The sequence below is a fragment of the Bradyrhizobium sp. Ken01 genome, assembly GCF_055807355.1.
Genome location: NZ_JBVVPC010000012.1, coordinates 1 through 57,053, shown reverse-complemented (window position 1 = coordinate 57,053; position 57,053 = coordinate 1). Strand labels below are relative to the sequence as shown.

Sequence of the window (57,053 nt, the reverse complement as noted above, 5' to 3'; positions counted from 1 at the left end):
CGGCAGGCCGCGCGTCATCATGATGGTTTCGAGCGAGCGCACCAGCGACTCGACGAAGGGATGGTAGTCGCGCCGGTAGAACGAATTGAAGCGGTAGTCGAAGCCGCACAGCCCGATCGTATCCAGCGTCAGCGCCGTCATGTCGTGGACGACGTCGATCTCGTCGTCAGCGTTGAGCCGTTCCCATTTGCCCACGAGCTGCTCGGCGATATCGACCATGCTCGGATGATAGGATTGCATGGCGCGGTTGCCGAAGGGCTGGAGCAGGATGTTGTGCGCCTTGTTCCAGTTCGGCTCCCTGGTGTCGGCCGTGAACAGGCCGTCGCCGCCGACCGCGCGCACCCGTCGCAATGCACCGCGCACCGTCTTGTCGAAACGCTTCTCGTCCGACAGCTCGTCGACGAGATCGTGGCCGGAGACGACCACGATCGGCGAGCCCATCATGTCGAGCCAGAAGATCGGCCCCAGCTCCTTGGCAAGCCGGGTCAGATGCTGCACCGGCGCGGCCGAATCCAGCGACAGCATGTTGCCGACCACCGGCTTGGTCGGGGGCTGCGGGATCGGATCCAGACGGTTCTTCGATGACATTAAAAGTGCTTCCCCTGCCTCGGTATTCAACGTCGTCGTTGCGAGCTAGCCAAACCGCCTTCTACGCCATTCGATCAGTTTCGCGCTGACCTCATCCGGCTTCTCTTGTTGCGTCCAATGGCCGCTGTCCTTCACCAGATATTTCTCCAGGTCAGATACCAGCGTCTCCATGCCGTCGGCCGCCGACGGCGGCAGCACGGCATCGTTCTCCGCCATGATCATCAATGACGGCACGTGCACGTGATGGTCCAAACCTTTGGCGCGCTCCCAATTGCGGGTGAAGTTGCGATACCAGTTGATGCCACCGGTGAAGCCGGTTTTCGTGAACGTATCGACGAACACCTTCTTCTCGTCGGCCGACAGGATCGGCGTACGCGGATCGTGCTTTGCATCGTAGGCTGCGATCATCTGCGGGAATGCCAGATTGGTCTTCGACGAGGCGCCGACACCCGCGATCGGCGGCCCCTCCGGTTTCTCTGCCGGCCGCGCCAGCGGCTTGCGCATGAACGCGTCGAACGTCTGCTCGACGCGGCTGCCGAAGATCCTGTCCGGCTCACGCGCGGGATCCTGAAACTGGACGATGTACATCTGATCGCCGAAGCGCTGGCGGAACAGCGCGATCGGATCGATCGGCGCGCGGTCCCAATGCGGCGTGTTGACGCCGACCACACCGGCGACGCGCGAAGGATGCCGCAGCGGCATCTGCCAGACGACGAATCCGCCCCAGTCGTGGCCGACAAAGATCGCCTTGTCGATCCCGAGATGATCGAGCAGCCCGACCAGATCGCCGGTCAAATGCTCCATGTCATAATCCTCGACCGGCTCTGGCCGGTCGGTCGCGCCGTAGCCGCGCTGGTCCGGCGCGATCACGCGGATGCCGGCCTCGCTCAGCGCCTTGATCTGGTGGCGCCAGGAAAATGCGAGTTCGGGCCAGCCATGGCACAGCACCATCGGCGGCTTGTCTGTGACCGGGCCCGCGTCGTAATAGCCCATGCGGATTCCGTTCGTCTGCACGAACCGGAGCGGTGGCATTTCAATCATCGGGACATTCCTACTCAGCGGCGCCCTTGATGTCCGCAGCGGGCAAAGCATAGGCCGCCTCCAGCGCGGCGAACTCTTCCGGCAGCATGTCGCACATCACCTGCACGTGCGGAATGATGTTGGCGCCGACGATGAAGCCGAAATCGAGCTGGTCGCGATAGCTCTGCACGGTGATGTTGAGCGCCTGTCCGTGTGTCGAGATCGACACCGGGAAGATGTGCAGCAGCTCCGCGCCCGCGGCGTAAAGCGTCTGCCGCGGCCCGGGTACGTTGGACACCGTGATGTTCGCAGCCGGCGGCAACACGTCCGACAAATCGGAGCGACTGTAGAGCAGCGCCATGATCTGCACGACGATCGGCGCGCCCAGCATCGAGATATTGGATATCTGCGGCATCAGTGCCCGCAGCGGATGCGACATCTCCTTGGACTTGGTCGATTGCGCGATAATGGCTTGCAGCCGCTCCTTGGGATCGTCGATGTTGGTTGCGATCGAGCAGATCATGCCGAACACCTGGTTGTTGGCCTCGGTGTTGCCCTCTTCGCGTAGCGAGATCGGCACCGCGGCCGTCAACGATTTTGCCGGCAGCGTGGCATATTGCTGGAGGTAGCGCCGGACCACACCGGAGGCGAGCGCCAGCACGACGTCGTTGAGCTTGCCGCCGGCCTGCTTGGCCAGCGCCTTGGATCGCGACAGCGAGATCGAGACGCCGGCGAAACTGCGCTCGGACGAGATCGACTTGTTGAGCATGGTCGGCGGGGACACCATGCTGGCGAGGCTCTCGCGCGATTTTGGATCGGATATCTTGCCGAGCACGTCCGAGACGCTCTTGACCATGGTCGGGATGTTGCCGGCAAAGCGCACCGCACTCTCGATCTGGTACATCGCATTGTCGAACAGGATCGAACCGATGTCGCTCTTGCCCGTGCGCGGCAGCTGCAGGTTCTTCGCGGCCGCCGATGCATCGAGCGGCTGGGTGAAGAGCTGCTGGTAGGAATCGACCAGGTTCGCTGCGATGTCGCGCGGCTCCTGCCCGGGCTTCGCTCCCGCGGTCGGCGGATCGACCTTCCGCGGGATCGGCGAGATATCGTAGATCATGTTGGTCAGCGCCGCGCCGGCGCCGCCGTCGATGGCGGCATGATGCATCTTCGAATAAAGCCCGACCTCATTGTCCTTCATGCCCTCGAACACGTAGAACTCCCAGAGCGGGCGGGCGCGATTCAAGAGCTTGGCGTGCATCCAGCCCACGATGCGTTCGAGCGTGGCGCGGTCGCGCGGCTGCGGCAGGCTGGCGCGGAAGATGTGACGGTCGATGTCGAACTGATCGTCCTCGACCCAGGAGGGATGATCGATATCGAGCGGCGCCTTCTCCAGTCGCGCCTTGAGGATCGGCGCGATGTGCAGGCGCGAGACGATCATCGCCTTGAAGTCTTCGAAGAAGTCGCCCTTGTAGTCGTCCGGCAGGCGGAAGATCGCCATGCTCCCGACATGCATCGGCATTTCAGGCGTTTCCAGATAGAGAAACGACGCATCCAGCGACGACAGTTTCTTACCGTCAGCCATAGTTCCCTCCCGAGTATTTGACGGGCGCCTTAGGCGGCGCTTCTCGTCAGGCCGATACTGCCTGTTCCGGCGGGGCATATGCAATGGCAAACGGCCCCGCCCTGTCAAATGGCCAGAACTCCCCCTCCGGTTGCGCAAGGCGGTCCGCCACGGCCCATAGCGCTGCGGGATTCACCCCAAGCCCGATATGGCTCGCCAGGTGCACCTCGATGTTCTCGGCGCGGTCGGAGGGACGCAGCAGGCAGGTCCGCCAGTTCACGATGCCGTCGGCGCGCGAATAGATCGACGTCGCCGGTACCGGAAGATCGCCGGCGATCGCCTCACGCAGCTCGACGAAATCCTCGACACGCTCGCCGGACATCATCTCGTAGAGCCGCGTCGCATTGGTCGCTCTTATGTCATTGGCAAAAGGGCTGCCGAGCGTGATGACATTGCGGACCAAGTCGGGCGCCTGCAGCGCGAGATCGCGTGCATAGACACCGCCGAGGCTCCAGCCCACCAGGCTGACCTTGCGTCCGCTCGCAGCATGGATTTCGGCGAGACGGGCGCGCAATGAATCCCGCATCCGTCCGAACCCGCCGAAATTGCGGCCCATCCGCCAGGCATGTGCCTCATAGCCGAGCTCGCTGAGATAGCGTCGCATCGGCGCCATCGAAAGGTCGCTGGCGAGGAAGCCAGGCAGCGCCAGCACCGGATGGCCGTCGCCTTTGGGCGCCCGCATCAGGACCGGCGACAGTAGCAGGCTGGCGTTGAGTTCGAGCAACCCACGGGCTTCGGCGAGCAGCAAAGCAAGGCCGGGCGGACGAAGCCGGCCTGGGGTCTGCGGCCCGTCCGGACCCGGCGGCATTATTTCTTCTTGTCGCCGCTGCGCGTGCCGCCGAGGCCGGCCATGGTGACGAACATGTCCTGAAACCGTTCGGCCAGCTTGGGATCGAAGGTGAACCAGCTCTGGATCAGCGACTCCGGCGAGACCTTGTCGATGTTGCTCAAGACCTGCTGCTGCAGCTTGTCCATCACCGCCGTCTGCATCGGTGCCAGATCGGGCAATCCGATGAACTGACGGGCTTCGAGGGGGGTGCAGTCGATTTCGATATTAACCTTCATGTCCCCTCCAGATGAGATTCGAGCGCCCGGCCGCAGTATCGCCGCGAGACGGTGTGCAACGCAAGCGACCTGAGGCCGGTCGCGGCGCTTCGGCTTCCGCGATCGGCGCATATGGTCAATCAAAATCGGCCGCGTCCGCGCCCATCCACCCGTCAATGCCGGTCAGCATTGCTGCACAGCGGTGCAACTTGGCGCGTTCCTTGCTGGAATGGCGCTTGCACGGGTCGAGAACTCTGGGCAACATGGATTGGGACGCCCCGCCGAACAATCAAAAATCACGGCGCGGCAGAGTTGAGAGGATCAAGAATGTCAGTCGGTCGAACTCTGATTGCGGCGACGCTCGCCGGTATGCTTGCGTTGACGATGTCGCCCGCGTCGAGCCAGACGTTGCGCTATGCCAACCAGGGTGACCTGAAGTCGCTTGATCCCTACTCCCTGAACGAGTCCACCACCCACGCCCATCTCGGTCACGTCTATCAGGGCCTCACCGCACGCGACAAGGACCTCAAGATCATCCCGGCGCTGGCTGAGAGCTGGGAGACTCCGGAGCCGACCCGCTGGCGCTTCCATTTGCGCAAGGGCGTCAAATTCCACAACGGCGACCCCTTCACCGCCGACGACGTGCTGTTCTCCGCCGACCGTGTTCGCAACAAGAACTCGAACATGCAGACCCGCCTGGCGCCCAACGTCAAGGTCGTCAAGGTCGACGACTACACGGTCGATTTCGTCCTGCCCTCGCCCAATCCCATCCTGCATTCGGCATGGGACGTCTGGTACATCATGGACAAGAAGTGGGCTGAGGAGAACAAGGCCGTCGAGCCGACGCCGGTGTCCGCGACCTCGCCGAGCTACGCCTCGCTGCACGAAAACGGTACCGGTCCCTTCATCATCGAGAGCCATCAGCCCGGCGTGAAGACCGTGTTCAAGGCCAACCCCGATTACTGGGGCAAGATGGAAGGCAACCTGAAGGAGATCATCTTCACCCCGATCGCCTCCGACGCCACCCGTGTCGCTGCGCTGCTTTCGGGCGAGGTCGACGTCATCGAGCCGGTGCCGATCCAGGACATCTCCCGCGTTGATGCAAGCCCGAATGCCCAGGTGCTGAAGGCTCCGGAGCTCCGCACCATCTTCATCGGATTCGATCAGACGCGTGACGAGCTGCTCTACTCCAACATCAAGGGCAAGAACCCGTTCAAGGACGCCAAGGTCCGCGAAGCCTTCTACAAAGCGATCGACATCGAGCTGATCAAGACGCGGGTGATGCGCGGGCTGTCGACGCCCTCGGCGCTGATGATCGCTCCGGAATTGTTCGTGCTGTCGAAGGAGTTCACCCGGCCGAAGTTCGATCCAGATGGTGCCAAGAAGCTCCTGGCCGAGGCCGGGTACCCCGAAGGCTTCGAGGTCACCATGGATTGCCCGAACGACCGTTACGTCAACGACGCCGCGATCTGCCAGGCCGTCGTGGGCATGCTTGCCCGCATCGGCGTCAAGATCAATCTGCTGGCGCAGCCCAAGGCGCAATACTTCGCCAAGGTGTTGAAGCAGGGCGGCTATCAGACCTCGTTCTACATGCTGGGCTGGACGCCGAGCACGATGGACTCCCATAACGTGCTCTACGACATCATGGGCTGTCGCGACGATGCGAAATCATCGCGCGGCGAGGCCAATCTCGGCGGCTATTGCAACAAGGAATTCGACGCCATCACCGACAAGGTGCTGGTCGAAACCGACACCGCCAAACGCAATCAGCTGATCAAGCAGGCGTATGAGATCAGCATCAAGGACTGGGCCTATATTCCGCTGCATCAGCAGGCGCTGGCCTGGGGCGTATCGAAGAAGGTCAACCTGCCGCAGCGCGCCGACAATCTGGTCATGTTTCACTGGGCGACCAAGAAGGAATAGCGTCAGTTGAACACGAGGTCCCGGCAGCGTCAGGCTACCGGGACCTTGTCCTTTTCCGGCTGACAAAGACGTCGGCCAGACGCACACTCAAGGAAAGTGGAAGGCATGCTCGCTTTCACTCTTCGCCGGGCCGTTCAGGCCATCGGCGTCATGTTCGCCGTCGGCATCATCGCGTTCTCGATGTTCCGCTTCGCCGGCGACCCCATCAACCAGATCGTCTCGCTCGATACGCCGGCGGCCGAACGCGCCGCCGTGCGCAAGTCACTAGGTCTCGATGACCCTGTGCCGGTGCAGTTCGTGCGCTATTTCGCCGATGCCGCGCAATTCAAGTTCGGCGTCTCCTATCAATTCCGCCAGCCGGTCTCGACGCTGTTGATGGAGCGTATGCCCGCAACGCTGGAACTTGCGATCTGCGCGACCGTATTTGCAATGGTCTCCGGCATCCTGATGGGCGTCTATTCGGCGCTCAGGCGCGACACCTTGCTCGCCAAATTATTCCAGGCGGTTTCGCTGATCGGCATCTCGCTGCCAACTTTCCTGATCGGCATCCTTCTGATCTATCTGTTTGCGGTGACGTTGGGCTGGTTGCCCTCGTTCGGCCGCGGGGAAGTCGTCAAGCTCGGCTGGTGGACCACGGGCCTGCTCACATTGTCGGGCCTGAAGGCGCTGATCATGCCCTCGATCACGCTCGGCCTGTTCCAGATGACCCTGATCATGCGGCTGGTACGCGCGGAGATGCTGGAAGTGCTTCGGACCGACTATATCCGCTTTGCCCGCGCCCGCGGGCTGACAACCCGGGCCATTCATTTCGGCCACGCGCTAAAGAACACGCTGATTCCCGTGATCACGGTGGCCGGACTGCAGTTTGGCTCGGTTATTGCATTTTCGATCATCACCGAAACAGTGTTCCAGTGGCCCGGCATGGGACTTCTGTTCGTGCAGGCCGTGCAAAACGTCGATATCCCGATTATGGCCGCCTACCTGCTGATGGTCTCGCTGATTTTCGTCACCATCAATCTGGTGGTCGACATCCTCTACACCGTCGTCGATCCGCGCCTGCGCGCGACCGTCGGCCGCGCCACATAAGGCAGCCTGTATGTCCGAAGTGGTCGCCTCCAATCCCGACAAGCCGAGCACGCTGCCGACGCATGCCGCCCGTAGCTGGTTCAGCCGCGCACTCGACAGCGACGTCTTCTATTCGTTTCGCCGGTCCAAGCTGACCATGGTGGCGGCAACCATTACCGTGCTGTTCTTCCTGCTCGCGATCTTTGCCTCCGCGCTCGCGGTGCAGGACCCTTTCGATCCGGCACAGCTCCAATTGATGAATTCCAGGATCTCACCGCTCTGGACCGCCGAGGGGCAGAGCCCGTTCCTGCTCGGCACCGACGAGCAGGGCCGCGACGTGTTCTCCGCCATTCTCTACGGGCTGCGCATCTCGCTCGCTGTCGGCGTGGCCGGCGTGATCTTCGCGGGCGCGCTCGGCATCGCGCTTGGCCTGGTCGCCGGGTATTTCGGCGGCGCGGTGGACGGCGTGATCATGCGGATTGCAGACGTGCAACTCACTTTCCCCGCCATTCTGATCGCGCTGCTGGTCAACGGCATCGCGAAATCGATCCTCGGCAACCGGCTGGATGCAACCAGCATGCTGATCGTGCTGGTGATCTCGATCGGCCTGAGTTTCTGGGTTGGCTATGCACGGACGGTACGCGGCTCCGTGATGGTCGAGAAGAACAAGGATTACGTAGCTGCCGCGCAATTGATCGGCCTTCCCGCGCCAAAGATCATGTTCCGCCATGTGCTGCCAAACACAATGGGTCCGATCCTGGTCATCGCCACGATCAACCTCGCGCTCGCCATCATCACCGAGGCGACGCTGTCCTTCCTTGGCGTCGGCCTGCCCGACACAATGCCCTCGCTCGGCACATTGATCCGCATCGGCAACAACTACCTGTTCGCGGGCGAATGGTGGATTGTGGCCTTTCCCGGTATCGCGCTCGCCGCCTTGATCCTGTCGATCAACCTGCTCGGCGACTGGCTGCGCGACGCGCTCAACCCGAAGCTCCGATGACAAAATTTCGATGAGCAAAACTTGCATAAGCAAAATTCGGATGAGAGCGTCTCGCTCATGATCGACCCCATCCTCTCCGTGCGTAATCTTCAGGTCGAGTTCGCCTCCCGCCGCGGCACGCTACGCGCCATCGATGGCGTCTCCTTCGACATCGCCAAGGGCGAGGTACTCGGCGTGGTCGGCGAATCCGGCGCCGGCAAGTCCGTCACGGGCTTGGCTGTGATCGGCCTGATCGATCCGCCCGGCCGCATCGCCGGCGGCGAGATTCGTCTTGCGGGCCTGCGCATCGACAACTTGCCGGCGGAGGAGCTGCGCCGTATTCGGGGAAAACGGATCGGCATGATCTTCCAGGATCCCCTGACATCGCTCAATCCGCTCTATCGCGTCGGCGATCAGCTGATCGAGACGATCAGAACCCATCTGAACCTCTCCGAGACCGCCGCGCGCCGCCGGGCGATCGACCTGCTCGCCGAAGTCGGAATCCCCGCGCCCGAAAAGCGCATTGACGGCTATCCCCACGAATTCTCCGGTGGCATGCGCCAGCGCGTGGTGATTGCGCTCGCGATCTGCGCCGAGCCGGAGCTGATCATCGCGGACGAGCCGACCACCGCGCTCGACGTCTCCGTACAGGCGCAAATTATTTCGCTCATCAAGCGGCTAGGACGCGACCACGGCACCGCCGTGATGCTGGTAACCCACGACATGGGCGTCATCGCGGAGGCGTCCGACCGCGTCGCGGTGATGTATGCCGGCCGCGTCGCCGAGATCGGTCCGGTGCAGGACGTGGTCAGGAACCCGCTGCACCCTTATGCCAAGGGCCTGATGGGCGCGATCCCGACCCTTGCAGGCGACGACAAGCGTCTGGTGCAGATCCCCGGCTCCATGCCGCGCCTGTCGGCGATCCCGCGCGGCTGCTCGTTCAATCCGCGCTGCGCGTTCGCATTCGACCGGTGTCGCGTGGAGCGGCCGGAGCCGCTGCCGCGCGGCACGCAATCCGTCGCCTGCCACCTCTATGACAGCGTGCCGGCGGAGAGCGCGGCATGAGCACTTCCTTCGTCCAGGCCACAAATCTGCGGCGCGTGTTCGACGTCTCGAAACCCTGGCTCAACCGCGTGCTCGAGGGCGGCCATCTCGAATACCTCAAAGCCGTCGACGGCGTCACCTTCGACATCAGGAAGGGTGAGACCTTCGCGCTGGTCGGCGAGTCCGGCTCGGGCAAGACCACGGTCGCACGGATGGTCGTGGGCCTGCTGCCGCCGAGCTCCGGCGACGTCCTGATCGACGGCGTCTCGATGACCGACCCGAGGCAGGCCCAGGCGCGGCGGAAACTGCGCCGCCACATCCAGATGATCTTTCAGGATCCCTATGCGAGCCTGAACCCACGCTTCCGGGTCGACGCCATCATCTCCGAGCCGATCCGCGCTTTCGACCTGATCGAGGGCGAGCGCGACATCCAGGCCCGCGTCGGAGAGCTGCTCACCCTCGTCGGCCTGCATCCCGACGACAGGTTGAAATTTCCGCACGAATTCTCGGGCGGCCAGCGTCAGCGAATCGCGATCGCTCGCGCGCTCGCCTCCGACGCGGAGTTCATTGTCTGCGACGAGCCGACCTCCGCGCTCGACGTCTCCGTGCAAGCGCAGATCCTGAACCTGATGCGCGACCTCCAGGACAAGTTCGGTCTGACCTACATGTTCATCAGCCACAACCTCGCCGTGGTCCGCCACATGGCGAGCCGCGTCGGCGTGATGTATCTCGGCCGCATTGTCGAGATCGCGGAAGGACGTGAGCTGTTTGCTCGTCCTCGCATGCCCTACACCAAGATGCTGCTCGGCGCCGTGCCCGATCTTGCCATGAGCGGCCGCCAGCGCATTCCCGTGAAGGGCGAGATCCCGAACCCGATCAATCCGCCGCCTGGGTGCGCCTTCAATCCGCGCTGCCCGCTGGCGTTCGACCTCTGCCGCAAGGAAGCACCTGAATTGATCGACGGCGTCGCCTGCCATGCGGTCAACACCGCGCCGGTACCGGCGTGACGCGCGCGTGCCATGCAGCCTGCGCATTTGGCGGCGGCCTGGCCCTGTGATCAATTGCGCGCGCCGCAAATGAGGTAGTCCATGGCCAGCATCGTCAATCCCGATCCCTTCACGACACGCCCCGAGATCGAAGGCACCTTCGGCGTCGTCGCGACCACGCACTGGATCGCGACCGCTATCGGCATGGCCATCCTGGAAAAGGGCGGCAATGCCTTTGACGCCGGCGTCGCCACCGCTTTCACGCTCCAGGTGGTCGAGCCGCATCTGAACGGCCCAGGCGGCGACGTTCCGATCATCGTGCACGACGTGAAGCGCGGCCGCACCGAGGTGATCTGCGGCCAGGGTCCGGCACCGGCCCGCGCCACCATCGCGCATTACAAGAGCGAAGGCCTCGATATGGTGCCCGGCACCGGCCTGCTCGCGGCTTGCGTTCCCGGCACCTTCGAATCCTGGATGATGCTGCTGCGTGACTACGGCACGATGCGCCTGCGCGACGTACTGGAGCCGGCGATCTCCTATGCGCGCGACGGCTATCCGCTGGTCGAGCGCGCATGCGCCACGATCCAGACCGTCGAGCAATTATTCCGCAAGCACTGGCCGACGTCAGCCGCCGTCTATCTCCCGAACGGCGAAGTGCCAAAGCCCGGCATGCTCTTCACCAACAAGACACTTGCAGCGACCTACGCACGAATTCTGAGTGAAGCCGAAAGCGGCGGCGGCGGCCGCGATGCCGAGATCGAGCGCGCGCGCAAGGCGTGGTCGCAGGGCTTCGTCGCGGAAGCCATCGACAAATTCTGCCGGACCCAGGAGGTGATGGACGTCAGCGGCTCGCCGCACCGCGGCGTGCTGTCGGCCGATGACATGGCGCGCTGGCAGCCGACGGTCGAGGCCCCGCTCACCTACGATTATGGCCGCTACACTGTCTGCAAGGCCGGGGTCTGGAGCCAGGGGCCGGTCACGCTGCAGCAGCTCGCGCTGCTGAAGGGCTTTGCCCTCGATGGGCTCGACCCGACGGGGCCGGAATTCATCCATCTCCAGATCGAATGCGCCAAGCTCGCCTTCGCCGACCGCGAAAAATTCTACGGCGATCCCAGGTTCAGCGAGATCCCGATCGCGACGCTGCTGTCAGATGCTTACAACGACGAACGTCGCAAGTTGGTGACCGAGAAAGCTTCGCTCGATCTCCGGCCTGGCGCGGTCGAGGGCTTCGGCGGCGTGGTCAAGTTGCGCCGCGCCGAAGGCCAACGCGAGGCCGTCGGCGCGCTCGGCGCCGGCGAACCAACCGTGGGGCGCTTCGGCGAGGTGCGCGGCGACACAGTGCATTTCGACATTATCGACAAGGCCGGCAACATGGTGTCGTCGACGCCGTCGGGAGGCTGGCTGCAATCCTCACCTGTCATTCCCGAGCTGGGTTTCTGCCTCGGCAGCCGCGCACAAATGTTCGATTTGGAAGAGAATCAACCGAGCTCGCTCGCGCCGGGCAAACGGCCGCGCACGACCCTGTCGCCGAGCATGGCGTTGCGGGACGGCGAGCCTTATCTCGCCTGGGGCTCGCCCGGCGGCGACCAGCAGGACCAATGGATCACGCAGTTTTTCCTGCGGCACGTCCATTGCAATCTGAATCTTCAGGAAGCCATCGACGCCCCGGCCTGGCACTCCGAGCATTTCCCGATCTCGTTCTGGCCCCGCACCGCGCGCCCCGGCGTGCTCGTGGTCGAAAACCGTGTGCCGAAGGCGACGATCGAGAATCTTCGCGAACGCGGACATATCGTCGAGGTCGGGCCGGATTGGTCGGAAGGCCGCCTCACCGCGGCCTCGCGCGTCGGTCCGCGCCGCCGCGCCGCCGCCAATCCGCGCGGCATGCAGGGCTACGCCGCAGGGCGCTAAAGGCAGCACATGACCTGGTCGATCATCGCGCGCGATTCTGCTACCGGCCAGTTCGGCATCGCCGTTGCCACGCGGTTCTTCGCCGTCGGCGCGCGTGTCCCCTACATCGCGGCGGGCCTTGGCGCCATCGCGACGCAGGCTTTCGTCAATCCCTATTACGGCATCGACGGCGTCAAGCTGCTGCGTGAAGGTCTCAATGCGCACGACGTGCTGGCTGCCCTGCTCGCCACCGACGACGGCCGCGAGAGCCGCCAGATCCACATCATGGACGCGAGCGGCGCGATTGCTGCGCATACCGGTCGCGACTGCGTGGATTGGTGCGGGCACATTGCGGGCAGCGGCTTCTCGATCGCCGGCAACATGCTCGCGGGCGCCGATGTGCTCGAGGAGACCGCAAAAACCTATATCGCCAATGACAGTCTGCCCTTCCCGCGCCGCCTGCTCGCCGCGATGCGCGCGGGCGAAGCCGCCGGCGGCGACAAGCGCGGCAAGCAGTCCGCCGCGCTCCTGATCCACGGCGAGGAGGAATGGCCGGCGCTGGACATCCGCGCCGACGATCATCCCGATCCACTTGGTGAGCTCGAGCGGCTCGAGCGGGTCAGCCACGAGCTCTGGGTCCACTTCCGCGCCTCCATGCCGACGCGGCAGAACCCGGCCGGCAACACCGATCGCAGTGTCATCGACGCCAGCATCGCCGCAGCGCGCGCAAACCGATCATGAACCCGAGCCCCCTCATCGAGATCAGCGATCTGCGCATACGTTTTCACGGCGACGACGGCCGCATCACCCATGCGGTCGACGGTGTCGATCTCAGCGTCGCCAATGGCGCGACGCTCGGCCTCGTTGGTGAATCCGGCTGCGGCAAGAGCGTGACGTCGCTGGCGATCATGGGCCTGCTGCCTAAGCAGAGCGCGGAAATCTCCGGCGCGATCCGCTTCGACGGTTTCGACCTGCTCAAGACGTCGGACCAGACGCTGCGCGACCTTCGCGGCAACCGGCTCGCCATGATCTTTCAGGAGCCGATGACCTCGCTCAATCCGAGCTTCACCATCGGCGATCAGATCGTCGAGACGATTTTGCGCCATCGCGGCGGTTCACGCAGGAGTGCGCGCGAGCGGGCGATCGATCTGCTGCGTCGCGTCCACATCCCCTCGCCCGAGCGGCGGATCGACGAATATCCGCACAAGCTCTCCGGCGGCATGCGCCAGCGCGTCATGATCGCAATGGCGCTTGCCTGCGACCCGCGGCTGCTGATCGCGGACGAGCCAACCACCGCGCTCGATGTCACGCTGCAGGCGCAGATCCTGGAGCTGATGCGCGAGTTGAAGGCGGCGAGCGGCGCGGCCATCATCCTCATCACCCACGATCTCGGCGTCGTCGCCGAAGTCTGCGACGAGGTGGCGGTGATGTATGCCGGCGAGATCGTCGAGCGCGCACCGGTGGACGAGCTGTTCTCGGCGCCGCAGCATCCCTACACCGTCGGCCTGCTCGGCTCGATCCCGCGGCTCGACCATCGCGCCGAACAGCTCGCCACCATCGAGGGCATGGTTCCGAACATGGCGCAGCCGCCCGCCGGCTGTCGCTTCGCCGCCCGCTGCCCCTTCGTGCTGGACGCCTGCACCAAGGCGCCGCCGCCGCTGGTCGAAGTCAGTTCCGGCCACTTCTCGCGCTGCATCCGCGCGCCGCTCCAACGTCTGGTGTCGTGATGGCTCTGCTCGAGGTCCACGGCCTGGTCAAGCATTTCGTCGCCGAGCGTTCGCTGTTCGGCCGGGCGCTGGCGCATGTCAAAGCCGTTGATGGCGTTTCCTTCTCGCTCGACGCCGGCAAGACGCTGGCGCTGGTCGGTGAATCCGGCTGCGGCAAATCCACCGTCAGCCGCCTGGTGCTGCGGCTGATCGAGCCGGATGCAGGCACGATCCGTTTCGAAGGCCGCGATCTGCTGTCGCTCGACGCCGGCGCGCTGCGCGCCTTTCGCCGCGAGGCCCAGATCATCTTCCAGGATCCCTACGCCTCGCTCAATCCGCGCATGACCGTCGGCCAGATCCTGACCGAGCCGCTGGCTCTGCACGATCTGGTGCCGCCCGCCCGGCGGCGCGAACGCATCGAGGAGATCTTGCGGCTGGTCGGGCTGGAGCCGCGGCTGGCGCGGCGTTACCCGCACGAATTTTCCGGCGGCCAGCGCCAGCGCATTGCCATCGCCCGCGCGCTCGCGGTCGAGCCGAAACTGATCATCTGCGATGAGCCGGTCTCGGCGCTCGACGTCTCGATCCGCTCGCAGATCCTCAATCTGCTGCGCGAGCTCCAGGACCGGCTTGGGCTGGCCTACATTTTCGTTTCGCACGACCTCGCGGTGGTCAAGCACATCGCCGACCACGTGGCGGTGATGAATCTCGGCCAGATCGTCGAAGCGGCTGCGGCGGACGCACTGTTCGCCGCGCCGCGTCATCCCTACAGCCGGGCTCTATTGTCCGCGATCCCGGTGCCTAAACCGCGGGCAAAGCGCAGCCGGATTGTGCTGCAGGGAGAGATCCCCAGCGCGCTCAATCCGCCGCCGGGATGCCGCTTCCACACCCGCTGTCCCTACGTGGTCGACCGTTGCCGCAGCGAAATGCCTCAGCTCGTGGGGGATGGCATCGGACATGCAACGGCGTGCCACCGAACGTCGGAACTGCCGTCGTCCGAGGCGATCGTCCCGACGGACGGCGGCTTCTCCCCGGTTCTCGAAAAATTGGTCGCCGCCTTCAGCGGCGGCCCGGAAGCAGTCCGCGGCAGCGGGGTTAGTTCATTGGGGACGAACCCGCCATGGCCGCAAAACAGAGGTTGAGAGCGATGAGTCCTATGCGTTTGGCACTCCTGGCGTCGGCATTGCTGACGTCGCTCGCAGGCGCGGCCCAGGCCCAGGCCCAGACCACGCTTCGCATCGGCATTGCCGAGGATCCTGACATCCTCGATCCCAGCATCGGCCGCACCTATGTCGGCCGCATCGTCTTCTCTGCCTTCTGCGACAAGCTGTTCGACATCGACGAGAAGCTCAACATCGTGCCGCAGCTCGCGCTGTCGCATGAGACGTCGGCCGACGGCAAGGAGATGACGATCAAGCTCCGGCCCAACGTGAAATTCCACGACGGCGAGCCGCTCGACGCGGAAGCGGCAAAGTTCTCGATCGAGCGTCACATGACGCTACCGACCTCGTTCCGCAAGTCCGAGCTTGCCAGCGTCGACCACGTCGAGGTCGTCGATCCCCTGACCATCAAGCTGGTACTCAAGACGCCTTACTCCCCGCTGATCGCGCAGCTGACCGACCGCTCCGGCATGATGGTGTCGCCGAAGGCCGCCAAGGAAGCCGGCGACAAGTTCGGCCTGCATCCGGTCTGCGCCGGTCCCTACAAGTTCGTCGAGCGCGTGCAGCAGGACCGCATGGTCTTCGAAAAATTCGCCGACTACTGGAACAAGGACAACATCCATATCGACCGCGTGGTGTTCCTGCCGATCGTGGACGCCACGGTGCGCCTTGCCAACCTGAAGTCCGGCGGGCTCGATCTGATCGAACGCGTGCTCGCCACCGATATCAAGGATGTGCGTGCAGATTCGCGGCTCGTGCTGTCGACGGCGCCCGAGCTCGGCTATTATGGCCTGACCGTCAATATCGGCAACGACAAAGCGAAAGGGCCGCTCAGCCAGTCGGCGAAAGTACGCCAAGCGCTCGATCTGTCGATCGATCGCGAAGCTCTCAATCAAGTCGTCTTCAACGGCGAGTTCACGCCCGGCAACCAGTGGGTCAGCCCGACCCATCCCTATTACCAGAAGGCCTTTCCGGTCCGTGGCCGCGACGTCGCAAAGGCGAAGGCGCTGCTGAAGGAGGCGGGCGTCACCACGCCGATAACGGTCGATTACATGATTCCCAAGGGCGCGGAGAACGAAGCGGTTGCCCAGGTGATCCAGTCGATGGCCGCGGAAGCGGGCTTCGACATCAAGATCCGCGCGGTCGAATTCGCGACCACCTTCAAGCAGGCCCAGGCCGGCGAGTTCCAGATCTTCCAGATCAACTGGAGCGGCCGTATCGATCCCGACGGCAACTCCTATATCTTCATGCGCAGCAAGGCACCGCAGAACGACGGCGTCTATTCGAGTCCGGAGGCCGATAAGCTGCTGGAAGAAGGAAGGGCGACATCCAACGTCGAGGAGCGCAAGGCGATCTACGCCAAGCTGAACAAGATCCTGCTCGACGACCTGCCGATCATATACATCTATCACCGCACGCTCCTGATCGCGCACACGACCAAGCTCCAGGGCTATAAGCAGGTGCCAGATGGCCTCGTGCGCGTGGTCGGGCTGAAGTTCAAGTGAGCACGGCGTCGCCTGACACGCGGCCCGCGCCATGCTGAACTTCCTCGCCCGCCGCATTGTGCAGATCGTGCCGACACTGTTCTTCGTGTCGGTGCTGATCTTCTCGCTCCAGCAATTGTTGCCGGGTGATCCGGCGCTGGTGATGGCCGGTGAGGAGCGCGACCCCGCCGTGATCGAGCAGATTCGCCAGCAATACCGGCTCGATCAGCCGATTCCCGTGCAGTACGTCTACTGGCTCAAGGGAGTCCTGACCGGAAATTTCGGTGAATCGCTCCGCAACAAGATGCCGGTGCGCGAGCTGATCGCGCAGAAGCTGCCGGTGACGCTCCAGCTCGGCTCGATGGCAATGTTGATCGCGCTCCTGATCGGTATTCCCGCCGGCATCGTCTCCGCCGTGAAGAAGGGCACCGTCTGGGACTACGGCGCCAATTTGTTCGCGCTGTGGGGCATCTCGACGCCGAATTTCTGGCTCGGCATCATGCTGATCTTCCTGTTCTCGATCGAACTCGGCTGGCTGCCGGCGTCCGGCTACGTGCCGCTGACCGAGAACTGGCGTGCGAGCCTCGCCGCCACCATCATGCCGGCCTTCGTGCTCGGCAACGCGATTTCCGCGGTCCTGATGCGGCACACCCGGAGCGCCATGCTGCAGGTGCTGGAAAGCGACTACGTCCGCACCGCGCGCGCCAAGGGATTGTCCGAACGCTCGGTCATCCTCAAGCACGCCATGCGCAACGCACTCACGCCGATCATCACGCTCGGCGCGCTCGAGCTCGGCACGCTATTGTCGGGAGCGGTCCTGACCGAGCAGATCTTCTCGATTCCCGGTTTCGGCAAGCTGATCGTGGACGCCGTGTTCAACCGCGACTACGCGGTCGTACAGGGCGTCGTGCTGGTGACGGCGACGGTCTACATCACGCTGAACCTGGTTGCCGATATCGCCTACATCCTCGTCAATCCACGGCTGCGGGGCTAGACACATGACCGATGCCGTCCTGCCCGCTGCTCTCGTCGCGCAAGCTGACGAGCTGGACAGCCCGGCGCGTCGCGCCCGGCGGCGCCTGTTCAAACGCAAGGCCGCAGTGTTCGGACTTGTCATGATCAGTTTGTTCGTCGGCTTCGCGGCTCTCGCGCCGCTCGTCGTGCCCTACGATCCCATCGCGACGAGCTGGAGCGTGGTCCGCAAGCCGCCCACGGCGGCGCACTGGTTCGGCACCGACGAGCTCGGTCGCGACATCCTGAGCCGCGTCGTCTACGGTGCCCGGGCGTCGTTGCTCGCGGGCCTCATCTCGGTCGCGATCGCGCTGGGCGTCGGCGTCCCCCTCGGCCTGCTTGCCGGCTATCGCGGCGGCTTCGTCGATGCACTGATCAGCCGGATGACCGACGCGATGCTGGCCTGCCCATTCCTGATCCTGGCGATCGCGCTCGCCGCATTCCTCGGGCCGAGCCTCGGCAATGCCATGATCGCGATCGGCATCTCGGCAACCCCGATCTTCATCCGCCTGACCCGCGGCCAGGTGCTGGTCATCAAGGCTGAGGACTATGTCGAGGCGGCGCGCGCGCTCGGCAATCCGCCGTGGCGAATCGCGTTCTCGCACATCCTGCCGAACATCCTGCCGGCGCTGCTGGTGCAGGCGACGCTGTCGATTGCGGCCGCCATCATCGCCGAAGCAGCGCTGTCCTTCCTTGGCCTCGGCCAGCAGCCGCCGGCGCCATCCTGGGGCAGTATGCTCAACGCAGCGCAGCGCTTCCTGACCCAGGCGCCCTGGATGGCGATCTGGCCGGGGCTCGCGATCTTCCTCGTGGTGCTGTCGCTGAACCTGCTCGGCGACGGCCTGCGAGACGCGCTCGATCCAAGGCAGCGCTAAACGTTCCTCATGGTGAGGAGCGCGCTCTTCGCGCGCATCTCGAACCATAAGGCCCCGCTCCCGCGACCATCCTTCGAGACGCGGCCTGACGGCCGCTCCTCAGGATGAGGACCTCAGATCACGGTCTCGCGCATCACGCGGCGGCAATCCATCTCGTATTCGAGATCGACCACCGGCGGCCGGGCATAGTGCCAGGTCAGGCCGGATCGCAACGCCCCGCGGCGGACGAGCTCGTCGACCAGGGCATGGTGGAAGTCGTGCACGGAATAGGCCTGCACGCCGGTCGTGTCCTTCCAGCCGAAGCCGAAGGCCGTCATCCTGTTCTCCATCTGGGAGGTCGTCGTGAAGCGCACCTTCTCGCGAAGGCCGTCCGGGCTGAGGTCGCGGTAGCGCACGGTGCGCTCGACATAGGTCCCATTGCCCTCGCGCGCCTCGGCGCCGCCTGATATCACGAAGCTCGGCGTCTTCGAGCTTGTCGGCCGCGTGAAGGAGAACGCGTAGAACGACGGCTCGGCGGGTGGATCGATCTCCGGACAGACATTGCTGCGCGCCACCGGATTGGTGGTGCCGTCGAAGATGTTCCATTCGGACAACGTCTTCACATAGTGCAGGTTGAACGCGCGAAAGCCTTCCTCGCTGAAGGCCGCGGGCGAGCGCAGTTCGCAGGCGCAGAACGCCGTGAGCGGCCGCCCCGCCTCCTGAATATACTTCGCGGCAAGTGCAAACCCTTCCGCAAGCGGCACCAGGCGGTCGAAGCGGACGCGCTCGATCTCATAGCCGTCATTCGCGGCCGCACCGGCCGAATACTGGAATACGGACGGAATGAAACGGTAATTGCCGGTGGAGAATTCACCAATCATGTCGGACTCCTATTCCAGTTGCATGCGAATGCCCTTGGCGCCGTTAAGCAGGCGCTTCAGGTGAAAGCCAGCCAGGGAATCGCCGGCATGCATTCCAACCAGCGCGGCGAAGGCCGGCATGGCGGCGGCATCCCCGGCTTCCATCTTGGCAAACGCCTCGGAATACAGCGCCGTTTCCGGCGCAGCGAATTGGGCCGGCGTCAGTGGCTCGAACGCGCGCAACGGCTCGCTGCGTCCGCGCAGCGTCAGCTCACCGACAGGGCGACCCCGGAAATTCTCGGCCGCCTCGGCGATGCCGGCACTGACGCAAATCCGCGTGCCCAGATGCTTGTTCGCGGCTTCCAGCCGCGCCGCGATGTTGATGGAGTCGCCATACGCGGTGTAGTCGAAAAACCGGTTGCCGCCGAAATTTCCGACCAGCGCCGGCCCGGCGTGAATGCCGATGCGGGTGGCGCCGAAATTCACGCCTCTCGCTTTCCAGCGCGCGGAAAAATCCTCCGCCCAGACGTCGAGATCGTGCGCACAGGCGACCGCGCGCGTCGCATAGTCGGGCTGATCGCCGGGCGCGTTGAAGAGCACCTGGATCGCATCGCCGATGATCTTGGCAACCGTCCCCTCATGCGCGAAGACGATTTCGGTCATGCCGCCGACATATTCGTTGAGAAGCGCACCCAGCGTCTCCGGCGGCGCAGTTTCGACCAGCGAGGTGAAGCCGGTAATGTCAGTGAAGATGGTCGCGATATCGCGCCACTGCACTTCGATTCCCTCGCTCTCACCGTTGGCCGCCAGACGCTTGGCGAGCTCGGGCGAGAAATGACGCGAGAGCGCGGCATGGGCGCGCTCTGCCTCCGCCTGGCGGCCTCGCACCTCACGCAGCATTTCGATATGGCGGATGGTCTTCTGGATCGTCGTCTCCAGGTCGGCGAAGTCGATCGGCTTGGTCAGGAAGTCGAACGCGCCGCGGTTCATGGCAGTGCGAATGTTGCTCATGTCGCCATAGGCCGAGACGATGATGGTGGACTTCTTGTCTTCGGCTTCCTGGAGCTTCGCCAGCAGCGACAGCCCGTCCATCCTGGGCATGTTGATGTCGGAGACCACCATGTCGACATGCGGGTTCTGCTCGAGCGACTGCAGCGCTTCGAGACCGTCGCGGGCGAACATGATGGTCACCAAACCATCGCGAATCTGCTTGCGGAATTTTTGCAGGACCAACGCCTCGAGATCCGGCTCGTCGTCGACGAAAAGGATGGTCGCGGTCATGCGGCTTGCCCGAGCCTCGTGTCGATTTCCTGCCGCAGCAGCGCGAAATCGATCGGCTTGGTGAGAAGTCCGACTGCGCCGCGCTCGATCGCCTTCCGACGCGTCTCGGCATCGCCATAGGCGGTGATCATGATGACGGGAACGTCCGGATGCGCATCACGCACCTTCGGCAGCATGTCGAGCCCGCTCATGCCGGGCATGTTGATGTCGGACAGAATCAGGATCAACGAGGGATCGCGAACCTCCGCGGCGAGCTTCAGCGCATCGGGTGCGGAGGGCGCGAATTCCATCTGGAAGCGGCCGGCGCGCAAATCGCGCCGAAACTGCTGCCGAAACAGCGCCTCGACGTCGGGCTCGTCATCGACGACCAGGATGTAAACGTTCAAGTCTTGCCTCCGGAAGTGTCGTCCGCCGCCATCATGCGCGGCAGGGTGATGATGAACTCGGTGAACACACCGGGCTCGGTGTTCACGTCGATCGTACCGCCGTGCTGATTCACGACGATGTCATGGCTCATGGAAAGGCCAAGGCCGGTGCCCTCGCCGGCCGGCTTGGTGGTGAAGAAGGGATTGAACATCTTCTCCCTCACCTCCGACGGGATCCCGGTGCCGTTGTCGCGAATGCGGATCTCGAGCTTGTCGCCGAGAGTTTTGGTTGCCGCGCGCAAGGTGGGCTCGAAGGCGTCTGCGGCGCTCTCCTTGCGCTTGGCGGTGGCGTAGAAGCCGTTCGAGATCAGATTGAGGAAGACGCGCGTGATTTCCTGCGGATAAACATCGACCATGCCCGCCGCGGGGTCGAAGCCGCGCTCGATCGTGACGTTGAAGCCGGGCCTTTCGACACGGGCGCCGTGATAGGCGAGATTAAGGCTCTCCTCCAGGATCGCGTTGATATCGCTGGGGCGATGCTCGCCGGAGCCCTCGCGCGAATGCAGCAGCATGTTCCTGACGATGGAATCGGCGCGCTTGCCGTGCTGCACCACCTTTTCGAGGTTGCTCTTGAGCATGCCGGTCAGCTCGTCGACCTCCTCCTTTGTCTTGCCGTCGAGCGAGGCCCCTTGAAGGGCCTCGTTGAGCTCGTCGATCAGTTCCGTCGACACCGCCGAGAAATTGTTTACGAAATTGAGCGGGTTCTTGATCTCGTGCGCGATCCCCGCCGTGAGCTGGCCGAGGGACGCGAGCTTCTCGGTCTGAATCAGGCGGTCCTGCGCGGTACGAAGATCGTTGAGAGATTGCCGGAGTTCTGCGGTCCGCTGCTCCACCTTGTTCTCGAGGTCTGCATACGATTCCTGCAGGCGCTCGCCCATGTGGTTGAACTGGTCTGCGAGACCCTCGAGCTCGTCACCGGTTCTGATCGAGATGCGCTGGGAGAAATCGCCGCTGCCGATGCGCTCGGCGCCGCTCCGCAGCGCCTGGATCGGCCCGACCATGCGGCGCGCGAGGAATATCCCGGCAAGCACTGCGAAGATCGACGCCGCGAGCAGCACGAATGCAAGCCGTTCCAACGCGGCATAGAGCGCCGCATAGGCCTCCTCGACGGGGAGCTCGACGAACATGGTCCAGTGCAGCGGCGCGATGGGGGCCGACGCAGTCAGCACCTTCCGTCCCTGGAGATTGCGCGCTTCGGAAAGCGCGTCGAGCGTGGCGCTGCCTCCGGCAAGCGCGGCGCGCACCTGGCTGAGACCAGACATATCGGTGTTGCGCAGGACCAGGCTGATATCGGGGTGCGCGATCAGGCGTCCCTCCGGACCGACTACATAGGCATGTCCGTGCTCGCCGACCTTGATCTGGGACACGACGTCCCAGATCAGCTTGAGATTGACCTCCGCGATACTGACGCCGGCATCCTTGCGCGACCCGGCCTGCGCCAGGGTCATATACGGCTCGGACTCCCTGCGGAAATAGACCGGACCGTAAAAAACCTTGTGCGCGACCGCCTCGGTGAACTTCGGATCGTCCGACAGGTCAATCCCGCTGTCGATCGCGTCCATGGCGAGCCGCGAGACCCGCAGCCGCTCCCTGCCGGTCGCATCGACCTGGGCGAGCTCGGTGACCGCAGGGACCTGGCGCAGCAGCCGCAGCGCATCGAACCGGCGCTGCTCGATCGAGCCCGCCGACCAGGGCAGCTGCGTGGTCCAGCCGAGCTGGCTCTCGATCTCCTTGACGAACTGACCGATCTTGGCCGCGGCCGCCTCCGCCTGTTCATGCTGAACCCGGATCAGCGCGGCCTTGTGCTCGCGATAGTAGAAGAGGACCTCGAACAGCCCGTTGGCCAGCAGCGCGATCGCGACGACAGCCACGAACAGCGCGACATATTTCGTGAAGAGCCGGCTCCTGATCCCCTGCCCTGGCGTCGTGCCGGACGCGACGGCAACCGGCGACGCGTTGGGCAGCGCCCTGGCTTGCGGGGTGTCGGGGTGGAGGGAAAGGCTCATCCCGCCGAACCTAGCAAGAAGACCGGACCTTGTCTCTCGCGAGCGCGGGAAAGGCTAGCCGAAGCGCCGGAGGCAATAGAAAAGGGCGGCAGCGGATTGGCCGCTGCCGCCCTCGGGTTCCTTGATTTGCGGCCTCAGGTCGGCCGGAGCGCCTTGGAGCCGAGGTCCAGATCGTTGACCTGCTTGTTGCGCTCGGAATCGGCCGCCGCGCGATGGTCGGTCGCCAGCACCACATAGACCGCCGGCAGCACGAACAGCGTGAACAACGTGCCGATCGACATTCCGGCGACGACCACCAGACCGATCGAGAAGCGGCTCGCCGCGCCTGCACCGGTCGCGGTCAGGAGCGGGATCAGGCCCGTCACCATCGCGGCCGTAGTCATCAGGATCGGCCGCAGACGAATGCGGGCCGACATTTCGATGGCGGAGCGGCGATCGAGCCGTTCGTTGATCTGGAGCTCGTTGGCGAACTCCACCATCAGGATGCCGTGCTTGGTGATCAGGCCCACCAAGGTCAGCAGGCCGACCTGGGTGTAGATGTTCATGGTCGCCACGCCGAAGAACAGCGGGATCAGCGCACCAACGATCGCCATCGGCACCGAGATCATGATGACCAGCGGATCGCGCAAGCTCTCGAACTGCGCCGCCAGCACCAGGAAGATGATGATCAGCGCGAAGCCGAACGTGATCGCGAGCTGGTTGCCTTCCTGCACATACTGCCTGCTGTCAGCAAGATAATCATGGCTGAAGCCTTGCGGCAGGTTTTTGGCCTCGCTCTCGAGGAAGTCGACCGCCGCACCGACGGTCACGCCGGGCATCGGCACTGCCGAGAAGGTCGCCGAGTTGAGCTGATTATAATGTGTCAGCGAATTCGGCTCGGTCTTGGTCTCGATCGACACCACCGTCGACAGCGGAAGCTGCTGGCCGGTGTTGGTCGTCACATAGTAGCCGGCAAGCGATTCCGGCGAGAGCCGCTGGCCGCGCGGCACCTGCGGGATGACCTGATAGGAACGGCCCTCGAGGTTGAAGCGGTTGATGTAGTTGCCGCCGAGCAGCACCGCGAGCGAGCTGCCGAGGTTCTGCATACTGACGCCGAGATCCTGCGCCTTGGTGCGGTTGATCGTCACCTTCACGTTCGGCTGGTTGTAGGCAAGGTCGCTGTCTGAGACGATGAACATTCCGCTCTTGCGGGCAGCAGCCTTCAGCTTCTCCATCTGTTCGTAGACAGTTTGGAAGCTGGCGGTGGAGTTGATCACCATCTGCACCGGGAGGCCGCCCGGGCCGCCCGGCAGCGGCGGCAGGTTGAACGCGAACGCCTGCACGCCCTCGATCTTGGAAAGCTCGGCCTGCACCAGCGACTTCAGCTGGATCGACGAACGCTTGCGGTCTTCCCACGGCTTCAGCAGCATGCCGGCGATACCGCCCTGCGGGCCGTTGATGCCGTTCAGCACGAAGCGCAGATCGGTCTCGGGGAATTTCTGGAATTCCTTGTCGAGCTTCTCGCCGTAAAAGTCGACGTAGTCGATGTTGGCGTATTTCGGCGCCTTGGTCACCGCGAACACGATGCCCTGGTCTTCCTCAGGCGCCAGCTCCTTCGACGTGTGCATGTAGAGGAAGCCGACGAGCCCGAGGATGGTCACCGCAAACAGGCCGGTGATGGCCTTATAGTCGAGCGAGCGGTCGAGCCTGCGCCCGTACCACCGCGTCAGCGCGCCAAACACCTTGTTGACCGCCTTGGCGAAGCGACCCTCTTCGGTGTTCTTCAGCAACACCGAGCACATCATCGGCGACAGCGTCAGCGCGATCACGCCGGACACGATCACCGAGCCCGCAAGCGTGAAGGCGAATTCACGGAACAGCGAGCCGGTCAGGCCGCCGAGGAAACCGATCGGCGCGTACACGGCTGCGAGCGTGATGGTCATCGAGACGACGGGACCCACGATTTCGCGCGCGCCTTCCAGCGATGCCTGGACTGGCGTTTTCCCTTCCTCCAGATGACGATGGATGTTTTCCACCACGACGATGGCATCGTCGACCACGAGGCCGATCGCGAGCACCATCGCGAGCAGGGTCAGCAGGTTGAAGCTGAAGCCCAGCGCCAGCATCAGCGTGCAGACGCCGATCATCGACAGCGGGATGGTGACGACGGGAATGATCACCGAACGGAACGACGCCAGGAACAGGAAGATCACCACGATCACGATGATCACGGCTTCACCCAGCGTCTTCTCGACTTCGTCGATCGAGGATTGGATGAACTTGGTCGAATCGTAGGCGACCTTCATCTTCATCGACGGCGGCAGATTGCGCTCCAGTTCGGGGAACAGCGCCCGCACGCCCTTGACCAGCGTCAGCGGGTTGCCCTGCGGCGTTGCCTGCACACCGATGAAGATCGCGTGCTCGCCGTTGAAGGCGACGCTCGCGTCCGTGCTCTGCGCCGCAAGCTCGACGGTGGCGATGTCCTCCATCCGCACGAAGCCGCCGTCCTTGGCCTTGACGATCATCTTCTTGAACTGGTTGACGTCGGTCAGGCCCGTATTCGTCGATACGTTCGAGACGATGAGATAGCCCTTGGTCTGCCCCGCCGCGGACTGGAAGTTGTTGGCGGTGATCGCGGTCGCGACATCCGCAGGCGACACATTGCGGCCAGCCATCTTCAGGGGATCAAGCCAGAGCCGCATCGCAAAGGTCTGGCCGCCGAGAATGTCGGCGGAGGCCACGCCGTCGACGGTCGACAGCACCGGTTGCACAACGCGTGTCAGATAGTCGGAGATCGCCGAGCCCGACAGCTCTTCGGACGAGAATCCGAGATACATCACGGCCGTGGTCTGGCCCGTGGTCTTGGTGACGATCGGGTCGTTGGATTCCTTCGGGATCAGATACTTGACCGAGTTCGTCTTGGCCAGAACCTCGGTCAGCGCCTGGTTCGGATCGAAGTTCAGCTTGATGTAGACCTGGATCGTCGAGGTGCCGAGCACCGAGGACGAGGTGATATAGTCGACACCTTCGGCGGAAGCGACCGCCTGCTCGATCGGCGTGGTGATGAAGCCCTGGATCAGGTCCGCGGACGCGCCGGGATAGACGGTCGTGATGTTGATGACCGTGTTCGACAGCTTCGGATATTGCCGGATCGGCAGCGTCGTTGCCGCGCGCAGGCCGATCAGCAGGATCAGCAGGCTGACGACGACCGACAGGACCGGGCGTTTGATGAAAATATCAGTAAAGCGCATCGCGGCGATCTCGATTTCTTTGACTTGCAAAGCGCATGACCCGGCCGTGCCGGATCATGCTGCAACGTGTACGATGTCAGTAGCGCGGCGGCTGCGCCGGGATCTGCGGAGCCGGGTCGGTCGAAATCGACACTGCCGCGCCCGATTGCAGCTTGAGCTGGCCGACGGCGACGACCTTGTCGCCCGGCTTCACGCCCTTGACGATTTCGACGCGGCCTTCGACCCGGCTGCCGGTCTGCACGAAAGTGCGCACCGCGCTCAGGCTGGTCTTGCCGTCCGCTTCCTTCTTCTCGGTGACCACGAACACCGAGTCGCCGTACAGCGTGTAGTCGACCGCCGTCTCCGGCACGGTGACCACGGCCGGCTTGTCTGGCAGCACCACCGTGGTGGTCACGAACATACCGGGCTTCAGGATCTTCTCCGGATTGGAGACGGTCGCCTGCACGCGGATGTTGCGGGTGTCGGCCGAGATCTGCGGCTCGATCGTGGTGATCTTGGCGTCGAAGGTGCGACCGGGATAGGCGTCGACCTTCAACCGGACCGGCTGACCGACCTTGAGGCTGCCCGAGTCCTTTTCCGTCACCGTGAAGTTGGCCCACAGCTCCGATAGATCCGTCAGCGAAACGATGGCCGTGCCGGCGGTCAGATACTGGCCGACCTCGACCTTGCGGACGCCGAGATCGCCGGCGAACGGCGCGCGGACCAGCTTCTGGGAGATCAACGCTTCGGTCTTGGCGATACCCGCCTGCGCCTGATCGTACGCGGCCTGCGCGGTGTCGACGGTTGCCTGCGGCCCGAACTGTCGCGATGCCAATTGCTTGGCGCGGTCGAGCGACAGCTGCGCGACGGTGGACTGCGCCTTGTAATTGGCGAGATCGCCCTGCTCCGGCGCGTCAAACATCTGCACCAGCGGCGTGCCGGCCTCGACATGCGTGCCCGGCTCGAACTTGATCTCGGTGACGCGGCCGTTGACGTCGGCGCTGACGTCGACCTGGTGCACGGCTGCGAGACCACCGACCGCGGTCAACAGGTTCGGCACCACCTCGGACTTTGCCTCGGCGGCGCTGACCGCGACCGGCGGCGGTTTGTTGTTGGCGAAGAACTGCTTGATCATCTGGCCGCGGAAATAATTGAACCAGACGAGGCCACCGACGAGCACGGCCAGAAGCGTGCCGACGATGATGAACCAGAGCACCGGCCGGACCGGACGCTTGGGAGCCTTGTTGTCGATCGGTTCGCCCGAAATCTTGTGTTCGGTGACGATGTTCATGTCATGCACTCTCTGCAATCGCCGACTTGTCCGCACACGCGGCCTGATTGCGGCCCAAATGCGAGACAATTGCGGCGTCGTTAAGTCCGATACCCCTCAGGAGAAACTCACACAGCTGCCGCTCGAGGTCGTTCGCCTTGCCGTAAGCGAGACACGGCGTGGCCGGCAGCCTGGTCAGCGCAGCGGTCATCACGGTGTGATGCGCAAACCAGAACAGGTTGAGCGGTTCGCCGTTGTATGGCCGCGCGTCCCGGGCGGCAATCGCACGCTCGAGCGAGGCGACGAAGGCCGCCCCGATCAGCGTCTCGATCTTGGCATATAGCAAACGAGCGAATTCGCCATCATCCAAATGGCTCGTAGCCATCAATCGCAGGCGCTGGGCCTCTTCCTGGTCGGGCCCGTCGGCGATGTGCATGAAATGCCCGACCATGCCGCGGATCAGTTCGACCAACGTGGCCGTCGACGGCTCACGTTCGAGCAGCTCCATGAGCGCCGGGTCCGCCTCGCATTCGTCGGTGAGAATTTCGGCGTACAGCGCGGCCTTGGACGGGAAATGCTTGAACAGCAGCGCTTCGGAAATGGCAGCGGCGGCCGCCACGCTCTTGGTCGTGGTGCCGGTATAGCCGTGTCGGGCAAAGCAACGCTTTGCGGCGCCGAGGATCAATTGACGCCTCAGGTCGCTCGTCATACGCAATGAGCTCATGCTAGTGAGTAAGCACTCACCCACGCAAAAGTCAAGCACTATGCTGCATCGCAACCTGAGTGCGTTGGAATTTCAGTGGAAATTCGCCGCGCCCACAAGGCCCACGTGCAGGACGGAGGCGCAGAGGAAGGCCCGCTAGATCGGCTGGAAGCCGAGGTGGCCGCGGACCCGGTTGAGAATGTAAGTCCCATCCCGGCTCGGCAAAATCCGCTCCAGACTGGCGCTGTCGATCTTCATATTGGCAAAGCGCGGCCCGGCCGTGACGTCGTGGACGGCTTGGGCGAAGGCCTCGACCTCGGCCATGGTCGTCACAGACCGGCTATCCCCGATGCCGCAGGCTTTGGCCACGCCGACGAGGTCGACGGCGACGGCGGTGTGGCTGGTCTGGCCCCCGGTCTCGCCATAGGCCTCGTTGTCGAGCACTGCGATCGAGAGGTTGGACGGCTTTTGCAGGCCGATGGTCGCAAGGCTGCCCATGCCCATCAGCATCTCACCGTCGCCGGTGATGACCAGCACCGGCAGTTCTGGCTGCGCCAGGGCGAGGCCCAGGCCGATCATCGCCGCCCCGCCCATGCCGCCCCAGAGGTAGAAATTCCGGGCATGATCACCGGCCGCGCACATGTCGTTGGTGGAGGCGCCGAGGCCGCCGATCGCAACCACATCCTTGCGATCCGCGAGCAGCGTGGACACCACCTGACGGCGGTCGAGGAGATTGGCCTTGCTCATTTGGTGAAAACCTTGGCGCCGATCAGGCGCTGCGACAGCAGGACGGCGGTGGGCGTGAGCGCGTTGTAGGCCTGAGCGGCCGCCGCCTCGAGCACGGCCGGCACCTCGGCTGCGGTCGAAGCCCGCAGCACCTTGACGCCCGAGAGCTCGAATACGCCCTGGGTGGTCGATCCCATCGGCACCTGCCACGGATTGAACTCGCCCCACTCGCCACGCATGGTCACCAGCGTGAGGAAAGGAAAGCGCAGGATCGGGATCAGCGACAGCATGTTGATGCAATTGCCGACCCCGCTCGACTGCATCAACAGCACGCCGCGCTGGCCACCCGTCCAGGCGCCGGCGAGAAGCGCCACGCCCTCTTCCTCCGTCGTCAGTGGAATGCCGCGCATCGTCGACGAGGCCAGCACGCGTTGGATCAATCTCGAATGGCCGGCGTCGGGCACGTAGGGCACCTGCCGGACGTTGAAGCGTTGCAATGTCGCGAAAATATCGTCGGGCCACTGAGTGCTGGACTCGGCGGCCGTGTCGGCAGCGTCAGAGCGGGCGTGCATTTTCCTGTCCGGTCGGCTTGCAAATCGCAGCTCGACTGTAGACGGTGAACCGAGCCGCTCAAAAGAGCGAATACGGCATATCGGACTCAACCGGCGAGTATGGCGGCATGAACGCAAGTGCGAACGACCTAGCGGCCAGTTTCGATCTGGAGAAGCTGACGCCGGAATTCTACGACAATCCCTACCCGACCTATCGTGCACTGCGGGAGAACGAGCCGGTCAAGCGCCTGCGCAACGGCACCGTGTTCCTGACCCGCTATGACGATCTCGTCACGACCTACAAGAACACAAAATCGTTCAGCTCGGACAAGAAGCGCGAGTTTGCGCCGAAATACGGCGACACCCCGCTCTACGAGCATCACACCACGAGCCTCGTCTTCAACGATCCGCCGGCGCATACCCGCGTGCGGCGCCTGATCATGGGCGCGCTGTCGCCACGTGCGATCGCGGGGATGGAGCCTGATATCGTCAAGCTGGTCGAAGGCCTGCTCGACGCCGTCGCCGCCAAAGGCACTTGCGAGCTGATCGAGGATTTCGCCGCCTCGATCCCCATCGAGGTGATCGGCAATCTGCTCGACGTGCCCCATGACGAGCGCGCGCCGCTGCGCGACTGGTCGCTCGCGATCCTCGGTGCCCTCGAACCGGTGGTGTCGCCTGAAGTGGCTGCCCGCGGCAACAAGGCGGTGACGGACTTCCTCGCCTACCTCCGAACGCTGGTCGCGCGCCGGCGCGAAAGGCCCGGCAATCCCGAACGCGACGTGCTGACGCGACTGATACAGGGTGAGGACAACGGCGAGCGGCTGACCGAGAAGGAGCTGCTGCACAACTGCATCTTCCTGCTCAATGCCGGCCACGAGACTACCACCAATTTGATCGGCAACGGCCTCGTGGCGCTCGACCGGAATCCGGATCAGAAGCGGCGGCTGATTGACAACCCCGACCTCATCAAGACTGCGGTCGAAGAGATGCTGCGCTACGAGAGTTCGAACCAGCTCGGCAACCGCATGACCACGGAGCGGGTCGAGCTCGGCGGCGTCATGCTGGATGCCGGCACGTCGATCACGCTGTGCATCGGCGCGGCCAACCGCGATCCGGCGCAGTTTCCGGACCCCGAGAGATTCGACGTCGCGCGCACGCCGAACCGGCATCTCGCCTTCGCCACCGGCGCGCATCAATGCGCCGGCATGGCGCTGGCGCGGCTGGAAGGCGCCATCGCGATCTCACGCTTCCTGGCGCGCTTCCCGAACTATGCCGTGAGCGGACAGCCAGTCAGGGGCGGACGGGTGCGGTTCCGCGGCTTTTTGAGCGTGCCGTGCGCGATCGACTGAGGTCTCAAACAAAAAAACCGCGAAAACAACCCCATGCACAGTAGAAGGTTACCGGCGCGGCATGCCCCGGCGATCCCGCGCAACCATTTGACATCTCAGGCCATCGGCGCCGGCGCGCGCAACAAATTCCGGAAGGCCTAGACCACCGTCTTGTGCCGCGCGATGCAGGTTTGCAGCACCTCGTCCATGGGTTTGCTCCACCAGTCGTTGGAGAAGATTTCGATCTCCGAATAGCCGGCAAAGCCCTGCGCTTCGACCGCTGCGCGCACCGATTTGATGTCGATGAGGCCGTCGCCCATCATGCCGCGGTCGTTGAGAATGTCCCTGGTCGGCACCAGCCAGTCGCAGACATGGAAGGCGAGCAGGCGATCCCGGCCGGCGCGCGCGATCTGGCCCATCAGCTCCGGATCCCACCAGATGTGATAGACGTCGAGTGCGACGCCGAGCATGCCGCTGCGATAGGGATCGAGCCGGTCGCAGATGTCGAGGGCCTGCTTCGTCGTATTGACGCAGGCGCGGTCCGCCGCATAGGCCGGATGCAGCGGCTCGATCGCCAGCGGCAGCTTGGCCTGTTTGGCGTAATCGAGCATATCGGCGAGCGCTTCCTCGACCTGCGTCCGCGCGCCGGCGATGTCCTTCGACGCCTCGCTGCCCGGCCGCGAATATTGCGGCAGGCCGCCGACGACGAGAACGATGCAGGGGGCTCCCAGCGCCTTGGCTTCGTCGACGCAGCGCCGGTTATCGTCGCGCACCTCGACCCGCCGCGATGCGTCGGAGGTGAACATACCGCCACGGCAATAGCCTGATAGATCGAGGCCGGCCTCGCGCACCGCGCGGGCGGCGCGGTCGAGGCCGACGGCAGCGACCTGGTCGCGCCAGGGATCGATGGCGCGGATGCCGTGCCTGGCACAGGCGTCGACGATTTCGACGAGGTCACCCTGCTTGCGGATTGTCGCCGTGTTCAGCGACAGCCAGCGATGGTCGGACGAAAAATCACGCATCAGGATTCGATTCCGCGCGTTGACAGCACCGCCTTCATCCGCCGCGTCGCCAACTCCGGATCGGCGAGCAGCCCGGCCTTGTCGGCGAGGCGGAACAGCTCGGCCAGATGCAGCGTCGAGCGCGTGCTCTCCTGCCCGCCGACCATGGTGAAGTGGTCCTGGTGGCCGTTGAGATAGGCCATGAACACCACGCCTGTCTTGTAGAACCGCGTCGGCGCCTTGAAGATGTGACGGGACAGCGGCACCGTCGGCCCCAGTACGTCGTGGAAGCCGGCTTCGTCGCCCGCCGCAAGCCGCGACAAGGCATACGACGCCGCCGGCGCGATCGCATCGAAGATCCCGAGCAGCGCGTGCGAAAAGCCCTGTTCGTCGCCGGCAATCAGCTCCGCATAATTAAAATCGTCGCCGGTGTACATCTTGATGCGCTTGTCGAGACGACGGCGCATGTCGATCTCGCGCTGCTTGTCGAGCAGCGAAACCTTGACACCGTCCACCTTGGCGGCGTTGCCGTTGATGATGGCGACCGCAATATCCATCGCCTTGTCGAGATCATTGGTGCCCCAATATCCCGTCAGCGCCGGATCGAACATGTCGCCGAGCCAGTGGATGATCACGGGCTCGCGGACCTGCGACAGCACGCGGTCGTAGACCTTTGCGTAATCGTCGGCATTACGGCCAAGCTTCGCCAGCGCGCGCGACGCCATCAAAATGATGCGGCCGCCGACCTTCTCGACCGCCGATACCTGCTCCTCATAGGCGCGGATCACGTCGTCGAGATTTTTGGCGTCCTCGACCGGGAGATGGTCCGTGCCCGCTCCGGAAAACACCAGGGCGTTGCGTCGCTTCGCGGCGGACACCGAGCGCGTGATCAGCTCCAGCGAGGTCGGCCAATCCAGCCCCATGCCGCGCTGCGCGGTGTCCATGGCTTCCGCAACGCCGAGCCCAAGGTCCCAGACGTGCTCGCGAAAGGCGATGGTCTTGTCCCAGTCGACGGCAGCGGAGAGCCACGGGTCGTTGTCGGCGAAGGGATCGACCACGGTATGGACGGCCGAGAACGCGATGCGGTTGAGCGGTCCCTCGAGCTTTGCGGGAAACGTCCGCGAGGCTGCGAGCCGGTAGGTCTCGATCGAGCGATCGGCTTTCGGCAGCTTGAGCGACAGGGACGACATCGACAGGACGGGCTTGTTCATTATTCCCTCCTCAGACCTTGATCGGCGCGACGTCGATCCAGCGCCGCTCCTTCCAGCTCCTCAGCGCGCATTCGGCGAGTTGCACGCCCTTGACGCCTTCGAGCAGCGTGAACTTGTAGGGCGCATCCTCGTAGACGTGGCGGATGAACATCTCCCACTGCTCCTTAAAGCCGTTGTCGTAGGTGACGTTGTCCGGCAGTTTCTGCCAGTCGCCGTAGAAATCGTGCAGCCGCTTCTCGTCGGGGTTCCACACCGGCCGGGGCGTTGCTTGCCGCGCCTGGATCATGCAGTCCGAGAGGCCGGCGACGGCCGAGCCGAGCGTGCCGTCGACTTGGAAGGTGACGAGATCGTCGCGATAGACGCGCGTCACCCATGACATGTTGATGTGGGCGATGGCGCCGCCCTTGAGCTGGAACGTGGCATAGGCGGAGTCGTCGGCCGTCGCCTTGTACTTCTTGCCCTGCTCGTCGAAACGCTCGGGGATGTCGGTGTTGCCGATGCAACTCACGCTCTCGACCTCGCCGAAGAGATTGTCGAGCACGTAGCGCCAGTGGCAAACCATATCAAGGATGATGCCGCCGCCGTCCTCGTCGCGGTAATTCCATGACGGCCGCTGCGCCTCCTGCCAGCCGCCTTCGAACACCCAATAGCCGAACTCGCCGCGCACCGAGAGAATGCGGCCGAAGAAGCCGGAGTCGCGCAGGAAGGCGATCTTCTTCAGGCCGGGCAGGAACAGCTTGTCCTGCACCGTGCCGTGCTTGACGCCCTCGGAATTGGCGAGCTTGACGACCTCGAGCGCCTCCTCGAAATTGGTCGCGATCGGCTTCTCGCAATAGACGTGCTTGCCGGCATTGATGGCCTGGGTCAGCAGCCCGGGGCGCGCCTGCGTGGTCGCAGCGTCGAAGAACATGGTGTCGTTCTTGTCGGCGAGCGCCGCATCGAGATCGGTGGTCCAGCGCGTGATGTTGTAGCGTTTGGCGAGCCCCTCGACCTTCTCGGCGCTGCGGCCGACCAGGATCGGATCGGGCATCACGCGGTCGCCGTTCTTCAAGCGGACGCCGCCCTGCTCTCGGATCGCGACGATCGAGCGGATCAGATGCTGGTTGAGGCCCATGCGGCCGGTGACACCGTTCATGATGAGGCCGAGGCGTTGGGTGGTCATGCCGATTGCTCCTGAAGCGATTTTGGCTGTTCGAGCGGGCGCAGCGCCGACCAGTCCGGATGGACCGACGTCGCAAAGCCCGTTGTGTGAAGCGATCCCGTCAGGAGATCGCCGTTGTGAATGGAGAGGCGGATGCCCTGCCCTGCATCCGCATAGAGATCGGGATGCGCGGCCGCGAAAGCCTGGGCCTCGGCGGCGGGCGTATCACCGAAGCCATCGACGTAATGGTGGCCGTTACGTTCGGCATGGATGATGCCGATGAAGGCACCGAGCGCAAGGTCCTGCTGCACGGCGAGGCCCGCCTGGCAGGTCAGGTCCTCGCCGGTCACGAAGAATCTTTCACCGGCCACGCTCCATTTCGCCGCGCGCGACGCGTTGACGATGGACTTGTAAAGCCCTTTGCAGGATTTCGAGGAGATACCGTGATAGCCGAGCGCCCGGGCCGCGGGAAACGCGTCGTAGGTATCGTCGGCTTCGTCGATGATGAAGCCGCGCGCCGCGAGCGAGCCGAGCGGCGACTGCCTCGTGACATCGCGCGGCATTGGCTGCTCGATATAGAGCAGCCTTGATGAAACCGATCGCAGCGCGGAATCATGGTCGAGCCGGTCGATCAGCGCATGCAACGCCGCGAGATCGGCATATTGCTCGTTGGCATCGAGCGTCACCTTATAGTCACGCTCCAACGCATCGAGCTCCTTGCCGATGCGCGCCAGCCGCGCCGCATCGCCGACGGGGTCCCCCGACAGCTTCAGCTTGAAGTATCTTGCACCGGAGTTCTCGTGGGGATCTGCAACTCCGCCCTCGCCTTCAACGGTATCGTCGAGACCGACAGTATGCCTGATGGCAACACGCGACAACGGCTTCCGGCCGGATAGAAAAATCGTGAGATCCTCTTCCCTCAGGTCGGGCGAAAGCCGCGCATCGATGCCGGCGATATTGCCGGCCATGCCGTCGAAGAAATTGGTCTCGGCGGCGCGGAGCAGCGCGTCGAGGATCGCCTTGTCGATTTCTGCGGGTCCATAGACTGCGGCCAGCGACGGAATGTTTTTCTTCGCACATGTCGCGACCTGAGCACCGATGCATGAGGCATGCAGATCGAATGCCGTCAGAAATCCGGTTCGCGCAAGATAAAGCCCCCGCGCGATCTCCAGGGAACGGCGCAAGTCATCGACGGTCTGCGCCGGCGACAGCTCCGGCCGCTTGTCGAACCATTTCGGCACCAGCAGCTCGGCGCTGGCGCCGACCACGCTTCCCCTGCCCTCGACCTCGATCTCGACCCGCACGAACAGCTGCGGCGTCGCGTTGATCGTGATCGCGCCGAAGCGGAACGGCCGCGCGAAATGCACGGGTCGTTCGAAGAACGCGATATCTCGCAGCTTCAGACGCGGCGCCATGGCTTTAGTCCAACGAACCTTGCGAGAAAAAGTGCTTGCGGATGCGCTGCACCAGCTCCGTGAAAACCGGGTCGGCCATCACGTCCAGCGAACGGGGCCGCGGCAGCGGCACGTCGTAGATCGCGGCGATCGCGCCGGGCCGCTCGGTCATGACCAGCACGCGATCGGCGAGGAACACGGCCTCGGGGATCGAATGCGTGATCAGCAGGACCGTCTTCCTGGTCTCGCGCTGGATCCGCATCAGCTCGACATTCATGCGCTCGCGCGTCAGCGCATCGAGCGCGCCGAACGGCTCGTCCATCAGCATGATCCTGGGATCATGCACCAGCGCGCGGCAGATCGAGGCGCGCTGCTGCATGCCGCCGGAGAGCTGCCACGGCAGCTTCTTTTCGAAGCCTTCGAGCCCGACAAGCTTCAACAGCGCCTTGGCGCGGTCGAGATATGTCTGCCGCGGCAGCCGCTTCATGTCGATCGGCAGCATCACGTTGGACAGGATGTTGCGCCATGGCAGCAGCAGCGCGTTCTGGAACACGATGCCGACATTGCCGTGCGGCGCCGTCACCTTCTCGCCCTCGACCAGGATCTCGCCCGTGGTCGGCGGCAGCAATCCCGAGATCAGCTTGAGCAGCGTGGACTTGCCGCAGCCGGATGGGCCGACCACGACGAAGAACTCGCCGTCATTGATGTGGAAGTCGAGCGGCCGCAACGACGGCACATCGCCGTCGCGCGTCCGGTAGGTCTTCGACACGCCTGACAGCTTGATGCCCGACGCATCGCCGGCAGCCCGGTCGCTCACCAGTCTCAGATGTGCGGCCGGCTGCAGGGTTTCACTCATGTTCGTCGCAGGTTTCACGAGCCGCTCTTCGGCAGATAGTCGTTGGTGTAGAACGCCTTCGGGTTCTCCTTGGCCTTGGCATCGAGCCCGCCATATTCGACCATCAGGTTGACCGAGTCCGTCATGTTCTGGTCGGTGACCTGGAACGGCCGCTTGCTCTTGGTCTCCGCGGTCCGGTACAGCGGAATGGTCAGCTCAAAACCCTGAGTCAGCGTATCGATCTTGCCGCCCTTGGGGTTGGCATCGAGGATCGACTGCGCTGCCGCCTTCGGCTCCTTCTCGGCGGCCTCGACCGCCTTGGTCGTCGCCGACATGAAGCGGCGGACGAGATCGGCATTGGCTTTCACATAATCAGTGTTGGCGATGATGCCCGAGGAGACCATGTTGATGCCGTAGTCGGCGAACTTGATCGGATAGACGTCCTTGCCGGTGGCGTCCTTGATCTTCATCGACTGGTCCATGACGTAGCCGAGCAAGAGATCGGCCTGGCCGTTGATGACCGCGTTGAGCTTGGTCTGGCCATCGCCCGCAACCGTCTGGAAGTCGCTTTCCTTGAGGCCGGTCTTCTTCAGGAACAACGGCCAGATCTGGGTCATGGAATCGGCCGGCGTGATCGCCACCGTCTTACCTTTGATATCCTCGGGCTTCCTGATGTTCTTGTCGGCAAAACCCATGGCAGACATCGGGCTGGTCTGGAGCAGCACGCCGGTCGCAACCACTGGCGCACCCTTGATCGCGGCACGCATCATGGTGGGCACGTCGACATAGCCAAAATCGGCGGTCTTGGCGGCCACCGCCTGCGTGGTCGCGGCCGAGCCGCGGCCTTCCTGGATCTCGAGGTCGATGCCTTCGGCGGCGTAGATGCCCTTGGCCTTGCCGTAATAGAACGGCGCGTGCTCGCCATAGACGTACCAATTCAACATCAGCACGACCTTGTCGGCCGCTTGCGCCGGCATGGCCGCGAACACCATCAGCGCCGCCGAGACAGCTCCTATCCACCGCTTCATCGTCACTCTCCCTTGTCGTTGTTTTCGTCGGCCGTTGGCGGCCGTTCGTGCTTTGGTTGTTGTTAAGAGGCGAAAATCACGTCCTCGCGCTGGCTGACATGCCAGGGAATGACCAGCTTCTCGATCCGGTCCACGATCCAGAACAGGATGACGCCGAGCAGCGCGAGGATGACGAGGGCTGCGAACATCGTCGGCAGGTCGAAGGTTCCGATCGAGCGCTGCATCACATAGCCGATGCCGGAATTGGAGCCGACGAACTCGCCGACGACGGCGCCGACCACGGCGAGCGTCACCGACACTTTGAGGCCGGAGAAGATCGCGGGCAGCGCATGCGGCAGGTTTACCGCGCAAAACACCTGGAAGCGGCTGCCCTGCATAGCGCGGGCGAGATCGACCATATCCGGATCGACCGATTTGAAGCCCTGCACGGCGGAGACCACCACCGGAAAAAAGCCAAGCAGGAACGCCGAGATTACTTTCGGAATGATGCCGAAGCCGAACCACACCACGAACAGCGGCGCGATCGCGATCTTCGGCACGGATTGCGAGAACACCAGCAACGGATAGACGTAGCTCTCCACGGTCTTGGAGCCCGCGATCAGCATCGCGATGGGGATACCGAACAGCGCCGAGAGCGCGAAGCCGCAGACGGTCGCATAAGTCGTCGGCCAGGACTGGCGCAGCAGTTCCGGCCAATCGGTGCGCAGCACCGCAATGACATCGCCCGGCGAAGGGATCTGGTAGGCGGGAATCCTAAACAGCCGGATGGCGAGATCCCAGGCCACGACGATGAACACCAGGAACAAAAACGGCCGGATCCAGGCCGCATTCAGCATCTTGGACACCGCACTCTGCGGCTTCAGCTCAGCCACGTCTCACTCCCGGTCGTCTTGCTTGTTGGGCGAGAAATTAACCCGTTGGGTAAATACTGTCCAGAGGTTTTCCTGCGACGTTTTGGGCGGGGTTCCGGCGGGTTTGGGCGGGGGGATCGCGGGCGAAACGTGCCGTCCCTCCAAACATTCGGTGTCGTCCTGGCGAAGGCCAGGACCCATAACCACAGGGTGAAGTTTGGCGAAGGCTGGTCGTTCGGGATTGGCACCACGCGCGATCGATGGATCACGCGGTATGGGTCCTGGCCTTCGCCAGGACGACGATGGAGAGGCAGATCGCGTCAAACAAGGAGACGAGCGGCAGCACCGCTAAACCGTCTGCGCCACCGCGGCACGCGACTTCAGCGCCTTCGTCATGGCTAACAGCGCGGCCGACTGTCCCGTCAGCGCCGCCAGCACGAGGCCGACCATGTGGTCCAGCCGCTCGTCCTTGGCGTCCTTGGCCAGCAAATCGCGGCCGAAGATCACGCTGAGCGTCGCCGAGTTCGACAGATAGAAGAAGCACAGTCCCGCGATCGAGATGTAGAGCTGGACAGGATCGACCGCGACCTTGAAGTCGCCGCCGGAGACACCGCGCCGCACCACGGTGCCGATCATCTCGACGAAGGGCGAGTGCATCGACTTGACCTTGGTCGAGCGCTTCAGGTGCTTGGCGCGCGCAAGGTTCTCGGTCTGGAGCAACGACAGGAATTCGGGATTGCGCAGGAAATAATTCCAGGTGAACTCGATCAGGCGCCTGATGGCTTCGGGCGGGTCGAGGTGCTCGAGATCGAGCCCGCGCTCCTCGCTGCGGATCTTGTCATAGGCGCCTTCGAGCACCGCGAGATAGAGCTCGTCCTTGTTGCCGACGTGATAATAGAGCATCCGCTTGTTGGCGCCGGCGTTGGCCGCAATCCGGTCGACGCGCGCACCGGCGAGCCCATGGGCCGAGAATTCCTGCTTGGCGGCTTCGAGAATGCGCAGCCGCATCCCCTCGGGATCGCGCTGCCATTTCAGAGTTCGCTTTGCCGCTGCTTTCGCCAAACCGGTTGCTCGCTGGGTGGTCTCAGGATGCCGTGTAACACGGGAGCGCGCGTTTGAGAAACGTGGTCATTCCGGGGCGCGCCCTCTTGGGCGCGAGCCCGGAATCCATCGTGCGACAGGGCAAGTGGAGGAATGGATTCCGGGCTCGTCGCTTCGCGACGCCCCGGAATGACTCCCTCAATCCACCGGCTTCGGCGAGCGCTCCAGCAGCACCGTCTGGATGCCGCAGGTGCCGGTCCGCACCGTCATGATCCGCGTGCCCGGCTTGCGGCCGTTGCGCACTTCGCTGACGTCGAGGCCGGCGGCGATCAGGCGGGCGCGCGTAGCATCGATGTCGGTCACCCGCCAGCTCAGGCCCCAGAGGCGGTCATGCAGGGGATCGCCGCCCGCGACGGGACGGCGGACCACCTCGACGACGAGATCGCCGCAGCGGAAGAACATCAGCTGGCCCCAATCCTGATGCGAGCGGTCGAGCGCCAGATCGAGCCCGAGCCGCGCGCCATAGAGCGCGGCGGCGCGATCGGAATCCTCGGTGGTGATCACGACGTGGTCGAGCGCATCGATCGGCCCGATATCAGTCGTCTTCGAAAGCGGGCGCCCATCAGCCAGTTCGAGGAAAAACATGCGCACGCCGCGCGTGAGCTCCGTGGCGGCGCGCGTCCGCTTCCAGTGCAAGACCGCGCCGCTCTCCGAGTCGCTGCTTTCGACCTCGGCAACCGGATCCGGCTTGAGCGCCACCCGCTCCAGCCGCCGGTGCATTTTGCTCATGTCCGCGACACGAAAGCACAGGCTGGCGAGCACGCCTTCCTGGTCGCCGAGCAGCGCGCGCATGCGGTCGGCTGTCACGCTGAAGCCGTTCGGCGCCATCAATTCGATCGTCATGTTCGCGAGAGTGAACAGCACCCGGTCGGCGCCCTCGCCCGAATTCTGCCAGGCCGGCGCGCGCCCGAGCAGCGTCTGATAGGCCGCGCTGGCCGCACCGATATCCCTGACCAGTGCGACGACGTGATCGAGGCCGGTGATCATGTTTCCCCCTATTGACCGGCCCGGAACCATGGACCGAGAGACGGCGTTTGTCCGGACTTGGCATTGCCCGGTGATGGTCGTATTCCGGCCGCATGCCGACCTCAAGCACTCCGAGCGGCGGTTTTGCGAATAATTTCAGCGGTCCCGCGGCGGAACCGGTGTTACAGTAAGCACGCCGGCCGGGACCACAAAGCGCATCACGGACAAGCAATGCAGGCTCTCTTCATCGGACAGACCTATATCGACGTCGTCTTCATTACCGACCACATGCCGACCGGCGACGAGAAGCACGTGGCCTCCGACTACGCGGTTTCCTTTGGCGGCAATGCGGTGACCGCGGCGTTCTGCTGCGCCAAGCTCGGCATCGTACCCGATCTCATCGCTACCGCGGCCAATGACTGGCTCGGCCGCATGTTCATGGACATGTGCGCGAAATATGCAATCTCGCTGCATGGGCGGAAGGTCAACCAGTCCTCGCTGTCCTTCATCATGCCGAAGGACGGCAAGCGCGCCATCGTCCGCTGCCGCGACGACGACCACATCCATCCGTTTCCGATGCTCAATCTCGGCGGCTGCCGCGCGCTGCATGTCGACGGCCATCAGCCCGATGCCGCGATCCATTACGCGAAAGTCTGCCGCGAGGCCGGCATCCTGACCTCGCTCGACGGTGGCGGCCTGCGCACCAACACGCATGAGCTATTGGAATTCATCGACGTCGCCATCGTTGCCGAGCGCCTGTGCGAGCAGATGGATCTGACGCCGGAGAAGATGCTGGACTATCTCAAGAGCCGCGGCTGCAAGATCGGCGGCATCACCATGGGCGAGAAGGGCCTGCTCTGGTATGACGAGACCGGAACGGTGCAGGTGATGCCGGCGATGCCGATTCCGCGCGAGCGCGTGATCGACACCAATGGCGCCGGCGACGTCTTTCACGGCGCTTATGTCTATTCTTATCTCGCCCATCCCGGCAAAAGCTGGCGCGAGCATTTCGATTTTGCCCGGGCAGCCTCGACCTTCAAGATCCAGCGTCTCGGCAACGAAGCCGGCCTGCCGACCCTTGTCGACATCGCCAAGGTCAGGCACGAGTTCGAGGTCAGGGTCTAGCGTTCGCCGAGGTCTCTCATCCGAGGTTTTTTATGGGGCGCGTCTTCGTCGCCGGCAGCATCAACATGGACGTCGTGGCGACGGCCGATCGCCATCCCCGGGTCGGCGAGACCGTCGCGGGCAAGCAGGTGCTGTATTTTCCGGGCGGCAAGGGCGCCAACCAGGCGGTGGCGGCGTCGCGACTTGGCGCGCGGACCACGCTGATCGGCCGGCTGGGCAAGGATTCGTTCGGCGGTGAGCTGAGGACATTTCTCGGCGCGCAAGGCATCGCGCTCGATTTTGTCGGTGACGCCGCCGAGGCGCATACCGGCACCGCCATCATCACGGTGGCGGAGGCCGACAACACCATCGTCGTCATTCCCGGCAGCAATGCGCTCGTCGGCCTCGACGACGTCGCGGCCGTCCCGCTGGCAAAGGGCGATGTCGCGGTCAGTCAATTCGAGATCCCGCTGCCGACGATCGCCGCGTTCTTCCGGCGGGCTCGCGACGCCGGCGCCACGACGCTGCTCAATCCGGCCCCGGCACAAACCATGTCGAGCGAATTGCTCGCGCTCGTCGATATCCTCGTGCTGAACGAGACCGAGCTCGGTCTCCTCGCCGGCATGGAGTTGTCCGACAGCGACGAGGCCGCGCGGATCCTCGACGTCGCGCGAAAACTTCAGGCGCGCGGGGACCAGACCATCTGTGTGACGCTTGGCAAGCGCGGCGTGCTGGCACTCGCCGGACGCGAGGAGATTTCGGTGCGAGGCCGCGTGGTGAAGGCGATCGACACCACAGGCGCGGGCGATTGTTTCGTGGGAGCACTCGCGGCGCAACTTGCCGACGGCGTCGACTTGCGCGCGGCCCTCGCCTTCGCCAATGCCGCCGCCTCGATCTCCGTGCAGCGCATGGGCGCGGGGCCGTCGATGCCGACGGCGGCGGAAGTCGCCGCCGTCCTCAACGCCGGCTGATCACGCCAGCGCGCCTTTCAGGTCAAAACTTTCGTCGGCGGCCTGCTCCGGCGTGATCGAGCGATCCAGGCCGAACAGGCGGCGGCCGAACATGTGGTCGCCGGCACGGTTGATCGATTCGATGCCGAGCAGACTATCGCCCTTGTAGCAGAACGCCGAGAACGCCTTGTTCGCCGGGCTGCCGCGCAGCACGACGCGGTCGTAGCCGGTCGTGAGGCCCGCGATCTGGAGCTTGTCTTCGCCCTGGTCGCTCCAGAACCAGGGATGGCTGTCATAGGCCTTGCGGTCGCCAGTGAGCCGCGCCGCGAGGCAGCGCGCGTGATCAGTGGCATTCTGCACCGATTCCAGCCGCTGCGATCCGCCGAAGCGCGGGCTCTTGAACAGCGCGCAATCGCCGATTGCCGAGATATCGGGATCGGCGGTCGCGAGATATTCGTCGACGATGATCCCGGCCGCGACCGGCAGCCCCGCCTCCGCCGCAAGCTCGATGTTCGGCAGCACGCCGACGCCGACCACGACGAGATCCGCCGGCAAATGCCTCCCGTCGCTCAAGGAGACGCCGGTGACCTTGCCGCCCTCAGCCTCGATCGCGGTCGCCTGCACGCCGAGGTGAATGCGGATGCCGGCCTCGCGATGCCGCGCCTGAAAATACTCCGAGACCTCCGCCGTCACCGCCCGCGCCATCACGCGGGGCGCGAGTTCGAGCACGTCGACCTCGAGGCCCTTGATGCGCGCGGTGGACGCGAATTCGAGGCCGATGAAGCCCGCGCCGATCACCACGACCCGCGTCTTGGACGGCATAATCTGCCGCAGCGCCTCGCTGTCGTCGAGGATCCGCAGATATTTCACGTCGGGGAGGTTCGCATTGGGCAGATCGAGGAGCCGGTTGCGCGCGCCGGTCGCCAGCACGAGGTGGCCGTAGGACCGCGTTTCGCCCGAGGCGAGCAGCACCTTGCGCCCCGCGCGGTCGATCGACACGGCGCGGCCCGCGAGCAGCTCGATGGTCTGGTCCTGGTAGAATTTCTCCGGCCGGAACATCAGGCTCTCCGGCCCGGCCGCACCCTTGATGTAGCCTTTGGAGAGCGGCGGCCGCTGATAGGGCAGATGCGCCTCGTCATTGATCAGGCAGATGGGAGCGGAAAAGCCTGCCTGACGCAGCGATGCCGCGACCTGATAGCCGCCATGGCCGGCACCGATAATGATCACCGGACCATCCGTCATCGGACAGCCCATTTCCGCAAGACACGAGCGTCACCCATGTCGTCTCCTCTCGCGCTGATTTTGGCTTGCTTGCCCAGGAGGAGCCGGCGCTCGTGTCCGTCCCTTTGGCGAAGGCAGGCCCATTTGAGCCTATCGTTCCGGCTTGCGCAAGGGCGGCTGGCGGGGATTGTCACCCCTCTCCTTCTGCGATTTAGTCGCACGAACGACCTCATGCCGGGGATTTTCCAATGACCGCTCCCGTCTCCCGACCCGATGATCCCGCCTTGCTGCGGATCAGCGGCCCGATCGCGACCATCACGCTCAACCGCCCCGCCGCGTTCAATTCGATCAATCTGGCGATTGCGCAAAAGCTCGAACAGCTCGCGGCCTACATTGAGGGCGCCGACGATATCCGGGTCGTGGTCCTCGAAGGCGAAGGCCGCGCCTTCTCAGCCGGCGGCGATCTGCAGACGATCGGTGCCGCCGCCGAAGCGGGCACGGTAACGCCTGTCGTCGGCGAGCTGTTGAAGCATTATCATGCCTTCATCGAGATCATCCGGCGCATGCCGAAGATCTCGCTGTCCAGCGTGCACGGCTCGGCGGCCGGCGCCGGCATGGGCCTCGCCTTCGTCACCGATCTCTGCATCGCCGCGGAGGATGCCAAATTCACGCCGGCCTACGCCAAGATCGGCGTCTCGCCGGATGGCGGCTCCACGGTCGGCATCGTCAACACGGTCGGCCCCCGCCGCGCGCTGCAGATTTTCCTGGCCGAGGACAATTTCACCGCGCAGCAGGCCCATGAATGGGGCCTGGTTGCGAAGGTCGTTCCCGCGGCCGAGTTGAAGGCGGCAACGCGAACCCTCGCCGAGCGGCTGGCGCAGAACCCGCCGGCGGCGATTGCCGGCACCAAATCACTGGTCTACCAAGCCGCCACGACGCCGGTGAAGCAGCAGCTCGACGCCGAGGAGCACAAGATCATCATGGCGATGAACACGGAGGAGTTTCGAACCGCCGTGAGGAAATTCACGAGCAAGAGCAAGTAGCTCTCACTGCGGACAGATATACCCCGTCCCCGCCGGCGACTTGAAGCAGCCGACCGACTCGGGGAGCACCTGCCGCGGCAGCCACAGCACCACGCTCGGGAAGTAGATCGCGAACGCGATTGTCCCGAGGAACACCAGATAGATCGGCAACGCGGCGCGTAGCGCCTTTGCGAAACTGACGCCGACGAATTTTGACGCCATCAGCAGCACCAGGCCATAAGGCGGCGTGATCAGGCCGAAGGCGAGCGTCGCGATCAGCACCACGCCCATGTGAACGGCGTTGATGTCGCCGGCTTCCGTCAGCGTGTTGACCAGCGGCATGAAGATGATGATGGTCGGCACCGGCTCAATGAAATCGCCGACCACGGTGAAGAGCAGCACCATCAGCAGCATGATGAGATGCGGATCGTTGCCGGCGATCGAGGTGATCACCTCCGCGATGTAGCTTGCACCGCGCAAGTACGCGAGCATCCAGCCGAACGCATTGGCGGCGCCGATCGTGATCAGCGGCAGCGAGAAGATCAGGCCGGCAAGGCAGAAATCGTACGGAATTTTCCTGATATGCCCGCGATTGAGCGCGGGGATCACGACCGCGACAATCCAGACCACGGCAACGACGCCGGCTTCCGTCGGCGTGAACCAGCCAGTCAGAATGCCCCCCAACAGGATCACGGGGATCATCAGCGGCAGCGCCGCATCGCCGGCCGCGAACACCACCTGCCGCAGCGGCGCGCGCGGCTTGCGCAGGCCGGACGGGCCGAAGAAATAGCAATAGATCATCAAGCCGAAGCCGATCATCAGGCCCGGCACGACGCCTGCCATGAACAGCCCGGCGATCGAGACGTTGCCGACGGCGCCATAGACCACCGCGGTGATGCTCGGCGGCACCAGCGCCGCAATCGTCGATGCGGATGCGATGATGGCGGCGATGAAGGCGGGCTCGTAACCCTCGCGCTTCATCGGGCCGCCCAGCGCGCGGCTCATCACGGCGACGTCGGCCGTGGTCGAGCCCGACATTTCCGAGAAGAACATGCTGAAGACGACCACGACCTGCGACAGGCCGCCTCTGATATGCCCAACGAGCGACACCGAGAGGTTGGCTATCCGGACCACCACATTGGCCGAGCTCATGAGTTCGCCGACCAACAGGAAAAAGGGGATCGCCAGCAGCGCCTCGGAATCGACGCCGTCGAAGATCTTCTGGATGATCGCGGCGAGCGAGACGTCCGACAGCAGCGCGCCGATGAAGACGCCGGCCATCAGCGAGAACGGCACGGGCACGCCGAGATAGCCGAAGGACAGGAAGCAGACCGTCATCAACGCCAGAACAATGGGTGCGCTCACGGCTGCGCCCTCATCTGCGCGTCGGTGATGACAGGCGACCCGCCATCCTCTTCGGGCGGCTCGGGGTGGTCAAAGCCGTTGCGCAGGCCGTTGACGAGCTGCTCGATGGTGAACAGGCCGACCAGCACGCCCGACAGCGGAATGATCGCGTAGAGCGAGGCGATCGGCGTGCCCGACGGCAGGCGAAAACTGCCGAAGCCGCGGAGATAGTTCTGATAGCCGTACACGATCAGGCAGAAGGCGACGCCAAGCACCACGATCCGGATGATGATCTCGACGATCAGACGCGGCGTGCCGTGCATCGCCTCGGAGATCGCGGTGAGATAGAGGTGGTCGTTGCGCCGGGTCGCAGCCGCGGTGCCGACGAAAATCGCATAGATGAACAGGGTCGAGGTCACTTCCTGGAGCCATAGCCATGGATGGCCGATGGTGCGGGTGACGATGTCGGCGGTCACCGACAGCGAGAAGCCGAAGCAGAGCACGCCGCAGAGGATCATCAGCGCGAGCTCGAGCCAGTCGAGCCCGCGCCATTTGAGGTGGCGTTGGCGTTGCACCAGCAGTTTGTCGGCGATGGCCATTAATGTCGTCCCTGCCTAGTGCGCTACTGCGCACGGGGGCCGGGACCCATAGCCCCAGCTGCGTGTGGTCAAAGCAAGCTGGCGGCTACCCTGCCCCAAGCTCCGCCGCGGCGTATGGGTCCCGGCTTTCGCCGGGACGACTCGTGGAGGCACGGACATTTCGCCGGCGGCCTAGTTGATCGAGCGGATCAAATCCTTGATCTTCTCGGCGTGCGGGCCGAGCTCCTTGGCGAGCTTGTCGAGATAGGGATCGGCGATCGCCGTGAAGCTCTTCTTGTCGACGTTGTCGACGATCTTCACGCCCATCTTCTTCAGCTTCTCTGCCGCGGTGCGTTCGAGGTCGAAGGCTTTCTGCGGCTCCTTGGAGCTGACCTCGTTCCCCGCTGCCTGCACCCAGCCCTTCTGCTCGGCCGACAGGCTCTGCCAGAGCTTGTCGGAGATGAAGACCAGCGCGTTGTTGGCCTCGTGCTCGGTGATGTTCAGGACCGGCGCGACCTCGTAATGCTTGTTGACGAGGTAGACGTTGATGCTGTTCTCGGCGACGTCGACCACGCCGGTCTGCAGGCTGGTATAGACGCTGCCGAACGGCATGTGCACGGTCTGGGCGCCATAGGCCGGGAACATGGTGTCCTCGGTCGCGGTCGCCTGCACCCGGATCTTCAGGCCCTTGATGTCGCCGACATTGTGGATCTCCTTCTTGGAGTACATGTGGCGCACGCCCTGCGAGCCGGTCGCAATAACATGCAGACCCTGCGTGGTCTCGTCGATCATGGTCTTGAGCGCCGCAAACACTTTTGGATCGGCCAGGCCCTTGACCACGTGGTTCTCGTCGCGGAAGAGGAAGTGCAACGACATCACGCCCGCTTGCGGCGAGATCGTCGCGGTGTTCGCCGAGGAGATGATCGCAAATTCGACGTCGCCCGCCTTCACGAGCTGGAGCACCTGCGGCTCCTGTCCGAGCTGCGCGCCCGGATATTGATCGATGATCATGGTGCCTTTGCTCAATTCCTTGAGCTTTTCGGCAAAGAGGTCGCCCGCTATGGAATAGCCGGTGTTGCGCGGCTGGTCGTAGGCAAAGCGATAATGCTTCACCTCCTGCGCCCCGGCTCCCGTGACGAACAGCATGGCGGCCATGGCCACCAACCCACGCATGGATCGTGCAATCATCGTTTCCCCCTTGTTTTATCGCCCGCCGCTTGTGCGGTCTGAGCGCTCGTTCGAGTGGTCGATCAGCCTTTGCCAGTCCTCTGCATGAAATCGAAGTCGCAGCCCTCGTCGGCCTGCATGATGGTCTCGTTGAACAGCCAGGCATAGCCGCGCCGCGCCTCGTCCGGCGTAGCCGCGGGTTTCAACGCGCCGCGCCGCCGTTCCAGCTCGGCGGCATCGACCAGCAGCTCGATGCTGCGCTTGGCGACGTCGAGCCGGATCATGTCGCCGTTCTTCACCAGCGCCAGCGGCCCGCCGACGGCGGATTCCGGCGTGATGTGCAGCACGATGGTGCCGAACGCCGTGCCGCTCATGCGCGCGTCCGAAATGCGCACCATGTCCTTGGTGCCGGCGCGCGCGAGCTTCTTCGGGATCGGCAGATAGCCCGCCTCGGGCATGCCGGGCGCGCCCTTGGGGCCGGCATTGCGCAGCACCAGCACATCGTCGGCGGTGACGTCGAGATCGGGATCGTCAAGCCGCAAGGTCATGTCCTCGACGGATTCGAACACCACGGCGCGTCCGGTGTGCTGCAACAGCTTTGGGCTCGCGGCGGATTGCTTGATGACCGCGCCGCGCGGGGCGAGGTTACCGTGCAGGACGGCGAGGCCGCCTTCCTTCTTGATCGGATTGTCGCGCGGGCGGATCGCGTCCTGGCCGGGCACGTCTTCCGCGTTTGCCGCGATATCTCGCAGGCTCTCGCCCGTGATCGTCTTCGCATCGAGATCAACGAGGTCGCCAAGCTGCGCCAGCAATTTCGGCACGCCGCCGGCGTGATGAAAATGCTCCATGTAATGCTCGCCCGACGGCTTGAGATCGATCAGCACGGGCACCTCGCGGCCGATCTGGTCGAACACTTCGAGATCGAGCCGGTGCGGCGAGCGATGGGCCATCGCGGTCAGATGGATCAGGCCGTTGGTTGAGCCGCCGATCGCCTGGAGCACGACCTGGGCATTCCTAAAAGATGCCGGCGTCAGCACCTCGCTCGGCTTCGGCCCCTTGGTCTTGGCCATCTCGGCGGCCACCCTGCCGCTCGCCTCGGCAAGCCGAAAACGCTCCGCATGCGGCGCAGGAATCGTCGCGCTCATCGGCAGCGACAGGCCCATGGCCTCGATCATGCAGGCCATGGTGGAGGCCGTGCCCATCACCATGCAGGTGCCGACCGACGGCGCGAGGCGGCCGTTGACCGCCTCGATCTCGACATCGTCCATTTCGCCGGCGCGATACTTGCCCCAGAGACGGCGGCAATCGGTGCAGGCGCCCAGCACCTCGCCTTTGTGATGACCAACCACCATGGGGCCAACGGGAATGACCACCGTCGGCAGGTCGGCGCTGATTGCGGCCATCACCTGCGCCGGCAGTGTCTTGTCGCAGCCGCCGATCACGATCACCGAATCCATCGGCTGCGCGCGGATCATCTCCTCGGTGTCCATCGCCATCAGATTGCGCAGATACATCGAGGTCGGATGCGCAAAGCTCTCGGCGATCGAGATGGTCGGGAACACGAACGGCATCGCGCCCGACAGCATCACACCACGCTTGGCGGCCTCGATGATCTGCGGGACATTGCCGTGGCAGGGATTGTAGTCGCTGTATGTATTGGTGATGCCGACGATCGGGCGCTCCAGCGCGTCATCGGAATAGCCCATGGCCTTGATGAACGCCTTGCGCAGGAACAGCGAGAAGCCGGCATCGCCATAGCTCGTCAGCCCTTTGCGCAACCCACTCGTCATCATACCACTCCCATTATCGGGTCATTGTCGTACAGCCTGCCCCTTGATTGTCAATAAGACAGACGTCAAACCTGCTATTTTCTGGATCGGCGTACTGGCTGGCGATCGGATTATTGACAATCCGAGCCTTCCCTGCTCCACAGGACGGATCGGCCAGGCGCCGGGAGGCCGAGGGCATGTCCGACATTCACACCGCAGACGCCATGACGGTCCGGCGCGACGATCCGGACGACATCGTCGCGCGGCTCGAGGAGGACATCATCTTCGGCCGGCTCGCGCCAGGCGCGCGCCTCACGGAAGACGCGCTGATGTCGGCTTACGGCACCTCGCGCCACTTCGTGCGCCAGGCACTGGTGGATGCCCAGCGCCGCGGCATCGTCCGCCGCGAAAAGAATGTCGGCGCCACCGTGCGGTTCTACTCGGCCGAAGAGGTCCGGCAGATCTACGAGGTCCGGGAGATGCTGACTCGGCAGGCCGCGCTGATGATCCCCCTGCCCGCACAGCAAGGCCTGATCGACGAGCTCTCAGCATTGCAGCGGCAATATTGCGCGCGAGCGGATTTGCAGGACCTGCGCGGCATCCATGAAGCCAACGACGCCTTCCACCTCGCGCTGTTCTCGGCCTGCGGAAATCCGTATCTGGTGCGCTCGCTGCAGGACTACATGAACCTGACGCTGCCGATGCGCGCCAAGAACCTTGCCGACCGAGACGGCCTCGCGCAATCACGGCGCCAGCACGAGCTGATGATCGAGCTGTTGAAGGGCCGTGACAGCTGGGCGCTGGCGCAGCTCTGCGTGGACCACATGCAGTTCAGCAAGAGAGACTACCTGGCGCGGATTGCGGGTGGCGAGGTCGAACGTCGGGACGCGCCGAATAAGTGAAAGACGTCCACTTACAGCGCTGAGATTCGTTTGGACAAAGCCGCGATTTCGGCTTCCGCCTCGCGTTCCGAACCCGATCTTGCACCTTTGGCCGAGACGGTTTCAACTGTATGTTGGCAACAAACAGCTGGCGCACTGGTTGAGTTGCTCATGCCCATGATCGACCGTACGGCGGCGCAGAGCTGCGAGAATATCGATGATTGACCTGCCTAGCGCGCAGCCGCCGGAGAGAGGCCCGCCGGTCCAGGCGCTCTTGCACAGCTGCGATTGGACCAAGTCACCGCTCGGCCCACCGCAGGGGTGGTCACCGACGCTTCGGTCAGTCGTGAGTCTGGCGATCGACTCGAAGTTTCCGATGTTCGTGGCTTGGGGCCCGGAACTCGGTTTTATTTACAACGACGCCTACGCTGAGATCCTCGCCGACAAGCATCCGGCTGCTTTCGGCGCTCGCTTCCAAGACATTTGGGCCGAGATCTGGGACGATATCTGGCCTCTGATCCAAAAAGCCATGGCTGGCGAGGCAACTTGGCAGGAGAACCTGCCGCTCATCATGAACCGGCGCGGCTACGATGAGCAGACCTGGTTTACCTTCTCATATTCGGCGGTTCGCGAGCCCACAGGCGAAGTGATGGGGATGTTCTGCGCCGTCGCGGAGACCACGGGGCAGGTGCTTGCAGAAGCGGCGCTGCGCGAAAGCGAAGCCAGGGCCGCGGCGATCACGAACTCCATCGACCAGATGATCTGGTCTACGCGACCTGATGGGTTCCACGACTTCTACAATCAGCGTTGGTACGAGTTCACCGGCGTACCGCAAGGTTCCACAGACGGCGAAGCTTGGAACGGAATGTTCCACCCCGAAGATCGAGAGGCCGCATGGTCCGCTTGGCGTCACTCCCTGGAAACCGGCGAACCGTATCAGATCGAGTATCGTCTCCGTCATCGATCCGGGCAGTATCGATGGGTGCTTGGACGTGCGCAGCCAGTGCGCGACGCCGATGGCGTGATCCTGCGTTGGTATGGGACCTGTACAGACATTGAGGACATGGTCGCCGCTCGGGAAATCCTGGCCCGATCGCGCGAACAGCTCGAACACCTTGTTCAGGAGCGCACGGAGGAGCGCAATCAGCTCTGGAGTGGGACCAACCTCTTGGTCGCGGTGGTTGCTTTCGACTCGACCATACGAGAGGTCAATCCGGCCTGGCCAGCGCTGCTCGGCTGGTCGCAAGCTGAGATCGTGGGACGACCCTATACTCAGTTCATCCACCCCGACGACATCGAAGGATCGCGCCTCTGGGCCGACGAACTCGCGGCTAACGATGAATCCGGCGAATTCGAGAACCGTTACCTATGCAAAGACGGAGCCTATCGTTGGATCGCCTGGTCGGTCACCGCCAGCAAGGGCGCTTTTCACTGTATCGGTCGTGACATCCATCGTCAGAAAGAGCAGGCCGAAGCTCTGAGAGCCGCCGAAGAAGCCCTGCGCCAAGCGCAAAAAATGGAAGCCGTCGGGCATCTCACGGGCGGCATCGCGCACGACTTCAACAACATGTTGTCGATCGTGATGGGCTCACTCGATCTTCTGAAGCGCCGAACGGTCGAGATCGACCCCCGCGCCAAGCGCTATCTCGAAGCTGCCATGGACGGAGCGCGCCGCGCTGCCTTGCTTACGCAGCGCCTCCTTGCGTTCTCCCGGCAACAGCCGTTGAAGCCCCAACCCATCGATATCAACAAGCTCGTCTCGGGGATGTCCGGGTTCATACGCGGCTCACTCGGCAGCGATGTCAGGTTAGAGACTGTGCTGGATTCAAACGTCTGGCGCATCTCAGCCGATGCAAATCAACTTGAAAATGTGCTCCTGAACCTTGCAGTGAATGCCCGCGACGCAATGCCGGAGGGCGGCCGGCTCACCATCGAAACTCACAACGCTGATTTGGACGACCGCTATCTGGCAAGCGAACCAGGCGTCTTGGCAGGGCAATATGTATTAATCGCGGTGACGGACACCGGCTCCGGCATGCCTGCGGACGTAATGGCCAAAGCCTTCGACCCGTTCTTCACCACCAAGGCTGTGGCCAAAGGCACTGGCCTAGGTCTCAGCCAGGTATACGGCTTCGTCAAACAGTCGGGCGGCCACGTCAAGATCTACTCGGAGCCCGGCGAAGGGACAACATTCAAGGTCTACCTGCCGAGGCTCGTGGATGCGACCGAGCCCGTTTTCAAGGAAAAAACAGCCGCGTTCCTGCCTACCGACGACAATCACGAACTTATACTGGTGGTCGAAGACGAGCCCGCAGTGCGCCAGTATAGTGTCGATGCATTGATTGAACTGGGCTACCGCGTGGTGGAGGCAGAAAGCGCAGAAGCGGCGCTGCAGCTTTTGGACGAAACCCCGGACGTCAGCCTGCTATTCACAGACATCGTCATGCCGGACATCAACGGGGCGAAGCTCTCTGAAGAAGCGCTTCGACGCCGAGCGGATCTGAAGGTTCTTTTCACGACGGGCTATACGCCCAACGCGATGCTCCAAAATCGTGTGGCAAGGGCCGGCGTGGCCGTGCTCAGCAAGCCTTTCACCGTCGAGGAACTCGCAGTGAAGGTGCGAGAGGTGCTGGACGGCTAGCCAGCGAGAGCGCACCGGTTCTGCGCAAGGGACTACATTGCGCCCCGCCGTCATACCGAGATCAAGTTGTCGCTCCCGGCCCACTCTCGCGCCGATTCCCGTCAGGCCGCGGCAGGCCAGAACGCGCGTTCAGTACCGCCTCAGCAAGCCGCGCTCCACGCTGGTATCGCCATAACCCGCGCAGGCGCCTTTCGGATCTCTGACCAGGTCCGCCCGGACACGCCTGAACGTTTTGGCGGCCGCGTCGGACACCTCGATGCGGAATTTACCGGGATCGGAGGTTTCGCCATCGCGGGCCTTGATGGCCGCCGCATAGGCGTCGATCATCGCCATCGCGGCATCCGTGCTGCCGAGAAGTCGGGCGCCGAGCTGGATGCTGCCCGCACCATTGACCTCGTAGCCGACGCATCGTTGTTCGAGCACCGCGGACGCGGTGACGAGCTGGTCGAGAAACGTCGCCTCGGCGTCGCTGAGCATCGCGGCTCGCGCCGGTCCCGACATGATCAGCGCGAGCAGTACGACGGCTGGCAATTTGAATTTCATTGTCCTGACTCGAGCGGCCGTGATCCAGGCGCCAGTTGCCGAAATGCGATCGCGCAGATCGAGAACCAAATGCCAAAGGCATGGTTGACCTGGATCAATGGGCAGGGCGGCCAGGCCAAAGCTCGGCCCTTGCATGCGCTCGCTCTCAGTGAACCGAGGCACGGCGTCGAGATTGGCATCAAAACCTTTTGTCAACCCATCGAAATAGCGCGCCGTCGGAAATAGATAGGACCGGCGTCCAGCCGCGAATCGCACGTTCTTCCCCGTATTCCCTCCCGAATGAAATGCCATGACCGAACAAACCCTGACCGAGCCGATCGTCGAGTCGCAGGAGCGATCCCGCGGCTTTACGCGCTACCAGACGATCCTCGTTGCGCTGCTGGCGCTGGTCCAGTTCACGATCATCATCGATTTCATGATCATGTCGCCGCTCGGCGCCATCATGATGCCGGCGCTCGATATTTCGGCCGCCCAGTTCGGCGTGGCGGTGTCGGCCTATGCGTTCAGCGCGGGAATTTCCGGCATCCTGGCGGCCGGCTTTGCCGATCGGTTCGATCGCAAGCGGCTGCTGTTGTTCTTCTATGCCGGCTTCACCCTTGGCACGGCGCTGTGCGCGATCGCGCCCAACTATCATCTGTTGCTGCTGGGGCGGATCGTGACGGGCCTGTTCGGCGGCGTGATCGGCTCGGTCGTGCTCGCCATCGTCACCGATCTGTTCACTCTGCAATTGCGCGGCCGCGTCATGGGTTTCGTGCAAACCGCCTTCGCCGCAAGCCAGGTGCTGGGCATCCCGGCCGGTCTTTTCCTCGCCAATCAGTGGAATTGGCACGTCGCGTTCGGCGCACTGGTCGGCCTGTCGGTGATCGGGATGGCCGCCGTGATGTTCCTGATGAAGCCGGTGAACGGCCATCTCGGGCTGAAGCAGGATCGAAATCCGTTCCGGCATCTGATCGCAACGGTCTCGCAACCGCGTTATTGGATGGCGTTCTCGGTGACGACCCTACTGGCGACCGGCGGCTACATGCTGATGCCGTTCGGCAGCGCTTACACCGTGCACAATCTCGGCATCGACATCGTGCATCTGCCGACGATCTATCTCGTCTCCGGCCTGTTCAGCATTGTCATCGGCCCGCTAGTGGGACGCGCGAGCGATACTTTCGGCAAATACCCCACCTTCGTCTTCGGCAGCGCCATGTCCATCGTCATGGTGCTGATCTACACCCATCTCGGCGAGGTGAGCCTGACGGTCGCGATCCTGGTCAACGTGCTGATGTTCGTCGGCATCTTCTCCCGCATGATTCCGTCGCAGGCGCTGATTTCCGCAATCCCAGAGCCGGCGCAACGCGGCTCCTTCAGCGCGGTCGGCGCGTCGCTGCAACAGCTCTCCGGCGGGCTCGGCTCCGTGCTCGCCGCCGCGCTGATCGCGCAGGACCCCGACGGTACGCTCCGGCATTTCGACCGGTTGGGATACGTCGTCGTGACGACGGCGGTGATATCCCTGATCCTGATGTATTTCGTGCAGAGGCCCATCGCGGCCCAGGCCGGCAAGCGCGTGGTCTAGGGCGTCGATTCTGACACCCTAGATTGGAACGCTCCTACCGCTTGGTCCAATCGATGATCCGACTTGTGTCGCCGTCGAACTCGTTGCTGCAGAACGCGCCGCCCTGATAGTGATCGCCGATCGGATCGGGCTTCAGCTTGGCCTGCTCGGCCATCGCATGCGCCACGTGGTCCTCGGAGCGCCCCGTGGGACGGTAGCCGAACTCGTAGGCGCGGTGATTGTCCCACCAGGCGCGCTCGTTCAGGGACACGCCGTAGAAGATCTCGAAATGAATATCGGGATGCTCGAGCCCGATCTGACAGAGCTGCACCAGATCTTCCGGCTTCAGCCAGATCGAGATCCGGCGAAGGTCCAGCGGTACGTCCCCGAAATTGCCAATGCGAAGGCAAGTCACCTTCAGGCCATGCTTGTCGGCATAGAGCGCGCCGACCGCTTCGCCGAACACCTTGCTGACGCCGTAGCGGCCATCGGGGCGCGGGGTCACGTCGGTGCCGATCTTGTGGTGGCGCGGATAGAATCCGACGGCATGGTTCGAGGAGGCGAACACCACGCGCTTGACGCCCTTGCGGTACGCGGCCTCGAACAGATTGTAGCCGCCGATGATGTTGGCCTGGAGGATGTCGTTCCAGGGACCTTCGACCGAATAGCCGCCGAAATGGATGATGCCGTCAACGCCCTCGCAGATCGCCTCGCACTGCGCCAGGTCAGAGAGGTCCGCCGCCTTGAATTGCTCGTTGGGGCCGAGATCGGCCGGCGGGCGGATGTCGCTGAGCAGCAGGTCGGGATAGATCGGCGGCAGCAATGTCCGCAGCCGCGTGCCGATTCCACCCGAAGCTCCCGTCATCAAGATGCGCATGTCATTCCTCGTCTTTGGCGACCGATTTGCCGTCACGTGTCTCTAATGATAGCTGGATTGTCCAGAGGGAACGAAACGAGAGAACCGACATGAATGAGGCATCGTCCCACACTCAAGGCTGGCGGCCAGCGACCTATTACCCCGATCCCGCGATAAAAGCACTGGATCCCCGCTTCGAAAAATACTGGCTGAAACTCTCGGCCGTGGAGCGGTTGACGACCGGCCTGCGCTGGGCCGAGGGTCCGGTGTGGTTCGGCGATGGTCGTTATCTCTTGTGCAGCGACATTCCGAACCAGCGCATTATCAAATGGGAAGAGGAGACCGGCGCCGTCAGCGTGTTCCGCAAGCCCTCCAATTTCGCCAACGGCAACACCAGGGATCGCCAGGGCCGGCTGGTCACCTGCGAGCATGGCGGGCGACGCGTGACCCGCACCGAATATGACGGCAGCATCACCGTGCTGATGGACTCGTTCGGCGGCAAGACGCTCAACTCGCCGAACGACGTCGTGGTGAAATCCGATGGCGCGGTCTGGTTCACCGATCCCACCTTCGGCCTGCTCGGCAATTACGAGGGCTACAAGGCCGAGCGCGAGATCGAGCCGAACGTCTACCGGCTCGATCCCACGACCGGCAAGGCGACCATCGTTGCCGAAGGCGTGCTCGGGCCCAACGGCCTGTGCTTCTCGCCGGACGAGAAAATCCTCTACGTCGTGGAATCGCGCGGCGTGCCGAACCGCAAGATCCTCGCCTATGACGTCTCGGTCGATGGCACCACGATCTCGAACCAGCGCGTCTTCATCGACGCAGGTCCGGGCACGCCTGATGGCATGCGCTGCGACATCGACGGCAATCTCTGGTGCGGCTGGGGCATGGGTGATCCCGAGCTCGACGGCGTCGTGGTGTTCGCGCCCGACGGCGTTATGATCGGCCGCATCGCGCTGCCCGAGCGCTGCGCCAATCTCTGCTTCGGTGGCGTCAAGCGCAACCGCCTGTTCATGGCGGCAAGCCAGTCGATCTACGCGTTGTATGTGAACACGCAAGGCGCGGTCGGGGGATAGTTTCTCCGCCGTTTTTGTGAGCTCGTAGATGGGGTAACGGGTCGGCCTCCGCGGCCAAGCCGCGCTAGCTACGGCGCTATGTGATGCGCGCGTCGCGCG

At 63.8% G+C, this 57,053-nt stretch carries 51 protein-coding genes (1 of these 51 running past the window's edge); 21 read left to right on the top strand and 30 right to left on the bottom strand.

The genetic code is table 11. From position 1 onward, the window contains the following. The 5 genes in view from AC0L3S_RS14380 to AC0L3S_RS14360 are tightly spaced (at most 46 nt apart) and all read right to left on the bottom strand, a layout consistent with a single transcriptional unit that may run on beyond the window. Positions 1-588, bottom strand: the 5' portion of a protein-coding gene (locus tag AC0L3S_RS14380; RefSeq protein ID WP_473279504.1) for a bifunctional cytochrome P450/NADPH--P450 reductase. 2,646 nt of this gene lie to the left of the window's left edge; 588 of the gene's 3,234 nt are visible here — the first part of the coding sequence; it begins with the start codon at positions 586-588; the stop codon falls past the left edge of the window. A 45-nt stretch (positions 589-633) separates the two neighbouring features. Continuing rightward, positions 634-1,629, bottom strand: a complete 996-nt coding sequence (locus AC0L3S_RS14375) for an alpha/beta fold hydrolase (protein WP_473264129.1) — start codon at positions 1,627-1,629, stop codon at positions 634-636. Positions 1,630-1,639: 10 nt separating this feature from the next. Continuing rightward, on the bottom strand, positions 1,640-3,190 hold the full coding sequence (locus tag AC0L3S_RS14370; protein WP_473264130.1) for a WS/DGAT/MGAT family O-acyltransferase: 1,551 nt from the start codon (positions 3,188-3,190) through the stop codon (positions 1,640-1,642). A 46-nt stretch (positions 3,191-3,236) separates the two neighbouring features. Then, complete coding sequence (locus AC0L3S_RS14365; RefSeq protein ID WP_473279503.1) at positions 3,237-4,037, bottom strand: esterase/lipase family protein; 801 nt, start codon at positions 4,035-4,037, stop codon at positions 3,237-3,239. Next, positions 4,037-4,294: a DUF6489 family protein gene (locus tag AC0L3S_RS14360; RefSeq protein ID WP_007593837.1), complete on the bottom strand. Its 258-nt coding sequence runs from the start codon at positions 4,292-4,294 to the stop codon at positions 4,037-4,039. Before AC0L3S_RS14360 ends, AC0L3S_RS14365 begins: the two co-directional genes overlap by 1 nt. A gap of 306 nt (positions 4,295-4,600) precedes the next feature. Here AC0L3S_RS14360 and AC0L3S_RS14355 point away from each other — a divergent pair, with 306 nt between their 5' ends. The 12 genes from AC0L3S_RS14355 (at position 4,601) to AC0L3S_RS14300 (ending at position 18,393) form a co-directional block, all read left to right on the top strand. Continuing rightward, complete coding sequence (locus tag AC0L3S_RS14355; protein WP_473279502.1) at positions 4,601-6,196, top strand: ABC transporter substrate-binding protein; 1,596 nt, start codon at positions 4,601-4,603, stop codon at positions 6,194-6,196. Between the two features lie 105 nt (positions 6,197-6,301). After that, a complete protein-coding gene (locus AC0L3S_RS14350) occupies positions 6,302-7,282 on the top strand; it encodes an ABC transporter permease (RefSeq protein ID WP_007607877.1) in 981 nt (326 codons plus the stop codon). A 10-nt stretch (positions 7,283-7,292) separates the two neighbouring features. Then, positions 7,293-8,264: an ABC transporter permease gene (locus tag AC0L3S_RS14345; protein WP_473279501.1), complete on the top strand. Its 972-nt coding sequence runs from the start codon at positions 7,293-7,295 to the stop codon at positions 8,262-8,264. Positions 8,265-8,321: 57 nt separating this feature from the next. Next, complete coding sequence (locus AC0L3S_RS14340) at positions 8,322-9,308, top strand: ABC transporter ATP-binding protein (protein ID WP_473264134.1); 987 nt, start codon at positions 8,322-8,324, stop codon at positions 9,306-9,308. Beyond that, positions 9,305-10,294, top strand: coding sequence for an ABC transporter ATP-binding protein (locus AC0L3S_RS14335; protein WP_473279500.1), 990 nt, complete (start codon positions 9,305-9,307; stop codon positions 10,292-10,294). The genes AC0L3S_RS14340 and AC0L3S_RS14335 overlap by 4 nt, the downstream gene beginning before the upstream one ends. An 81-nt stretch (positions 10,295-10,375) precedes the next feature. Beyond that, on the top strand, positions 10,376-12,181 hold the full coding sequence (locus tag AC0L3S_RS14330) for a gamma-glutamyltransferase family protein (RefSeq protein WP_473264136.1): 1,806 nt from the start codon (positions 10,376-10,378) through the stop codon (positions 12,179-12,181). Positions 12,182-12,190: 9 nt separating this feature from the next. Further along, on the top strand, positions 12,191-12,901 hold the full coding sequence (locus tag AC0L3S_RS14325) for a DUF1028 domain-containing protein (protein ID WP_473279499.1): 711 nt from the start codon (positions 12,191-12,193) through the stop codon (positions 12,899-12,901). After that, entirely contained in the window at positions 12,898-13,887 is a 990-nt protein-coding gene (locus AC0L3S_RS14320; RefSeq protein ID WP_473279498.1) for an ABC transporter ATP-binding protein, read from the top strand. The genes AC0L3S_RS14325 and AC0L3S_RS14320 overlap by 4 nt, the downstream gene beginning before the upstream one ends. Beyond that, positions 13,887-15,005: an ABC transporter ATP-binding protein gene (locus tag AC0L3S_RS14315; RefSeq protein WP_473264139.1), complete on the top strand. Its 1,119-nt coding sequence runs from the start codon at positions 13,887-13,889 to the stop codon at positions 15,003-15,005. Before AC0L3S_RS14320 ends, AC0L3S_RS14315 begins: the two co-directional genes overlap by 1 nt. 5 nt (positions 15,006-15,010) lie before the next feature. Then, positions 15,011-16,528 (top strand): ABC transporter substrate-binding protein, encoded by a 1,518-nt coding sequence (locus tag AC0L3S_RS14310; RefSeq protein WP_473279497.1) that lies wholly within the window; start codon positions 15,011-15,013, stop codon positions 16,526-16,528. 31 nt (positions 16,529-16,559) lie between these two features. Further along, complete coding sequence (locus tag AC0L3S_RS14305) at positions 16,560-17,501, top strand: ABC transporter permease (RefSeq protein ID WP_035974921.1); 942 nt, start codon at positions 16,560-16,562, stop codon at positions 17,499-17,501. A 4-nt stretch (positions 17,502-17,505) separates the two neighbouring features. Further along, complete coding sequence (locus AC0L3S_RS14300; protein WP_473279496.1) at positions 17,506-18,393, top strand: ABC transporter permease; 888 nt, start codon at positions 17,506-17,508, stop codon at positions 18,391-18,393. A gap of 113 nt (positions 18,394-18,506) precedes the next feature. Here the strand turns inward: AC0L3S_RS14300 and cnbZ are convergent, their stop codons facing one another. The 9 genes from cnbZ to AC0L3S_RS14255 all read right to left on the bottom strand — a co-directional run bounded on the left by cnbZ (position 18,507) and on the right by AC0L3S_RS14255 (position 29,424). Further along, positions 18,507-19,253: a 2-amino-5-chloromuconate deaminase CnbZ gene (gene cnbZ, locus AC0L3S_RS14295; RefSeq protein ID WP_473247592.1), complete on the bottom strand. Its 747-nt coding sequence runs from the start codon at positions 19,251-19,253 to the stop codon at positions 18,507-18,509. 9 nt (positions 19,254-19,262) lie between these two features. Beyond that, positions 19,263-20,513, bottom strand: a complete 1,251-nt coding sequence (locus tag AC0L3S_RS14290) for an adenylate/guanylate cyclase domain-containing protein (RefSeq protein WP_473264141.1) — start codon at positions 20,511-20,513, stop codon at positions 19,263-19,265. Next, positions 20,510-20,899, bottom strand: a complete 390-nt coding sequence (locus tag AC0L3S_RS14285; protein WP_027516726.1) for a response regulator — start codon at positions 20,897-20,899, stop codon at positions 20,510-20,512. Before AC0L3S_RS14285 ends, AC0L3S_RS14290 begins: the two co-directional genes overlap by 4 nt. Further along, positions 20,896-22,944: a sensor histidine kinase gene (locus AC0L3S_RS14280; protein WP_473279495.1), complete on the bottom strand. Its 2,049-nt coding sequence runs from the start codon at positions 22,942-22,944 to the stop codon at positions 20,896-20,898. Before AC0L3S_RS14280 ends, AC0L3S_RS14285 begins: the two co-directional genes overlap by 4 nt. 134 nt (positions 22,945-23,078) lie before the next feature. Then, positions 23,079-26,174, bottom strand: a complete 3,096-nt coding sequence (locus AC0L3S_RS14275) for a MexW/MexI family multidrug efflux RND transporter permease subunit (protein WP_473279494.1) — start codon at positions 26,172-26,174, stop codon at positions 23,079-23,081. A gap of 76 nt (positions 26,175-26,250) precedes the next feature. Further along, positions 26,251-27,444: an efflux RND transporter periplasmic adaptor subunit gene (locus tag AC0L3S_RS14270; RefSeq protein WP_473279493.1), complete on the bottom strand. Its 1,194-nt coding sequence runs from the start codon at positions 27,442-27,444 to the stop codon at positions 26,251-26,253. Between the two features lies 1 nt (position 27,445). Next, positions 27,446-28,147 carry a TetR/AcrR family transcriptional regulator gene (locus AC0L3S_RS14265; RefSeq protein ID WP_473263560.1) on the bottom strand — a complete coding sequence of 234 codons (702 nt, stop codon included), beginning with the start codon at positions 28,145-28,147 and terminating at the stop codon, positions 27,446-27,448. Positions 28,148-28,282: 135 nt separating this feature from the next. Then, positions 28,283-28,873: a thiamine pyrophosphate-dependent enzyme gene (locus AC0L3S_RS14260; RefSeq protein ID WP_473279492.1), complete on the bottom strand. Its 591-nt coding sequence runs from the start codon at positions 28,871-28,873 to the stop codon at positions 28,283-28,285. Next, on the bottom strand, positions 28,870-29,424 hold the full coding sequence (locus AC0L3S_RS14255) for a phosphonopyruvate decarboxylase (protein ID WP_473279491.1): 555 nt from the start codon (positions 29,422-29,424) through the stop codon (positions 28,870-28,872). Before AC0L3S_RS14255 ends, AC0L3S_RS14260 begins: the two co-directional genes overlap by 4 nt. Before the next feature lie 107 nt (positions 29,425-29,531). Between AC0L3S_RS14255 and AC0L3S_RS14250 the strand changes: the two genes are divergently transcribed. Further along, positions 29,532-30,752: a cytochrome P450 gene (locus AC0L3S_RS14250; protein ID WP_473279490.1), complete on the top strand. Its 1,221-nt coding sequence runs from the start codon at positions 29,532-29,534 to the stop codon at positions 30,750-30,752. Positions 30,753-30,889: 137 nt separating this feature from the next. On the opposite strand, the gene AC0L3S_RS14245 is transcribed toward AC0L3S_RS14250, so the two are convergent. From AC0L3S_RS14245 to AC0L3S_RS14205, 9 genes are all read right to left on the bottom strand, one after another. Next, a complete protein-coding gene (locus tag AC0L3S_RS14245) occupies positions 30,890-31,753 on the bottom strand; it encodes a sugar phosphate isomerase/epimerase family protein (RefSeq protein ID WP_473279489.1) in 864 nt (287 codons plus the stop codon). Beyond that, positions 31,753-32,943, bottom strand: a complete 1,191-nt coding sequence (locus AC0L3S_RS14240) for a dihydrodipicolinate synthase family protein (protein ID WP_473279488.1) — start codon at positions 32,941-32,943, stop codon at positions 31,753-31,755. The genes AC0L3S_RS14245 and AC0L3S_RS14240 overlap by 1 nt, the downstream gene beginning before the upstream one ends. A gap of 10 nt (positions 32,944-32,953) precedes the next feature. Beyond that, the gene (locus tag AC0L3S_RS14235) at positions 32,954-34,105 is read right to left on the bottom strand and encodes a Gfo/Idh/MocA family protein (RefSeq protein ID WP_473279487.1); all 1,152 of its coding nucleotides are present in this window, start codon (positions 34,103-34,105) and stop codon (positions 32,954-32,956) included. Further along, positions 34,102-35,499 carry an enolase-like domain-containing protein gene (locus AC0L3S_RS14230; protein ID WP_473279486.1) on the bottom strand — a complete coding sequence of 466 codons (1,398 nt, stop codon included), beginning with the start codon at positions 35,497-35,499 and terminating at the stop codon, positions 34,102-34,104. Before AC0L3S_RS14230 ends, AC0L3S_RS14235 begins: the two co-directional genes overlap by 4 nt. Before the next feature lie 4 nt (positions 35,500-35,503). Then, the gene (locus AC0L3S_RS14225) at positions 35,504-36,334 is read right to left on the bottom strand and encodes an ABC transporter ATP-binding protein (protein WP_473279485.1); all 831 of its coding nucleotides are present in this window, start codon (positions 36,332-36,334) and stop codon (positions 35,504-35,506) included. 14 nt (positions 36,335-36,348) lie between these two features. Continuing rightward, the gene (locus AC0L3S_RS14220) at positions 36,349-37,341 is read right to left on the bottom strand and encodes an ABC transporter substrate-binding protein (RefSeq protein ID WP_473279484.1); all 993 of its coding nucleotides are present in this window, start codon (positions 37,339-37,341) and stop codon (positions 36,349-36,351) included. Positions 37,342-37,403: 62 nt separating this feature from the next. Beyond that, positions 37,404-38,213, bottom strand: coding sequence for an ABC transporter permease (locus AC0L3S_RS14215; RefSeq protein WP_473279483.1), 810 nt, complete (start codon positions 38,211-38,213; stop codon positions 37,404-37,406). Between the two features lie 327 nt (positions 38,214-38,540). Next, positions 38,541-39,200, bottom strand: coding sequence for a TetR family transcriptional regulator (locus AC0L3S_RS14210; protein ID WP_473263559.1), 660 nt, complete (start codon positions 39,198-39,200; stop codon positions 38,541-38,543). Positions 39,201-39,431: 231 nt separating this feature from the next. After that, entirely contained in the window at positions 39,432-40,280 is an 849-nt protein-coding gene (locus AC0L3S_RS14205) for a VOC family protein (RefSeq protein WP_473263541.1), read from the bottom strand. A 210-nt stretch (positions 40,281-40,490) separates the two neighbouring features. Here AC0L3S_RS14205 and AC0L3S_RS14200 point away from each other — a divergent pair, with 210 nt between their 5' ends. Both AC0L3S_RS14200 and rbsK read left to right on the top strand, forming a co-directional pair. Then, the gene (locus AC0L3S_RS14200) at positions 40,491-41,384 is read left to right on the top strand and encodes a sugar kinase (protein WP_007593904.1); all 894 of its coding nucleotides are present in this window, start codon (positions 40,491-40,493) and stop codon (positions 41,382-41,384) included. A gap of 32 nt (positions 41,385-41,416) precedes the next feature. Then, complete coding sequence (gene rbsK / locus AC0L3S_RS14195) at positions 41,417-42,334, top strand: ribokinase (protein ID WP_473279482.1); 918 nt, start codon at positions 41,417-41,419, stop codon at positions 42,332-42,334. Here the strand turns inward: rbsK and AC0L3S_RS14190 are convergent, their stop codons facing one another. Beyond that, positions 42,335-43,555 carry an NAD(P)/FAD-dependent oxidoreductase gene (locus AC0L3S_RS14190; RefSeq protein WP_473263538.1) on the bottom strand — a complete coding sequence of 407 codons (1,221 nt, stop codon included), beginning with the start codon at positions 43,553-43,555 and terminating at the stop codon, positions 42,335-42,337. It lies immediately after the preceding gene. Between the two features lie 227 nt (positions 43,556-43,782). On the opposite strand from AC0L3S_RS14190, the gene AC0L3S_RS14185 reads away from it, so the two are divergent. After that, positions 43,783-44,577, top strand: coding sequence for an enoyl-CoA hydratase/isomerase family protein (locus AC0L3S_RS14185; protein ID WP_473279481.1), 795 nt, complete (start codon positions 43,783-43,785; stop codon positions 44,575-44,577). Positions 44,578-44,580: 3 nt separating this feature from the next. On the opposite strand, the gene AC0L3S_RS14180 is transcribed toward AC0L3S_RS14185, so the two are convergent. The 4 genes from AC0L3S_RS14180 to AC0L3S_RS14165 all read right to left on the bottom strand — a co-directional run bounded on the left by AC0L3S_RS14180 (position 44,581) and on the right by AC0L3S_RS14165 (position 49,435). Further along, entirely contained in the window at positions 44,581-45,921 is a 1,341-nt protein-coding gene (locus AC0L3S_RS14180) for a TRAP transporter large permease (protein ID WP_473263536.1), read from the bottom strand. Beyond that, positions 45,918-46,499, bottom strand: a complete 582-nt coding sequence (locus tag AC0L3S_RS14175) for a TRAP transporter small permease (protein WP_473263535.1) — start codon at positions 46,497-46,499, stop codon at positions 45,918-45,920. The genes AC0L3S_RS14180 and AC0L3S_RS14175 overlap by 4 nt, the downstream gene beginning before the upstream one ends. Positions 46,500-46,670: 171 nt before the next feature. Continuing rightward, positions 46,671-47,666, bottom strand: a complete 996-nt coding sequence (locus tag AC0L3S_RS14170) for a TRAP transporter substrate-binding protein (protein ID WP_473279480.1) — start codon at positions 47,664-47,666, stop codon at positions 46,671-46,673. A gap of 62 nt (positions 47,667-47,728) precedes the next feature. Continuing rightward, positions 47,729-49,435 (bottom strand): IlvD/Edd family dehydratase, encoded by a 1,707-nt coding sequence (locus tag AC0L3S_RS14165; protein ID WP_473279479.1) that lies wholly within the window; start codon positions 49,433-49,435, stop codon positions 47,729-47,731. 176 nt (positions 49,436-49,611) lie between these two features. On the opposite strand from AC0L3S_RS14165, the gene AC0L3S_RS14160 reads away from it, so the two are divergent. From AC0L3S_RS14160 to AC0L3S_RS14150, 3 genes are all read left to right on the top strand, one after another. Then, on the top strand, positions 49,612-50,316 hold the full coding sequence (locus tag AC0L3S_RS14160) for a GntR family transcriptional regulator (RefSeq protein ID WP_473263532.1): 705 nt from the start codon (positions 49,612-49,614) through the stop codon (positions 50,314-50,316). A 30-nt stretch (positions 50,317-50,346) separates the two neighbouring features. After that, positions 50,347-50,520, top strand: coding sequence for a hypothetical protein (locus AC0L3S_RS14155; protein WP_473263531.1), 174 nt, complete (start codon positions 50,347-50,349; stop codon positions 50,518-50,520). A gap of 121 nt (positions 50,521-50,641) precedes the next feature. Continuing rightward, on the top strand, positions 50,642-52,936 hold the full coding sequence (locus AC0L3S_RS14150; RefSeq protein WP_473279478.1) for a PAS domain-containing protein: 2,295 nt from the start codon (positions 50,642-50,644) through the stop codon (positions 52,934-52,936). A gap of 129 nt (positions 52,937-53,065) precedes the next feature. On the opposite strand, the gene AC0L3S_RS14145 is transcribed toward AC0L3S_RS14150, so the two are convergent. Continuing rightward, on the bottom strand, positions 53,066-53,479 hold the full coding sequence (locus AC0L3S_RS14145; protein ID WP_473279573.1) for a hypothetical protein: 414 nt from the start codon (positions 53,477-53,479) through the stop codon (positions 53,066-53,068). 289 nt (positions 53,480-53,768) lie between these two features. Between AC0L3S_RS14145 and AC0L3S_RS14140 the strand changes: the two genes are divergently transcribed. Continuing rightward, the gene (locus AC0L3S_RS14140; RefSeq protein ID WP_473279477.1) at positions 53,769-55,040 is read left to right on the top strand and encodes an MFS transporter; all 1,272 of its coding nucleotides are present in this window, start codon (positions 53,769-53,771) and stop codon (positions 55,038-55,040) included. A 34-nt stretch (positions 55,041-55,074) separates the two neighbouring features. Here the strand turns inward: AC0L3S_RS14140 and AC0L3S_RS14135 are convergent, their stop codons facing one another. Further along, positions 55,075-55,896 (bottom strand): NAD-dependent epimerase/dehydratase family protein, encoded by an 822-nt coding sequence (locus tag AC0L3S_RS14135; RefSeq protein WP_473263528.1) that lies wholly within the window; start codon positions 55,894-55,896, stop codon positions 55,075-55,077. A gap of 89 nt (positions 55,897-55,985) precedes the next feature. Here AC0L3S_RS14135 and AC0L3S_RS14130 point away from each other — a divergent pair, with 89 nt between their 5' ends. Continuing rightward, positions 55,986-56,954, top strand: coding sequence for an SMP-30/gluconolactonase/LRE family protein (locus AC0L3S_RS14130; RefSeq protein WP_473279476.1), 969 nt, complete (start codon positions 55,986-55,988; stop codon positions 56,952-56,954). The last annotated feature ends 99 nt before the right edge of the window (positions 56,955-57,053 follow it).

Bases quoted from the DNA above. Each gene is read 5' to 3' on its own strand.
- AC0L3S_RS14320 (WP_473279498.1), top strand. From the start codon at position 12,898: ATGAACCCGAGCCCCCTCATCGAGATCAGCGATCTGCGCATACGTTTT.
- AC0L3S_RS14235 (WP_473279487.1), bottom strand. From the start codon at position 34,105: ATGACCACCCAACGCCTCGGCCTCATCATGAACGGTGTCACCGGCCGC.
- AC0L3S_RS14175 (WP_473263535.1), bottom strand. From the start codon at position 46,499: ATGGCCATCGCCGACAAACTGCTGGTGCAACGCCAACGCCACCTCAAA.
- AC0L3S_RS14240 (WP_473279488.1), bottom strand. From the start codon at position 32,943: ATGAACAAGCCCGTCCTGTCGATGTCGTCCCTGTCGCTCAAGCTGCCG.
- AC0L3S_RS14170 (WP_473279480.1), bottom strand. From the start codon at position 47,666: ATGATTGCACGATCCATGCGTGGGTTGGTGGCCATGGCCGCCATGCTG.
- AC0L3S_RS14275 (WP_473279494.1), bottom strand. From the start codon at position 26,174: ATGCGCTTTACTGATATTTTCATCAAACGCCCGGTCCTGTCGGTCGTC.
- AC0L3S_RS14310 (WP_473279497.1), top strand. From the start codon at position 15,011: ATGAGTCCTATGCGTTTGGCACTCCTGGCGTCGGCATTGCTGACGTCG.
- AC0L3S_RS14350 (WP_007607877.1), top strand. From the start codon at position 6,302: ATGCTCGCTTTCACTCTTCGCCGGGCCGTTCAGGCCATCGGCGTCATG.
- AC0L3S_RS14225 (WP_473279485.1), bottom strand. From the start codon at position 36,334: ATGAGTGAAACCCTGCAGCCGGCCGCACATCTGAGACTGGTGAGCGAC.
- AC0L3S_RS14140 (WP_473279477.1), top strand. From the start codon at position 53,769: ATGACCGAACAAACCCTGACCGAGCCGATCGTCGAGTCGCAGGAGCGA.
- AC0L3S_RS14185 (WP_473279481.1), top strand. From the start codon at position 43,783: ATGACCGCTCCCGTCTCCCGACCCGATGATCCCGCCTTGCTGCGGATC.
- AC0L3S_RS14265 (WP_473263560.1), bottom strand. From the start codon at position 28,147: ATGAGCTCATTGCGTATGACGAGCGACCTGAGGCGTCAATTGATCCTC.
- AC0L3S_RS14130 (WP_473279476.1), top strand. From the start codon at position 55,986: ATGAATGAGGCATCGTCCCACACTCAAGGCTGGCGGCCAGCGACCTAT.
- AC0L3S_RS14255 (WP_473279491.1), bottom strand. From the start codon at position 29,424: ATGCACGCCCGCTCTGACGCTGCCGACACGGCCGCCGAGTCCAGCACT.
- AC0L3S_RS14260 (WP_473279492.1), bottom strand. From the start codon at position 28,873: ATGAGCAAGGCCAATCTCCTCGACCGCCGTCAGGTGGTGTCCACGCTG.
- AC0L3S_RS14375 (WP_473264129.1), bottom strand. From the start codon at position 1,629: ATGATTGAAATGCCACCGCTCCGGTTCGTGCAGACGAACGGAATCCGC.
- AC0L3S_RS14280 (WP_473279495.1), bottom strand. From the start codon at position 22,944: ATGAGCCTTTCCCTCCACCCCGACACCCCGCAAGCCAGGGCGCTGCCC.
- AC0L3S_RS14330 (WP_473264136.1), top strand. From the start codon at position 10,376: ATGGCCAGCATCGTCAATCCCGATCCCTTCACGACACGCCCCGAGATC.
- AC0L3S_RS14365 (WP_473279503.1), bottom strand. From the start codon at position 4,037: ATGCCGCCGGGTCCGGACGGGCCGCAGACCCCAGGCCGGCTTCGTCCG.
- AC0L3S_RS14135 (WP_473263528.1), bottom strand. From the start codon at position 55,896: ATGCGCATCTTGATGACGGGAGCTTCGGGTGGAATCGGCACGCGGCTG.
- AC0L3S_RS14345 (WP_473279501.1), top strand. From the start codon at position 7,293: ATGTCCGAAGTGGTCGCCTCCAATCCCGACAAGCCGAGCACGCTGCCG.
- AC0L3S_RS14360 (WP_007593837.1), bottom strand. From the start codon at position 4,294: ATGAAGGTTAATATCGAAATCGACTGCACCCCCCTCGAAGCCCGTCAG.
- AC0L3S_RS14245 (WP_473279489.1), bottom strand. From the start codon at position 31,753: ATGCGTGATTTTTCGTCCGACCATCGCTGGCTGTCGCTGAACACGGCG.
- AC0L3S_RS14220 (WP_473279484.1), bottom strand. From the start codon at position 37,341: ATGAAGCGGTGGATAGGAGCTGTCTCGGCGGCGCTGATGGTGTTCGCG.
- AC0L3S_RS14370 (WP_473264130.1), bottom strand. From the start codon at position 3,190: ATGGCTGACGGTAAGAAACTGTCGTCGCTGGATGCGTCGTTTCTCTAT.
- cnbZ (WP_473247592.1), bottom strand. From the start codon at position 19,253: ATGATTGGTGAATTCTCCACCGGCAATTACCGTTTCATTCCGTCCGTA.
- AC0L3S_RS14305 (WP_035974921.1), top strand. From the start codon at position 16,560: ATGCTGAACTTCCTCGCCCGCCGCATTGTGCAGATCGTGCCGACACTG.
- AC0L3S_RS14340 (WP_473264134.1), top strand. From the start codon at position 8,322: ATGATCGACCCCATCCTCTCCGTGCGTAATCTTCAGGTCGAGTTCGCC.
- AC0L3S_RS14230 (WP_473279486.1), bottom strand. From the start codon at position 35,499: ATGGCGCCGCGTCTGAAGCTGCGAGATATCGCGTTCTTCGAACGACCC.
- AC0L3S_RS14355 (WP_473279502.1), top strand. From the start codon at position 4,601: ATGTCAGTCGGTCGAACTCTGATTGCGGCGACGCTCGCCGGTATGCTT.
- AC0L3S_RS14250 (WP_473279490.1), top strand. From the start codon at position 29,532: ATGAACGCAAGTGCGAACGACCTAGCGGCCAGTTTCGATCTGGAGAAG.
- AC0L3S_RS14160 (WP_473263532.1), top strand. From the start codon at position 49,612: ATGTCCGACATTCACACCGCAGACGCCATGACGGTCCGGCGCGACGAT.
- AC0L3S_RS14315 (WP_473264139.1), top strand. From the start codon at position 13,887: ATGGCTCTGCTCGAGGTCCACGGCCTGGTCAAGCATTTCGTCGCCGAG.
- AC0L3S_RS14145 (WP_473279573.1), bottom strand. From the start codon at position 53,479: ATGAAATTCAAATTGCCAGCCGTCGTACTGCTCGCGCTGATCATGTCG.
- AC0L3S_RS14270 (WP_473279493.1), bottom strand. From the start codon at position 27,444: ATGAACATCGTCACCGAACACAAGATTTCGGGCGAACCGATCGACAAC.
- AC0L3S_RS14335 (WP_473279500.1), top strand. From the start codon at position 9,305: ATGAGCACTTCCTTCGTCCAGGCCACAAATCTGCGGCGCGTGTTCGAC.
- rbsK (WP_473279482.1), top strand. From the start codon at position 41,417: ATGGGGCGCGTCTTCGTCGCCGGCAGCATCAACATGGACGTCGTGGCG.
- AC0L3S_RS14190 (WP_473263538.1), bottom strand. From the start codon at position 43,555: ATGACGGATGGTCCGGTGATCATTATCGGTGCCGGCCATGGCGGCTAT.
- AC0L3S_RS14290 (WP_473264141.1), bottom strand. From the start codon at position 20,513: ATGACCGCGACCATCCTTTTCGTCGACGACGAGCCGGATCTCGAGGCG.
- AC0L3S_RS14205 (WP_473263541.1), bottom strand. From the start codon at position 40,280: ATGATCACCGGCCTCGATCACGTCGTCGCACTGGTCAGGGATATCGGT.
- AC0L3S_RS14300 (WP_473279496.1), top strand. From the start codon at position 17,506: ATGACCGATGCCGTCCTGCCCGCTGCTCTCGTCGCGCAAGCTGACGAG.
- AC0L3S_RS14210 (WP_473263559.1), bottom strand. From the start codon at position 39,200: ATGCGGCTGCGCATTCTCGAAGCCGCCAAGCAGGAATTCTCGGCCCAT.
- AC0L3S_RS14200 (WP_007593904.1), top strand. From the start codon at position 40,491: ATGCAGGCTCTCTTCATCGGACAGACCTATATCGACGTCGTCTTCATT.
- AC0L3S_RS14325 (WP_473279499.1), top strand. From the start codon at position 12,191: ATGACCTGGTCGATCATCGCGCGCGATTCTGCTACCGGCCAGTTCGGC.
- AC0L3S_RS14165 (WP_473279479.1), bottom strand. From the start codon at position 49,435: ATGACGAGTGGGTTGCGCAAAGGGCTGACGAGCTATGGCGATGCCGGC.